The sequence below is a fragment of the Azospirillum sp. SYSU D00513 genome (assembly GCF_017356015.1).
GTDB lineage: Bacteria > Pseudomonadota > Alphaproteobacteria > Azospirillales > Azospirillaceae > Azospirillum.
This window is the reverse complement of the sequence record NZ_JAFIQV010000049.1, coordinates 1-47,614: the sequence shown is the minus strand read 5'-3', so window position 1 is coordinate 47,614 and position 47,614 is coordinate 1. Positions and strand designations below refer to the sequence as shown.

Here is a 47,614-nt window from a genome sequence, read left to right as displayed (position 1 = left end):
TTTCTCGTCTTGAACCGTGCCGAGAAAGACTGGAAGATGTCAGCCCGCGAATGGACGGCCGCCAAGGCACAGATGGCCATCATGTTCGGTGAGCGCTTCACAAAGGCCATGAGCGCCTGAAACTGAAATCGCCCCCGCCGAGCACGAAATTCCGGATAGTCCCGGTGATGTCGGTGAGCTTCTTGGACGTCCCAACATCGTCCGCGTCCTTGCGCCCAAATGCGGTCATGCGGCCCTCCTGCCTGTCCCTGCCATCTGCACGGTAATGCGTAGGACAGGACCAGCAAAGAGCCTGGGCAGGACCCTCAACTCCTTTGTTCCCCACACCCTCCCCACCAAGCCCCTTGCCCAATCCAATAGCAAGGCTATCTAATAGCCATGCAACAAAACACCCCCATCACCCTGCCGCCCAGCTTCGGCCTTCACCTGTTCCGTGCGGCGCATCTGTGGCGCCGGGAGGCGAACAAGGTGCTGGCGGAGTGCGGGTTTTCCAGTTCGGTGATCACGCCGCTGATGCTGCTGAACGAGCTTGGCGACGGGATGCGGCAGCGGGAGCTGGCGGAGGAGATGGGGGTGGAGGGGCCGTCGCTCGTGCGGATGCTGGACAGCCTGGAGGGGGCCGGGCTGGTGGAGCGGCGGGAGGATGCGGGGGACCGGCGGGCCAAGACGTTGCACCTGACCGATGAAGGGCGGGCGCTGCTGGGGCGGGTCAACGCGGTGCTCGACGGGGTGCGGCGGCGCCTGCTCCAGGGGAACGAGGGGGCCGAGGTGGAGGCCTGCTACCGGGTGCTGACCTCCATCGGAACGAACGCCAAAAGCAACACCAAGAACACCGGCAGGAACGACCGGCCGTGAGGCCCCGTCCGGAGTCCCGGCGCAAAGGCCCGGTGAAGATCCGGTGAAAAGGAATGATGCCTTGAACCTTCTACGCTCCCTGTCCCGCGTCGCGGTGACGCTTCTCGTGGTCGCCGTCGCCTGTACCGCCGGCTGGTGGCTGTGGGACTACTACATGAACGAGCCCTGGACGCGGGACGGGCGGGTGCGCACCGACGTGGTCCAGGTCGCCTCCGACGTGGCCGGGCTGGTGACGGAGGTGCGGGTGACCGACAACCAGGAGATCCGCCGGGGGGACGTGCTGTTCCTGGTCGATCCCGGCCGCTACCGGCTGGCCGTGGAGCAGGCCGAGGCCAACCTGGAGAGCGCGCGGGCCGAGCTGCGCTTCCGCCAGGCGGAGGCGAACCGCTACGAGCATCTGGGCAGCAACGTCGTGTCCATCGCCCAGCGGCAGGAGGTCGCGGCGGCGACGTCGAAGGCCGAGGCCGCCGCCCGGCAGGCGGAGGCGGCGCTGGACCTCGCCCGCTTCAACCTGGAGCGGACGGAGGTCCGGGCGACGGTGGACGGCTACGTCACCAACCTCCAGCTCAAGGCCGGGAACTACGTGTCGGTCGGGCAGGGGGTGATCGCGCTGGTGGACCGGGCGGCTTTCCACGTCATGGGCTATTTCGAGGAAACCAAGCTGTCGCGCATCCGCGCCGGGGCGCCGGTGCTGGTCACCGTCATGGGGGTGGCAACGCCCATCCGCGGCCATGTGGACAGCATCACCCGCGGCATCGTTGACCGCGACCGGACGGAGGGGACAGGGCTGCTGCCCAGCGTCAACCCGACCTTCAACTGGGTGCGGCTGGCCCAGCGCGTTCCCGTCCGCATCGCGTTGGACGAGGTGCCCGACCCGCACGTCCTGGTCGCCGGCCGCACCGCCACGGTCGAGGTGCTGGATGAGGCCCCGGCCGGAACGGCAGCCCCGGTGGCGGGCGCCGCCGCGCGATGAAACCGCCCAGCCTGGCCGAGGCGCTTTTCTCGGCGAAATCCTTCGCGGGCTCGATGCTGGCGCTCTACATCGCCATGGCGATGGGCCAGCCGCGCCCCTTCTGGGCGATGCTGACCGCCTATGTCGTCTCCGGCCCGCTGACGGGCGCGGTGCGCTCCAAGGCGGCCTACCGGGTCGGCGGCACGGTGCTGGGCTCGGCGGCGGCGGTCGTGCTGGTGCCGAACCTCGTGGACGCGCCGGAGCTGCTGACCCTGGCGCTCGCCCTGTGGGTGGCGCTCTGCCTCTACGTCTCGCTGCTCGACCGCACGCCGCGCGGCTACATGTTCATGCTGGCCGGCTATTCGGTCGGGCTGGTCGGCTTCCAGGGCATCGGCACGCCCGCAGCCATTTTCGACACGGCACTGGCGCGGGTGGAGGAGATCACGCTGGGCATCCTCTGCGCGACGCTGGTGCACAGCCTGATCCTGCCGCAGAGCCTCGGCCCCGTGCTGGTCGGGCGGCTGAACGCGACCCTGCGCGACGCGGAGCGCTGGACCATTGATGCCCTTTCGGGCACCGGCGAGTCCCAACTCTCCCGCGAGCGGCAGAGGCTCGCCCGCGACGTGACCGAGCTGCGCGTCATGTCCACCCATCTGCCCTACGACACGTCCGACCTGCGCTGGATGACGCGGCCCATCCGTGCGTTGCAGGACCGGCTGGCCTATCTGCTGCCGATCCTCGCCGCCATCGAGGACCGGCTGGCCGTCCTGCGCGGCGCCGACGGAAGGCTGCCGCCGGAGCTGGAAGGGGTGCTGGAGGACATCCGGGGCTGGGTCGGGAACGAGGCTGCGGACGAGGCCGCCCGCGACCGGCTCCACGCCGCGCTCGACCGCCTCGCCCCGCCCATCGCGGAAGGTGCCGCCTGGCGCGACGCCGTCCTGCTCAGCCTCGTGAGCCGCCTGCGTGCGCTGATAAACATCCACCAGGACTGCCGGGAGCTTCGGGAAGGCATCCGCACCGGCAACCATGCCCTGCCGGACCATCTGGATCCGCTGACCCGCGCCCGGTCGCGCGATGTGTTCCATCTGGACCATGGAATGGCGTTGTGGTCGGCGGCGGCGGCCGCGCTGGGCATCGTCGTGGTCTGCGCCTTCTGGATCCTCACGGGCTGGTCCTTCGGCTGGGCGGCGGCGATGATGGTCGCGGTCTTCTGCAGCTTCTTCGCGGCCATGGACGATCCCGTGCCGGGCATCCGGCTGTTCCTGGTCTTCACCCTGCTGTCGCTGCCGGTCGCCGCCGTCTATCTGCTGGTGATCCTGCCGGCGCTCGACGGCTTCCCGATGCTGGCGCTCAGCCTCGCGCCCACCTTCCTGCTGCTCGGCGCCTATGTGGCGCGCCCGGCGACCATGGGGCCGGCCATGGCGCTGATCTTCGGGGTGGCCGGCGCGCTCAGCCTGCTCGACACCGGCACGGCCGACTTCTCCTCCTTCCTGAACAGCAGCATCGCGCAGGTCGTGGGCATCGTCATCGCCATGCTGGTGACGCGGCTGTGCCGCTCGGTCGGGGCGAGCTGGAGCGCCCGGCGCCTCCTGCGCGCCGGCTGGCGGGAGATCGCCGCGCTCGCCGCCGCCCGGACCGCCCCGCCCATGGGGGGCTTCGAGAACCGCATGCTGGACCGGGTCGGGCTGCTGGCGCCGCGCCTCGCGCTGGCCGGGCCGCAGGACGACCTCGCCGCCGCCGACGCGGTGAACGACCTGCGGATCGGGCTGAACGTCGCGGAGCTGCAACGGGCGCGCGCCGCCCTCGGCGCACCCGCCGAACCGCTCCTCCGGGGGCTGCTGGGGCAGGTGGAGCGGCATTTCCGGCGGCTGGCCGGTGCGTCCTCGGCGACGCCTTCGGACGAGCTGCGCGCCGCGCTCGACGGCGCCTATGCGGGCGTCGCACGGATTCCCGCCTCGCCGGAGCGGGAGCGGGCGGTGGTCGCCCTGGCGGGGCTGCGCCGCAGCCTCTTCCCCCAAGAGGCGGTGGGCGCGCCCGCCGTCGCGGAGGCCATTGCATGATCGGTGAAATCGACCTTTACGGGCTGTTCGTCTCCCCGCTGCTGATCCTGGCGGTCGTCGCCTGGGGGCTGTCGCGGCTGGTGCGGCGGGGCCTGCGCGCGCTGGGCGTCTATGGCTGGGTCTGGCACCCGCCGCTGTTCGATGTCGCGCTCTACGTGATCCTGCTGGCCGGGCTGACGGCGCTGTCGGCGGGCCTGACCGGCCGCGTCCTCTAAGAGCTTCCGGCCGGCGGCGGCTTGCCGTGGGGGTGGGCCGCCGCAATATGCGGGGGACGCCCAACCCATCCGGGAGCCGTCATGCATCCGCTGCGCCGTCTCGCCCTCGCCCTGGCCCTGCCGCTCGCCCTGGGGTTTCCGCCCGCCGCCTGGGCGCAGGAGAAGGCCCCGGACAAGCCGCCGGAAAAGGCCGAGCGGGCCACGGCGCCCGCCGGCTTCGACGCGCAGCGCACGGTCACCCGCCACAGCCTGAACCGTCCGGAGGGCGCGCTCGCCTACACGGCGACGGTGGAGTTCCTGCCGCTCACCGCCGGGGCGGAGGAGAAGGTCGCCGCGCGCCTCTTCACCACGACCTACACGCTGGACGGGGCGGAGCCGGACAAGCGGCCGGTCGCCTTCGTCTTCAACGGCGGGCCGGGGGCCGCCTCGGCCTATCTGCATCTGGGCGCGCTCGGGCCGAAGGTGGTGAGCTTCGGGCCGGACGGCGCCCTGCCGCCGGTGCCTGCCCCGGTGGTGGAGAACCCGGACAGCTGGCTCGCCTTCACCGACCTCGTCTTCATCGACCCGGTCGGTACCGGCTACAGCCGCGCGACCGAGCCGGGGGAGGAGGCCGAGAAGCGCTTCTGGGGTGTCGAGGCCGACGCCCGCTCCTTGTCGGAGGCCGTGCGGCTCTGGACGGCGCGCAACGGGCGCTGGGCGTCGCCGAAGTTCCTGGTGGGGGAGAGCTACGGCGGCTTCCGCATCGCCGCCATGGCGGAGGAGCTGCACGACCAGGCGGGCATCGCGGTCAACGGGCTGATCATGGTCTCGCCGGTCATCGACTTCGCCACCATCCGCGACGACGCGCTGCTGGCGCCGATGCTGACCCTGCCGTCGCTCGCCGCCTCGGCGGCGGCGCACGGCAAGGCGCCGGGCACGCCGCAGGAGGCGGCCCGCACGGCGGAGACCTTCGCCCTGAATGGCTACGTCACCGGGCTGGCACGGCTCGACCTCGGCCGGCTGGAGGAAGCCCGGCCCTTCTTCGCGGAGGTCGCCCGCACCGTCGGCCTGCCCCCGGAGCTGGTCGAGCGCAACCGCGGCCGCATTCCCAGCGGGCTCTTCACCCGGGAGATCCTGCGCGAGCGAGGGTTGATCGCCAGCGTCTATGACGGAACCTTCACCGGGGCCGATCCCACCCCCGGTGCGGGGCGCCCGCCCTTCGACCCCTTCCTCGCCGGCACGGAGCCCGTCTATTCCACCGCCTTCGCCGGCTACGCGGCGGGGGATCTGGGCTTCCGCACCGACACGCCGTTCCGGCTGCTCAGCGACCGGGTCAACCGTGCCTGGGACTGGCCGCGCCAAGCCTATCCCAGCGCCGTCGAGGAACTGCAGGAGGTGCTGTCCCTTCAGCCGTCGCTGCGCGTGATGATCGCCCACGGGCTGACTGACCTGATCACCCCCTACATGGCGTCGCGCTGGATCGCCAACCGGCTGGAACTGCCGGACGGGCAGCGTGAGCGCGTGACGCTGCCGGTCTACGCGGGCGGGCACATGATGTACACGCTGCCGGAACCCCGCAGACAGCTGTTCGAGGATGCCCGCAAGCTGGTCGAAGCGGCAACCCGCTGATCCCGCTTGCGTCTTGTGATCCCGGCGGCCACGCCCGCGATCCTGGCGCCGTCACGGTTGTTCTGGTTGGAACACACTGACGGAGAATTCCCATGCGGTCCCGCACGTCGATCCCCCAGCCTCAGAGTGTTCGCCTCGGTTCGGAAGACGACAGCCCGCTCACCGACTTCGGCCTGGACTGGTCCAGCAAGACCCGCGATTTCGTCACGCTCTACGGCGAGGAGGCCGGGGGCTCGCCGCTCTTCCAGATCCGCCTGCCGCTTGGCGAGCTGCGGCGGGTCGGCATGATCTGCGTCGCCAACTCGCTCCTGCACAACGCGTCGAGCGGCCTGTTCGTCAGCGTCACCGCCCCGCTGGAGATGACCATCCGGGGCGAGCCCCACTGGTACAACGAGGTGATGCTCCAGACCATGGGTTCCAGCGTGAACGCGCTGGTGTTCTGCCACGTGGACCGCAGCGGCCCGTCCCGCACCGACCGCCTGGCGATCCCCATGCCGTACGACCAGATGGGCAATTTCGGCGTGGCCTGCATCACCTTCGCCGAAACGCATTGATACGATTTTCATGAAGTCCTGACCTGTGGTCAGGACTGCCGCGCCCCGTGGCGCAGGGGGCGGGGCGCGGGGCCGCAGTCGCGGCCCTATACCGGGTTCGGAGGCCGGAATTTTCCGAACCCGGTATGAGAACCGCCGGGCCGGGCGCCGGAACGGCCGCGCGCCGGCTTGACGGCCGAAACGAAGAAGGGCGCCCCCGAGGGGGCGCCCTTTCCTTTGGTCCGTTCCCGCCGGTTAGAACAGGCGGAGGATGGACTGCTGGGACTGGTTGGCCAGCGAGAGGGCGATGGTGCCGAGCTGCTGCCGCGTCTGCAGCATCAGCAGGCTCGCGCCCTCCTCGTTCTGGTCGGCCAGCGTCAGCTTGTTGGCGCCTTCGACCAGAACGTCGCTGAACTCCTTGGTGAAGCTCTCGCGGGTCGTGATGACGTTCAGGTTCGTCGAGAGGTTCTGCGACGCCGACCGCAGCCTCTGCTGGGCGAAGTCGATGCTCTTCACCGCGTTGTCGATGTCGGCGCGGTCGGTCCAGTCGTTGGTGGCGAAGTCGAGCCGCAGGCCCTGGCCGCTGGTGGACAGGTTCTGCGACTCCACCGTGATGGCGTTGGTGTTGCGCTCGTTCAGCTGCACCGTCAGGTCGTTGGACGTGTTGGAGTCCGTGACCTGGGTGGTGACGATGTTGGCCGCCGCGTTCGCGGTCGCCGCCTGCATGATCTCGCCTTCGTCCAGCTTGAAGCGGACGGTGCCGCTGTCGAAGACGAAGGACTGCTCGCCATCACCCAGCTTCCCGGCGCCACGGTCCGACATGCCGCTGCGGGTCACGGTGTTGCCGGTCAGGTTGGTGACCTCGACCGAGATGTCCACCATCTTCTGGATGCTGGAGATGCCGTTGCCGCCGTTGGCCGCGTTCTCGAGCTGCTTGCGGTCGACCGTGAAGGACACGATCGTGCCCGAGGCGAAGCTCTCGGAGATGCGCTTGGTCAGGGCGTTCTCGGCCTTCGCGCTGACGGAAACGTCGCGGATGACGCCGGTCGTGGTCTGGCCGGTGAGCGTGACGGTGTTGCCGTCGAAGCTGACGGTCGCCAGGTCCGAACTGGACAGGCGGCCGCCGGATAGCAGGGCGTTACTGATCGACTCCTGCAGCCGCGTCGCGACCTCCTCGCGGGCGTCCTCGCCGATCATCGTGTCGCCGGCCGTCGCCTTGTAGGTGAAGGTCTGGTTCTCGACCGTGATGGTGAAGATGTCGCCTTCCTCGATCGTGCCGCTGATCGTCACCGAGCTGACCTGGGCGGTGCCGCTCTTGGCGGCCGTCTTGAGGTCGGCGGAGACCGTCTGGCTGTTGTCGAAGTAGTTGATGGTGCGCGATTCCTCGCCATCCGAGAGGATGAAGGAACGCTCGCGGCCCTCGGCGCCGCGCACCTCGACCTGGACGTCGGAGAAGTTGCCGAAGCTGGAGCTCATCGTGCCGGACAGCTTCAGCCCGATCAGGCCGTGCGCCTGTTCGGCGTCGGCGATGTCGCCCGCCTTGGCTTCGATCGAGCCGTCGCCCTTCACGCGCAGCATGTAGGTGTCGGTGGACACGACGTTGGTGACGCGGGCGTTGTCGACGCCGACGATGCTGTTCACCGCGGCGCGCGACGAGCTGGTCGCGTCGAGGCGCATGCCGTCGCCCGCCAGCAGGTTCTTGCCGGCGTAGCCGGAGTCGGCGGCGAGCTTGTCGATCTGCTCCTTCAGGCCGTTGAACTGGGCGGCCAGCGACTTGCGGGTGGCGATCGAGCCGGCGTCGTCGCCCAGCGCGGAGTAGGCGGCGGTCGTCAGGCCCTTGGCCTGCTCGATCATCGAGGTGATCGCGGTGACGCCCTTGTCGGCCGCCTTGATGGTGCTGACCGCCTGGCCCATGGAGTCCTTGAGGGCGGTCAGGTCGCCGGCGCGCTGGGTCAGGCCCTTGGCGGCGAAGAACGACGTCGGGCCATCCAGCGCCGAGTTGATCTTGTTTCCGGTGGCGAGGATGTTCTGCTTCTGCGCGATCTGGCCGTCAACCTTCTGCAGCTGCAGCAGGTTGGTGCGCATGGAAGCGGTGAGGGCGACGTCGTTGATGGCCATGGCTCCAAGTCTCCTTCTGAGGCTCGCCTCGCGACTGGTGCTTGAAACCGGGCGAGGCAACGGGCATTTGCGTTCGCTTTCTTAGTATCAAGCGCCGTGCCAACTCTCCGGAGAGCCGGGCCGCCTGCGGTTTCGGCCTTGATTCCTATGGCTTTCGGCCGTGCGCCCGCCGTCATGCGGCCATCACGCGCCCGTCCGGCGGCGGAAGCTGCCGGGAAGCGCATGGAAAAGTTTGCCGGGCAGAAGAGGGGACTCGTCCCGGCCCCGTGGACGAATCTTCCCACCATTCCCTCTGGCGCCCGCCGCCGCGGGAAGGGGCTTGGAGCACCGCTCCGGCGCGGCTATCGTCGGGGCTGACGCCAAGGGTGGGCCTTCGCGCCGTGTCCCGGCTCCGCCGGCCGCCGGAGGCGTCCTTCACAGGGGGCGACCGGCCCCACCACAGGGAGAATGACGAGGCATGTCCGGACGGATCGACGCGCGACTGAAGGAACTGGGAATCGAACTGCCGCAGGCGGCGGCGCCGGTGGCGGCCTATGTGCCCACCACCATCTCGGGCAACACGCTCTATGTGTCCGGCCAGATCACGGTGTGGAACGGCGAGCGCAAGTTCATCGGCAAGGTCGGGCAGGACTTCACCGTCGAGCAGGGAAGGGAAGCCGCAAGGCTGTGCGGCCTGAACATCCTGGCGCAGGCGCGCGCCGCGCTGGGCGGCGACCTCGACCGGGTCGTGCGGGTGCTGCGCCTCGGCGGCTTCGTGAATTCCGGGGCGGATTTCCACGACCACCCCGCCGTGATCAACGGCGCGTCGGAGCTGATGCTGGACGTGTTCGGCGAGGCCGGCAAGCACGCCCGCGCCGCCGTTGGCGCCCCGTCGCTGCCGGCCAACGTGGCGGTCGAGGTTGACGCCATCTTCGAAATCGCCTGACCCACCACAGCGTCCGGGGCGCCAGGCCGGCCGGGGCATGACAGCCGTGCCCCGCCTTGCCGCGGTGCGGCGTGCTGCCCACCTCCCTTGGCGAAGCATCCGGGAGAGGGTCCCGGGGAAGGGAGCCCCGGAAGCAGGGGAGAGGAGCGCCATGCCCGACGCGAGCGACAACACCGTCACGGTCAAGGTGCTGACCGGGATCGGCCTGGCGGATCCGGCCGGCTGGGACCGGTGCGCGGGACCCGGCAACCCGTTCCTGCGCCACGCCTTCCTTCTGGCGCTGGAGGAATCCGGGTCGGCCGTCGCGCGGACGGGCTGGCGGCCGAGCCATCTTGCGGCGTTCGACGCCTCCGGCCGCATGGTCGGCGCCGTCCCGATGTACCTGAAGAGCCATTCCATGGGCGAGTATGTCTTCGACCATGGCTGGGCCCGCGCCTACGAGGAGGCGGGCGGGCGCTATTACCCCAAGCTCCAGGTTGCGGTGCCCTTCACGCCGGTGCCGGGGCCACGCCTGCTGATCGCGCCCGAGGCGGGGGAGGCGGTCGCCGCCGCCCTGATCGAAGCCATGGAGGAGGTGGCGCGGCGGTACGGCGTCTCCTCCGTCCATGTCACCTTTCCGGCGGAGCGCGACTGGTCCCGGCTGGGGGAGGCCGGCTGGCTGCGGCGGACCGGTGTCCAGTACCATTGGGAGAACCGGGGCTACGGCAGCTTCGATGATTTCCTCGGCGCCCTGAACTCCCGCAAGCGCAAGGCCATCCGCAAGGAGCGGCGTTCGGTCGCCGAGAGCGGGGTGCGGCTCCACACCCTCACCGGCGCGGACCTGAAGGCGGAGCATTGGGACGCCTTCCACCGCTTCTACATGGACACGACCGACCGCAAATGGGGCGGCGGCTATCTCACGCCGGAATTCTTCCGCCTGCTCGGCGAGACCATGGCCGACCAGGTGGTGCTGGTGATGTGCGAGGACGGCGGGGAGTGGGTCGCCGGCGCCCTCAACCTTCTGGGCGAGGACACTCTGTATGGCCGCAACTGGGGCTCTGACGGCAGCTACCGCTTCCTGCATTTCGAGGCCTGCTACTACGCCGCACTGGACTTCGCCATCGCGCGGGGGCTGAAACGGGTGGAAGCGGGCGCGCAGGGCGAGCACAAGATCCAGCGTGGATACCTGCCGGTCACGACCTACAGCGCCCACTGGATCGCCGATCCGGCGCTCGGCCGCGCGGTGAAGGATTTCCTGCGCCGCGAACGGGCGGCCGTCGAGGCCGAGATCGAGGCGCTGGCGGAGCTGTCACCCTACCGCCGGGAGGGCGAGGAGTAGGGCCTTGGACCGGTGAAGCCCGTCCCGGCCGCCGCGCGGTGTCTCAGGAAGATGGGCCTTTTCCGGGGAGGGCGGTATGATGCGCCCTCGATCAACCGGAGGGGACCTGTCCGATGAGCCGACTATGCCAGGCCGGCGGAGACTCGCGATGACGCCGCTGCTCTCGGTCGTCATGACGGCTTGCAACGGCGAGAGTTTCATCGGCGAGGCCATCGGCTCGATCCTGGCCCAGGACATGCCGGATTTCGAGTTCATCGTCATCGATGACGGATCATCGGACCGGACGGCAGCCATCGTCGCGGGCTTCGCGGATGCGCGCATCGCGCTCATCCGCAATCCGGCCAACTTCGGGATCGCATCCGCCGCCAACATCGGACTCAGCCTCGCGCGCGGGCAGTTCATCGCGCGGATGGACTGCGACGACGTGGCGCTACCGGACCGCCTGTCGGCGCAACTCGCCTATCTCGAGAAGAACCCCGAGGTGGAGGTCTGCGGCGGCGGGATCGAGATCTTCGGAAAGGTCAACAGCCTGGCGCCCGCCTGGCAGCGGGACGAGGACATAAAGGCGAATTTCCTGATCGCGCGGGGCAACATCTACAACCCGACGTCCTGTTTCCGGCGCAGCCTTCTGGAGCGGCGGAGGCTGCGCTACAACCCGTCCTTCCTTGCCGCGGAAGACCTCGCCTTCTGGATCGACGCGATGCGGGCCGGCGCGGTCTTCGGAAACCTCGACAGGACGCTGGTCCGCTACCGCTGGTACGGCGGAAACATGTCGCGGTCGGGCGTCGTCGCGGCCGCCGTGAACCTGATCCGCGCCCAGCTGATCCGCGATTTCTTTCCGCAGCTCGACGGGTATGAGGCTGCGATCCTGGCATCGGCCTTCGCGGACCCGCTCCTTCCGCGGGAGGGACTGTCCGCCGTGTTGAAACGGGCGCTCGCCCCCGTGCCCTCGGTGTATGGCGAGAGCCGCCTGCGCGTGACGCAGCATGTGGAACAGCAGCTGGCCAAGCTTGGCCTCCCCGCTGAACGCGCGTGAAGGCCGTCCGGCGGCACCACGGGGGCCATTCCCCCGCGCCGAAGCGGAGCACGCAAAAAACAGGGGGACCTTTCGGTCCCCCTGCTGCTTCATCACGGGCCTCGATCCGAGGGTTCTCGGCGCGGCGCCTTACTCGACCATTTCGTGGATCAGGTCGTCCTCGTCCTCGTCCGGGCGGCGCTTGACGCGGGAGCCCTCTGTGTACTCGAAGGACGGCTTGTCGTCCGCGAGGCCGATCTTGACGAGGCCACCCTTCGCCAGCTTGCCGAACAGCAGCTCCTCGGCGAGCGGCTTCTTGATGTGCTCCTGGATGACGCGTCCGAGCGGGCGGGCGCCGTAAAGGGGATCGTACCCCTTGCGGCCCAGCCAGTCGCGGGCGGCTTCCGACAGCTCGATCGAGACGCCGCGGTCCTCCAGCTGCGCTTCCAGCTGCATGACGAACTTGTCGACCACGCGGCTGATGACCTCCTGGGTCAGCGGAGCGAAGGGGATGATCGCGTCCAGGCGGTTGCGGAACTCCGGCGTGAACAGCCGTTCCACGGCCTCCTTGTCCTCGTCCACCCGGCGCTCGCGCTCGAAGCCGATGGCCGGCTTCGCCATGTCCGAGGCGCCCGCGTTCGAGGTCATGATCAGGATCACGTTGCGGAAGTCCACGACCTTGCCGTTGTGGTCGGTCAGCTTGCCGTGGTCCATGATCTGCAGGAGGATGTTGAAGAGGTCCGGGTGGGCCTTCTCGATCTCGTCCAGCAGCAGGACGCAGTGCGGGTGCTGGTCGATGGCGTCGGTCAGCATGCCGCCCTGGTCGAAGCCGACATAGCCCGGAGGGGCGCCAATCAGCCGCGACACGGTGTGCCGCTCCATGTACTCCGACATGTCGAAGCGGGTCAGCTCGATGCCCAGCGTCATGGCGAGCTGGCGGGCCACCTCGGTCTTGCCGACGCCGGTCGGGCCGGTGAAGAGATAGTTGCCGATGGGCTTCTCCGGCTCGCGCAGGCCGGCCCGCGCCAGCTTGATCGCGGAGACCAGAGCGTCGATGGCCCGGTCCTGGCCGAAGACCATGGTCTTCAGGTCGCGCTCCAGGTTCAGGAGCGTCTCCTTGTCGTCGCGGCTCACCGACTTCGGCGGGATGCGGGCGATCTTGGCGATCACCGCCTCCACGTCCTTCACGGAGATGGTCTTCTTGCGCTTGGACTCCGGCAGCAGCATCTGCGCGGCGCCGACCTCGTCGATGATGTCGATGGCCTTGTCCGGCAGCTTGCGGTCGCTGATGTACTTCGCCGACAGCTCCACCGCCGAGCGCACGGCGTCGTTGGTGTAGCGGACGCGGTGGTGCTTCTCGTAGTAGGGCTTGATCCCCTGGAGGATCTTGATCGCGTCGTCGATCGACGGCTCGTTGACGTCGATCTTCTGGAAGCGCCGCACCAGCGCGCGGTCCTTCTCGAAGTAGTTGCGGTATTCCTTGTAGGTCGTCGAACCGACGCAGCGCAGGGCACCCGAGGCAAGCGCCGGCTTGAGCAGGTTCGAGGCGTCCATGGCGCCGCCCGAGGTGGCGCCCGCGCCGATCACCGTGTGGATCTCGTCGATGAAGAGGATGGCCCCGTCATGCGCCTCCAGCTCCGAGACCACGGCCTTCAGCCGCTCCTCGAAATCGCCGCGGTAGCGCGTGCCGGCCAGCAGCGAACCCATGTCGAGCGAGAAGATCGTGGCGGTCTTCAGCACTTCCGGCACTTCGCCATGGACGATGCGGCGCGCCAGCCCCTCGGCGATGGCGGTCTTGCCGACACCGGGGTCGCCGACATAGAGCGGGTTGTTCTTCGACCGGCGGCACAGGATCTGGATGGTCCGCTCGACCTCCTGCTCCCGGCCGATCAGCGGATCGATCTTCCCGCTCGCCGCCTTCTTGTTGAGATTGACGCAATAAGCCTCGAGGGCTTCGCTGCCTTTTTTCACGACCTTCTCCGCCGCCGCGTCATCGTCGGCCCCGGTGACCCGCTTGTTTTCCGAGCGGCCCGGAGCCTTTGCGATCCCGTGAGAGATGTAGTTGACCGCATCGAACCGGGTCATCTCCTGCTCCTGCAGGAAATAGACCGCGTGGCTCTCGCGTTCAGAGAACAGCGCTACGAGCACATTTGCTCCCGTCACCTCTTCGCGCCCGGACGATTGGACGTGAATGGCCGCGCGCTGGAGGACGCGCTGGAAACCGGCCGTGGGCTTGGCGTCGTCGGGCCGGTTGGTGATCAGGTTGGCAAGCTCGTTGTCGAGATAGTCCGACAGTTCGGCACGCAGGCGGTCCAGATCGACACCGCATGCGCGCAAGACGGCAGTGGCATCGGAGTCCTCGGTCAACGCGAGCAGAAGATGTTCCAGCGTCGCGTATTCGTGCCTGCGCTCGTTCGCGTGGGCCAGGGCTCGATGCAGCGTCTGTTCCAGGTTACGCGACAGCATGAGTGGGGCTAATCCTTTTCTAGCGTACACTGCAGCGGATGCTGATGCTGGCGCGCGAAGTCCATCACCTGCGTAACTTTCGTTTCCGCCACCTCGTAGGTGAACACGCCGCACAACCCCACACCCCGGCGGTGAACGTGCAGCATGATCTGCGTCGCCTCTTCGCGCGACTTGGAAAAGAAGCGCTCGAGCACGTGAACGACGAATTCCATAGGTGTGTAGTCGTCGTTCAACATCAAGACCTTATACATCGAAGGCTTTTTAGTCTTAGGCTTGGCCTTTATGACCACGCCAGTGGAACTGCCCTCGTCACCGTGATTGTCGGAATCGGCCATGGTCTCAACAGGTGATCATCGCGAAGTGCGTCGCTAGGAATGATATGAGAACTAATGGCGCGGAGGGAAGGGGCGGAATTGAGGCTTTCCCCATTTGGGAGAGATCCCGCCGCGCGGCACCGGTCCATCATACCTCGAAATGGCGAAAGCCCGGCGGGCACGAGGCCGCCGGGCTTTCCAAAGACCAGGGATCGTCTAGGCGGGGAGGGCGGAGCGTCCGGCGAACCTGTACGCCCGGCATAGTCCTTCCCGCCGGTCCCCTCGAGGGGCGTCCCGGGACGTCCGGCCTCAGCCGTTCATCGAGCCGTTGACCGGGCCGTTCAGGGGCTTGGCCAGGGTCTCGACCGCGAGGTTGACGCGGGCGTTCAGCGGGGCCATCGCCTCGCCGGCGACCTTCACCGACAGCTCCTGGAGACGGGTCATCTCGTTGACCATCGTGTCGAAGCTGGACTGGGCGAAGCCGTGCTGGAGCGTGGCCAGCTCCTGGATGGTCTTCACGCCCATCATCGCCTTGCCGGCGGCGAGGCTCTTCTCGAAGGAGGTCTGGGTGAAGGCTGCGACCTGCCGGCCCATCTCCTCGGCACCCTTCGCGGCGATCGTGCTGGAGGCGACGACGGCCTCGACGTTGCCCTTCGTGAAGGCGGTCAGGTCCTCGAAGCCCTTGGTGATCTGCGAGGCGGCCTTCTGGAGCTGCTCCTGCTGGGCCTTCATCACGCCTTCCATGTCGGACTTGCTCTTGGCGAAGGTGTCCTGGAAGGCCTGGGCGGTGGCTTGGGTGACGGTGGCGGTCTCGGTCATGGTCGGCTCCTCGGTGTCACAAGATGGTTCGTGGGCGGCCCGGCCCCAGCCATTGGCGGCCGGATCGCGGAGGTCCGGAATTTCGCCCCCGGTTCCGGCGGGCGGCTGCGGCGCAGCGGATGGTGCACCGCAACATGATTATAAATGAGGCATGGAAGCCGCCCCGTCAAGGAAATTTTGTGCAGTGCAACATAAGTGGCGGCGCGCGCGGTCACCGTCCCTGCCGCAGTCTCCGCTTCATGATCCTTGCCGTGGCGCAGCACCAACAGCGTGGTGACGGTGGCCGGGCCTGTCAACGGCGGATTTGTGCGCCGCACCCAGGAACTTCGTACAATCATGACCCCATCGTTTCCGGTTTGTGCCGTTGTGGGCGGGTCCCCGCTCCGCCACCCTGTCAGCCTTTACGGAAGCTTTACCAACGATGGTGCTGTATCCTTCACCATCCGGGGCCGGCTGGCGCTTCGGCCGACGGTCAAGGACGGTAAGGTCAAGGACGGTTCGGCAGGGCGCCATCGGGTTTCATCGCGCAACACTCTCCACCGGGCTAGCCGCTCCATGACCTATTGTCTCGGCATCAAGACCCGCGACGGGCTGATCGGACTTTCCGACGGCCGCATCACGAGCGGGTCGCAGCTTTCCTCCGCGCGCAAGGTGACCATGATGGGCACCGGCGGCGAGCGCTTCTTCATCATGAATTCCGGTCTCCGGAGCGTGCGCGACAAGACCTTGGCCTACCTTCGCCGCGACATGGCGCAGCGCCAGGGGGAAAGCTACGGCACGATGCTGGAAGCGGTCGCCGCCTTCACGAGCTGCCTGCGCACGGTGGCGGTCGAGGACCGGGAGGCGCTGGAGAACTCCAAGCTGCACTTCAACCTGCACGCCATCATCGGCGGGCAACTCGCCAAGGACCCCGAGCCCTACATGTTCCTGGTCTATCCGGAAGGGAACTGGGTCGAGGTGGACGAGCGCACCCCCTACCTGTCCATCGGCGCCACCGCCTATGGCAAGCCGATCCTGGACCGCGCCCTGACCTACAACACGGACATGCAGACGGCGCTGAAGCTCGCCTACCTGTCCTTCGACAGCACGCGCTTCTCCTCGAACGACGTCGGCTTCCCGATCGACATGGTGTCCTTCGACGCGGCGCAGCGCAGCTGGCGCCAGTCGAACTTCGACTATGACGACCTGGTCGAGCAGCGGCTCTGGTGGAACCGCAACATCACCGAACTGGCGCGCCGCATGCCGGACGGCCCCTGGGTGGAGACGCTCCTGCCCAACGGGCTGCACAAGGCCGAGGAGCCGGCCTGATCCCGTCCGGGCCAAAGGGGGGCGCCGCTAGCCGTCGGCGCGCCGGCCCTTGGCCCGGACGTCGGCGAAGCTGTCGTTCGGAAACGGATAGACGTTGAAGAACCAGTTGCCGCCACGGCAGCCGGTGGCCAGCCAGTAGACCCCGTCGGCGGAGGTCTGCTGGTTCGTCGGCATCGGTTCGAAGGCGCCGCTCTCGTAAAGGCGCAGCGCGAACAGCGCGAACTGCTGCGCGGTCATCCGCGCCTTCTCCACCCGCGCGTGCTCCGGGGCCAGGGGATCGGTCTGGTGGACGCGCGCGATGTCGGTCGCCTGGATGACCCGCGCCTCGACCCGCGCCCCGCTCATGTCGGGATCGCCGGTCACGTCGAAGGTGCGGATGTTCTGGTTGTAATCGGCGTTGAAGACCAGCCGGTACCGTTCCGCCGACCCCTTGGTGCAGACCGCGCGCAGGTCCTCCCCGTTCAGGTAGCCCAGCCAGCTCAGCCGCTGCGGCGCCGCGGTGCCCTCCGGCACGGTGGAGGCGCAGCCGGCCAAGGCGGGAGCCGCCGCAAGCCATGCGCCCAGGACCAAATGGGATCGCGTGCGTGCCCTGCTGTCCATGATGGGCCTTTCCATATGGAGCGCCTCGCGGTCGCGGCGGGAAAGCCGCGCCTCGCGACACAACACCGGGAATCGGCGAACGGCCCGCCGCGTTCCCGCTTCTACCCCGATTTCGCCCGGCCCCAATTTCGTCACAGAGGCCCCGGCAAAGCCGAAGCGTCCAGTTAACGAATTCCTGCTAGACACTGATTCATCACGAATTTACCATTGTACCAACTGGCGGCTAAAAGCCTTTTGCGGGGGCATCATGCGGGTGTTGCGAAGCGCCGCTCTTTCCGGTTTGTTCCGATTCGCGTCAAGCGCGCGGCCGGCGGCGGAGGGGCGGAGCCAAAGGGGTTTGGCGTTCGGGCGTTTCGCTTTGGGGATGATGGCCGCGGTGGCGGCCTCCGGGACGGTGCTGACGTCCATCCCCGCCTTGGCCGCGAAATACGCGGCCATCGTGGTCGACGCCCGCACGGGCGAAGTCCTGCACGAGGATGACGCGGACGCGATTGCCCATCCGGCGTCCCTCACCAAGATGATGACGCTGTATCTGACCTTCGAGGCGCTGGACGCCGGGCGGCTGACGCTGGACCAGATGCTGCCGGTGTCGGCCCATGCCCAGAGCATGACGCCGACCAAACTCGGCGTGCGCGCGGGGCAGACGCTGCGGGTGGAGCAGGCGATCCTCGCCCTGGTCACCAAGTCGGCGAACGACGCCGCCGTGGTCCTGGCGGAGGCCCATGCCGGCACGGAGGAAGCCTTCGCGCAGATGATGACGCGCCGGGCGCGTGACCTCGGCATGCGCAACACCGTGTTCAAGAACGCCTCGGGCCTGCCGAACATGGAACAGGTGACGACCGCCCGCGACTTCGCGGTGCTGTCGCGCGCCATGCTCAGCGACCATTCCAAATACTACCCGTATTTCAGCCGCCGGAGCTTCGTCTATGGCGGCCGGTCCCTGGCCAACCACAACCGCCTGATGTCCCGCTACGAGGGCATGGACGGCATCAAGACCGGTTACACCAACGCATCGGGCTTCAATCTCGCGGCCTCGGCCGTGCGTGACGGGCGGCGCCTCGTCGCCGTGGTGCTCGGCGGGAAGAGCGCCGTGGCGCGCGACAACCGCATGGCGGCGCTGCTCGACGACGCCTTCGGCGTGCGCCGCGAGGAGGCTCCCGCCCCCGCCGTCGCCCGTGCCAAGCGGGAGGAGGCGAAGGTCCAGCTCGCCAGTCTGAAGGCGGCGGAGAAGCCGGCCGCGCGCAAGCCGGCCGAGAAGCCGGTCCTGGCGCAGCCCGCCGTGGCAAAGGCCGAGAAGGCGCCGTCCACTTCCGGGGCCGGCTGGGGCGTTCAGGTCGGCGCGTTCGAGAGCCGGGCCGCTGGCGACCGGGCGGTCGCCCAGGCGATGAAGCAGGCGCCCGGCCTGCTGCGCGGCGCCAAGCGCAACGTGGTCGAGGCGAAGTCCGCGGAGGGCAAGGTCTACCGCGCCCGCCTGACGGGGATCAGCGAAAAGGCAGCGCGCAAGGCCTGCGCCGAGCTGTCGCGCACCGGCCACCGCTGCGTCGCGGTCGGGCCCAACCAGAAGATCTGAACCACGCGCGGCCGGTGCCCCGGGGGTGACCGTCCGGGGCTTACGCTCCGCTCTTGCATCACGGTATCTCAGGCGCCGGCCTCCGCGAGGCCGGCGCCTTGCTTTTTGAGGGCGGCCAGCGCCGCGGGCAGATGGTCGTCCAGCGCACGCTTCAGCGGGGCAGGGTCGGCATTCCCGCCCTCCACCGCGGCTTCGAGCCTCTGCGCGGCCCGCTGGAGCGCCAGGCAGCCGTAAAGCCCGGCCACCCCGGCGATCTTGTGCGCCATGGCACCGGCCGCCGCCTGGTCTCCGGAGGTCCAGGACCGCTCCAGCGCAGCGTGGTAGTCGCGCAGGGTCGTGGCGGTGCCGGCGATCAGGCTTGCCACGCGGTCATCCGGCAGATGCTCCCGCATCGTCGCGATGGCGTCCGCGTCGAAGTCCGGGAGGAGGGGCGGGGCGGGCAGGGCAGCGACCGGAGTTGGCCCATGCCGCGTGGCCTCCTGGGGCGCATGCCGGGCGTTGCCGGGAGGCCTGCGCCGCAGGGCCGCGTTCAGGCTGTCGAGACGAAGGGGCTTGGCCAGCACGGCGTCAGCACCGGCGGACAGGCAACGCTCGCCATCCTCCGGCAGGATGCTGGCGGTCAGGACGATGACGCGGACGTTGGCGCGACGGGCGTCGGGCAGGGAGCGGATGCGGCGCACCGCTTCGCCGCCGTCCATGTCCGGCATGCGCAGGTCGAGCAGGACGAGATCGTGGTGGCCGGCGGCGACGGCCGCGACGGCATCGCGGCCGTCGCCGACCACCTCCACCGAATGGCCCGCACGCCGCAGCATCGAGGCGCCGATCATCTGGTTGAAGGGCTCGTCCTCGGCGAGCAGGACCCGCAGCGGATGTCCGGCGCCCGCGCCGGGGTCGCCGCCCTCGCCCTCGCCCTCGCTTTCGTGCCCGGCCCCGACCCGGGCACCGACACCGTGCCCGTCCCTTCCGTCCGAGGCCCAGTGCTCGCCCCAGCTCTCCGGGGCGTCCGGGCCGTGGGGCGCGCGGCGCCTGAACAGCCCGGTCGCGAGCACGCAGAGCGTGGTCACCAGCCCGACGGTGACCGGCGCCAGCGACAACCGGGCGCGCGCGGCGGCATGTTTCTCGCCGGCCGCTTCCTGCATCGCGAAGGCGGCGCGCCCGGCATTGCCGGCGATCTCGGTCGCCATGTTGCGGATGCCGCGGGCAATGTCGGCGGTCGATCCGGCGAGCGCCAGATGCTCCTCCGCAAGGTCGAAGACGTTTCCCGGTTCAGAGCCGAGCGCGATCAGCTGACGCGCGCCCTCGGCACGGGCGGCGCTGTTCAGACCGATGGGCAGGAGATTCAGGGCCGCGTCCAGCCGCGACACCGTCCGCTCGAAGGCGCGCCGGCTTTCCTGGACACCGCTGGGCTGCTGGTGGCCGGCGGCGAGGAGGAGCAGGTCGGCCAGCGTCCGTCCCAGCTCGTCCAGCGCGTCGCGGGCGGCGAGCTTTTCCGCTGCCGCGCCATCCTGCCCGGCCGCCACGTCCAGAAGCGCCTCGTCCCGCAGGCTCGCCATCGCCGCATGGAAGTGGCCGCGCCGCTCCGGCACACGCCCGATGGCGGCGCGCAGGTCCGCTTCCATCTGGTTGCGCTGCTCGGTGCGCGCGTTCAGGTCGTCGACGGTGACGTCGAGCCCGTTGCCGAGCCGCTGGAGCGGCTGCAGGACGGGCTGGCCGCCGTTTTCCCTCAACTGCGCCGAGAGGCCGTGAAGATACTGCACCTGCTGGCGCAGCCCGACATACAGGCTCTGCCGGTAGGGGCCGGACCGCGCGGCTTCGAGATGGGTGGCCCCGGTGGCGAGGCGGTTCGCCCCCTCTGAGACGCGCAGCACCGTAACCGCCGTGAGCAGATCCTTCTCGACGGTGTCCTGCAGGAAGCCGTCTGTCGTGATGCCGGAAAACCCGGTGACCGCGCCGGCGAGAAGGCCGCCGGCCGCCGCGGTCGCGAAGAGGAAGGACGGCGAGCCGGGGCCACGCCGGCCACGCTCGCGCCCGGCCCGGCCGGAAGGCGTCACGCTGGATGAGGCGGTAGTACCGTCGCTGTCGTCCATCGGGTCCACGCCTGTCCTCGCCCTGCAATCTTGCCGGGTGCCTTCATGCGCCCGCCGCCGCGATCCTAAAGGCATTCACGGTGTCCATGCCAGTCGCGCGTGCAGCCACTCCCCTTTCAGACGGTCGCCTGGCTGTGGGAAAAAAGGGGATCGTCGATGCGGTGCAGCCGCCCGGCGCCCGTCATGGCGGCGCGCAGGAGCAGGCTCTTCCGCCGCGCGGGCGCCAGCCGCGAGACGGCGGGCTCCCGCAGCACCTCGGCCCCGAAGGCGTCCGCGACCATCAGGCCGCACTCTTCCGGGATGAGGTCGAGCGGGAAGGCCTCGTCCACCGCGAAGTAGAAGGCGTCGCACCAGTCCCGGTATTCCGGCCATTTCTGGTCGGAGCGGAAATCCGGCACGCCGCTCTTCACCTCGACGATGATCACGGTGCCGTTCCCGTCCATCGCCAGAAGGTCGGCCCGCCGGCCGCAGGCGAGGCGGAATTCGGTGAGGCTCGCGAAGCCGCGCGCGGCCAGCGCCCGGCGGACGCCACGGAAGATGGGGACCGCACCGGTCGCCGTTTCGGGCGTGCCCGCATCGCCGGGCGCGTCGGCGCCGGCACCGGCGGGAAGCGGTTCTTCGCGGAAGGAGGCGGTTTCGGTCATCGGGCTGGGTGTCTTCGGGGTGACGGTTCCGGTCCGTGCCGCCGCTGACGTGCGAACGGGCCGTGAACGGAAGCGGGCAGAATGATCCCCGACCCCTGGTCCGGACAAGCGAAAACGACAGGCGGCCGCCTGGCCATCCCTTGTCACAGCCCATGCCGCGGCCCGCCGGAAAGCCCGGTATTTAGCAGAAAAGGCAGAGGATAGCGGCGGCATCCCCCGCCTCTCTGTCGAAGGTCCGGCTTGATCCTTCGGTGCGCCGCCGTAGCCTTGAGGCCCATGGCGGAACTGCGGAGACCCCCACGGGTGACGTCCGAAGCGAACACGGTGACGGGTATGGTGACGGGCATGGCAACAGGCATGGCAGCGGGCGCCGGCGCCGCGAAGGCGGTGCTGGTGTTCGACGCGGCGGGGCGGCTGACGGGCTGGACCGCCGAAGCGGCGGCGCTGCCCGGCGCCGCGGCTGTGCTCAGGCCCGGCGCGGCGGCCGCCAGCCTGTCCGCGCTGTTCGACGGCGCCGAAACGCGCGACACGCCGCTTAACGGCGGCGGTTTCCTGCGCCAGGCGGCACCAGCCGGTCAGGGCGCGGGCCGGGACGGCGCACGCCCCTTCGACCCCGCCAGCCGCCTGTTCGCGGCGGCGAGCCACGACCTGCGCCAGCCTTTGGCCGCGCTCTCCCTCCTGCTGGGCACCCTTGACGCGCGCGTCGCCGAGCCCGGCTCCCGCGATCTGCTCAAGGCCATGGGCAACGCCGTCCAGTCGATGAAGTCCATGGTGGACGGGCATTTCGACCTGGTGAGGCTGGAGGCCGGGCTGCTGGAGCCGGACATCGGCGAGCACGCGGTCAACGGCATCCTGATGCGGCTTGCCCTGGACGTGGCGCCGCGTTTCGAGGACCGGGGGCTGCGCTTCTCCGTGCTGCCCTGCTCCGCGATGATCCGCACCGATCCGGTGCTGCTGGAGCGCATGCTTCACGGGCTGGTGGCCAACGCGCTCCGCTACACCGCGCGGGGCCACGTGGTGCTCGGCTGCCGGCGCCGCGGCGAACATCTGCGCATCGAGGTCTGGGACACCGGCCGGGGCCTGTCCCCCGAAAGGCTGGAGCGGCTGCGCGGTGAGCTGGAGAACGGCAGGCCGGAGCGCGAGGGCGACGGGCGGCGTGTGCTCGGCCTCGGCCTATCGCTTGCCCGCGGCCTTGCGGGCCGCCTCGGCCACCGCGTCGAGGTCTGCTCGGAGGAGGGGCGCGGCTCTCTCTTCACCGTGATCGTTCCGCGCGCGCCCGAAAGCGCCGACGGGGCGCCCGTGCGTCTTCCGGATATCGAGGCGGAGGCCGACGTCAGCCGTGCCCGCGTCCTGCTGATCGAGGACGACCCGATGGTGCTGTCGGCGCTCGACGCGCTGCTGGGACAGTGGGGCTGCGCCGTGACGGGCGTGGAGTCCTACGACGCGGCGCTGGAAAGGTTCGGGTCCGGCCAGGCGCGGCCCGACCTCGTCATCGCCGACCTGCGGCTGAGGGGAGCCGCGAACGGAATCGTCGCCATCCGCCAGCTCGCCAAGGCGCTGGACACCGAACTGCCCGGCCTCATCCTGACCGGCGACACCGATCCCATGCGCCTGCGCGAAGCGCGGCTGTCGGGATATCCGCTGCTGCACAAGCCGGTGGCGCCCCTGGCCCTGCGCGCGGCGGTCGGCCGGCTGCTGGGCGGGGAGCGGCTGATGCCCTGATTCGGGCACTGTCAGTAACGCGAACAATAATCATTAAATTTAGAAAAATCCGAGAGGAGCAGGCGTGGGCCGGGCCGCCGCGCCGCCCCCACGAAAATCGGCGCAGGTCTTCGGCTTCCGGCTATTGAGACAGTCCAGTGAGAAAGCCGTGACCGCCTTCCCCTTTTTCGGAAAGCGCCGGTGTTTGTCGTTCAGGCTCCTGCCGAGGTCTGGTATCGTCTTGCCACTCGACAAGCACTTCCTTCGCGTGTCGTGGCCGTTCGAAAGGGAATCATGCTGGGTCTGTCGCGGAAAGGAGCGGCTTCGCCGGCGGTGCCGCTTCTGCTGGCCGTCGGCGTCCTGCTGTCCCTGGGCGCCTTCTTCCATCTGCGGGCGTCCGAGAAGGACGCGGCGCTGGCGCGCCTCGACCGGCAGGTCGCGCAGGTCCATGACGTGCTGAAGGAAAGGATCGACAGCCACATCCTTCTTCTGCATGCCCTGCGCGGGATCTTCGCGGACGTGTTCGACCGCCCGGTGTCGCTCTCGCGCGCCCGCCTGGCGGAGGCGATCAAGCCGGTGCGGCCCCTGATCCCGAGCCTCCACACCGTCGGCTGGGCGCGGCGGATCGACCCGTCGGGGGCATCGTCCCTGGAACGAGCCATGCGCGACGACGGCATGCAGGACTTCACCGTGCGCGATGACGCCCCGCCCAAGGACGGCGACCTGTTCGTCGTCGTGCTGACGGAGCCGGCCATGTCCGGCGAGGTCGGGCTCGGCGTCAACGTCGCCGCGCTGCCGAACCATGCCGAAGCCCTGGCGCACGCCTGCCGCACCGGCAGCGTCGCCATGACCGACGCGTCGAACCTGCCGGGGCACAGGGGGCGGGAGCAAAGCTACGTCGTCTACATGCCCGTCTTCTCGGGCCCCGCGCCCGAACGCTCTCCCTTCCCCGGCGGGTCTCCCGGCGACCTGTGCGGGCGGGTGACGGGCTACATGATGGCGACCTTCCATCTGGATCCCTTCATCACGGACGTGCTCGACCGGCCGCGCCAGTCGCCGGGCGACCTCTATCTGCTGGACCGGTCGGCGCCGGACGGGCAGCGCCTGCTGGCCGCCCGGCCCGCCAACGATCCGGAGGCGCGGGGCGCCGGGCCGGCGGCCTTCCACCCCCTGGGCGAGCGCGAACTGATCGGCGGGCCGCTGCTGCGCCGGGACATGTGGTTCGGCGGACGGCAATGGCAGCTCGTCCTGGCGCCGCCCGCCCTGTCGGGTGCGGCGAGCCGCCACGCCTGGGGGGTGCTGATCGTCGGGCTGCTGTTGACCGGCACCCTGGCCGGCTACGTGCGGCGGGAGCAGCAGGCCAAGCGCCTGCTCCAGGCGGAGGCCCGCGCCCGCGCCGCCATGGCCCGCGCGCTCCGCGAAAGCGAGGAGCGGTTCCGCATGGCGCTCCGCCATTCGCGCATCTCGCTGTGCAGCCACGACCGCGACCTGCGCTATGTCTGGGTCTACAACCCGCAGACGCCCGTGCCGCCGGAGGCCTTCCTCGGCCGCACCCATGCCGAGGTCTACGGGGCGGCCAACGGCGCCCTGCTGGACGCGGTGAAGCGCCCGGTGATCGCAACCGGCATCGGCGTGCGGCAGGAGGTGCGGCTGGAGTTCGGCGGCCGCACGATCGTCTTCGATCTTGTGGTGGAGCCCTTGCGGGACGACGCCGGGGAGGTCACGGGCCTGATCTGCGCGGCCATCGACCTGACGGAGGCCTATGAGATCCGCGAGGCGCTGGCCCGCGCGCATGCCGAGGCGGAAAGCGCCAACCAGGCCAAGTCCCGTTTCCTGGCGGCGGCCAGCCACGATCTGCGCCAGCCCTTCCAGGCGATGGGGCTGTTCCACCACATTCTGACCGGCATGCTGTCCGACCCCGGCCAGCAGGAGATGGCCGGCAAGCTGGGCGAGGCGCTTCAGGCCGGCAACGCGCTGCTCGCGGCGCTGCTCGACACCTCGGCACTGGAGGCGGGCACCGTCAAGCCGCGCTTCGTCGAGTTCGCCTTTCAAGGCATCGCCGAGCGCCTCTCGACGGAGATCGCCGGTCAGGCGCACGCCAAGGGGCTGGGCTTCGAAATGGTGCCCTGTTCGGCCTGGGTGCGCAGCGATCCGGTCCTGCTGGAGCGCATGATCCGCAACCTGCTCGTGAACGCGCTGCGCTACACGCCGAGCGGGCGCATCCTGCTGGGCTGCCGCCGCAGGGGTGACCGCCTGTCCATCGAGGTGTGGGACACCGGCCCCGGTATCCCGCAGGACCAGTTGGAGAAGATCTTCGAGGATTTCTACCGCTGCGGCACCGACCGGCGCGACAGCGCGCGGGGCCTCGGGCTCGGTCTGTCCATCGTCCGGCGCATGTCGCAGATCCTCGACCATCCGGTCTCGGTCCGCTCCCGGGAAGGGAAGGGCACGGTCTTCTCCGTGTCGGTTCCGGTCGTCGCCGAACAGCCCGCCACGGAAAACGCGCCGCACCTCGTTTCCTCCGCCGTTTGACTCGGACGCTCCGGGTCAGACGCCCTTCCAGAGACGCATGTACTCGATCAGCTTGCGCTCATAATAGGGCTGCGGCAGCTGGAAGCGTGCGACCAGCCCCGCCTTGTCGTCCATCTTGACCACCATCCCGTGGCAGAGGAATTCCAAGGGCTCGTCATCCAGCACGAAGGACAACTTGAAGTCGAAATGCTGCTTCGCGATCAGGTCGCCGTCATAGGGGCGGATGCGGAAGGAGCCCATGGCGATCTCCTCGGGCCGGTAATCGTGATGGTCGATCACGATGCGCGGCGGCTCCGCCGGCTTCGCCCGCGGGGCGGCCACAGCCGACACGGGCCTGGCGTCTGGCTTGGCGGACCCCGTCAGTTTCGACAACCAGGACATGGCGCTCGGTATCCTCGGAAAAGATCAGTATTACGAACCATGAGCCCCAGTTTCGGTTCGGTTTCGTTTAAAAGCCCTTAAGAACAGCGGGGCAAGGGAAGGACGGGGCCGAAGCCCCGGCCTTCACGGAGCCATGCCGGAGACCGGCTCACGTCCACGAAGAGGGGCGGCAAGCCGGGATGGCCCGCTCGATGACAGCCGATCAGTAACGGCCGATTGCCTGGCGGCGCGCCTCGATTTCGTCCTGGCTGACGATCTCCGTGCCGATCGGCCAGAGCGCCAGGCCCGCCAGCTTCAGGTGCGCCCAGGCGAAGGGCAGGCCGATGATCGTCAGCGCGAGCCCCAGGGCCGTGATGGCATGGCCCAGCGCCAGCCAGATCCCGGCCACCAGGAACCAGACGAGGTTGCCCAGCCAGCCCAGCGCGCCGGTGCCGATGTCTTCCCGGCCACGGAACTCATCCCGGCGGACGGCGGTTTGTCCAAATGGCAGGAGCGTGTACCAGGCGATGGTGAACGCGGCCCGCGCCCAGGGAATGCCGATGATGGTGACGACCATCAGGACCGCCGCGATCAACCAGGCCGCGGCCATCCAGATGCCGCCGGACACCACCCAGAGAATGTTGAGGATGAGGCTGAGAATGGGCATGGGCGTGGATCTCCTTCCATGGCGACATGTGGGGACGGACGGGCCCCGCGCCTAGGGTGCGAGGCCGGGAGTTCTATCGGAAGGGGTGCGCCGAACACGCTTCCTGCCACTTCGGACGGCTGCTTTCGACCGCTTGAAGCTACCCCACCCTCCCCGTAGATCAAGGGGAGCGCCGCCATCCTCGCGGGGCGGACGGAACAGCCGCGCCACGCCCGCCATTCTCCCACCTGCCGTCCCGCATCGTCCGGGACGCAGGGGACGGCAGGGCATCGACTCCAGGGGGTTATCGTACTCCAGGGTTTCACCGGAACGGAGGTCGCATGAACGAGGTCTTGAACGAAGAAGCCACCGGCGACCACATCGAGGCGGCAGCCTCCACCTCGCCGGTCGTCGGCGCGATCCTCGGCACCGCCCTGAACGCCGCCAGCCGGCGCGGCAGCGCGCCCGACGTCGTGCATGGCCTGATCGCCGGCCTGCGCCTGCTGCGCACCGCGGTGGAACAGGAGGCGGGCTACGCCATGGCCGCCGCCGTCGATTCCGCGATCCGCACGCGCCTGCTGGTCGACAACCTGTCGAAGCTGCGCAGCTCCGGCATCGAGCCGGATTCCGTGCCCCTGCCGACGCCGGGACCGGAGGCGACCGCTGCCGTCGCCATCTTCGAGAACGCGGCGAAGTCCTGCCTGGCGGTGAACGCCCACGCCGAGGACAACACGCCGCTCGAACAGGCGCTGTTCGCCTTCACCTCGCAGCTCCTCCAGGAGCTGGGTGGCGCTCCCGCATGGGCGGAGCTGATGCGCGAGCTGCGGCTGTCCAAGGAAGGGCAGCGGGTCGTCGCCATGGCGATCCTGCCGAACGACGGCGCCGCCACGGTTCATTGAGCCGGCATCGAGCCGGCCTCGAGCGAGCCGGGCTGAAGCCGTCCTGGAGGGGAATGGAAAAAGCCGCGCCCTCGCGGACGCGGCTTTCCCTTCGGCGCATAGGCCCTTCGACGCGCGCTTCTTCCGGGGGAGGCCTCAGAAGTCCATGTCGGCGCCGGCTCCGGCCGGAACGGCGGGCTTCTTCTCGGGGACCTGGGCCACCATCGCCTCCGTCGTGATCAGCAGCCCGGCGACCGAGGCCGCGTCCTGGAGCGCGGTGCGGACCACCTTGGCCGGGTCGATGATGCCCGCCTTCACGAGATCCACCCACTCGCCCCTGTAGGCGTCGTAGCCCCAGCCATAGTCGTCGTTCTCCGCCAGCTTGCCGACGATGATGGAACCGTCCACGCCCGCGTTCGTGGCGATCTGGCGCACCGGAGCCTGGAGGGCGCGGCGGACGATGTCCACGCCGACGCGCTGGTCGTCGTTGGCCGGCTTGACCCCGTCCAGCGCCTTGACGGCGCGGGCGAGCGCCACGCCGCCGCCCGGCAGGATGCCTTCCTCCACCGCGGCGCGGGTGGCGTGCAGGGCGTCGTCCACCCGGTCCTTGCGCTCCTTCACCTCGACCTCGGTGGCCCCGCCGACGCGGATCACCGCGACGCCGCCGGCCAGCTTGGCGAGGCGCTCCTGCAGCTTCTCGCGGTCGTAGTCGGAGGTGGTCTCCTCGATCTGCTGACGGATGGTGTTGCAGCGCGCGGCGATGTCCGCCTTGTCGCCCGTGCCGTTGACGACGGTCGTGTTGTCCTTGGTGATGACCACCTTGCCGGCGCGGCCCAGCATGTCGATGGTGACGTTCTCCAGCTTGATGCCGAGGTCTTCCGACACGACCGTGCCGCCGGTGAGGATGGCGATGTCCTCCAGCATGGCCTTGCGGCGATCGCCGAAGCCCGGCGCCTTGACGGCCGCGACGCGCAGCCCGCCGCGCAGCTTGTTCACCACCAGGGTCGCCAGCGCCTCGCCCTCGACCTCCTCGGCGATGATCAGCAGCGGCTTGCCCGACTGGACCACCGTCTCCAGCACCGGCAGCAGCGCCTGGAGCCCGGACAGCTTCTTGTCGTGGATGAGGATGTAGGGGTCGTCCAGCTCGACCTGCATCTTCTCGGTGTTGGTCACGAAATAGGCCGAGAGATAGCCGCGGTCGAACTGCATGCCCTCGACCACCTCGAGCTCGGTTTCCAGGCTCTTGGCCTCCTCGACCGTGATCACGCCCTCGTTGCCGACCTTCTCCATGGCGCGGGCGAGCATGCGGCCGATCTCGGCCTCGCCGTTGGCGGAAACGGTGCCGACCTGCGCGATCTCCTCGTTGGTGGTGATCTTGCGGGCGTTGGCCTTCAGCTCCGTGACCACCGCCTCGACGGCGAGGTCGATGCCGCGCTTCAGGTCCATCGGGTTCATGCCGGCGGCAACCGACCGGGCGCCCTCGCGGACGATGGCCTGGGCGAGCACCGTGGCCGTGGTGGTGCCGTCGCCCGCCTTGTCGGCGGTCTTGGAGGCGACCTCCTTGACCATCTGGGCGCCCATGTTCTCGAACTTGTCGGAGAGTTCGATCTCCTTGGCGACCGACACGCCGTCCTTGGTGATGCGGGGCGCGCCGAACGACTTCTCGATCACGACGTTGCGGCCCTTGGGACCCAGCGTGACCTTCACGGCGTCGGCCAGTATGTCCACGCCGCGCAGCATCTTCTCGCGGGCGGCGGTGGAGAACTTCACGTCCTTGGCAGCCATCTTTCGATTCTCCCCTTACGCGGCCTTGGCGACGGTGTCGGCGGTGGCGTCGATGACGCCGAGAATGTCGGACTCCTTCATGATTAGGAGATCCTCGCCGTCGATCCGCACCTCGGTGCCCGACCATTTGCCGAACAGGACGCGGTCGCCGGCCTTCACGTCGAGGGCCGTCAGTTTGCCGCTCTCGTCGCGGGCGCCGGGGCCGACCGCCAGGACCTCGCCCTCCTGCGGCTTTTCCTTCGCGGTGTCGGGAATGATGATGCCGCCCTTGGTCCGGGTGTCGGATTCGACCCGGCGGACCAGCACGCGATCGTGGAGGGGCTTGAACTTCATGAGTGACACTCCTCTGCTGCAAGCGAATGTCTTGAATTTCCCGGCGCTCCTCTTTGGGCAGCGCCGTCGGGCGGAGATTTATAAAAATGGATGCGATGAATCAAGAGGAAAAATGTTGAAGGAATGGGCGCGAATACTGAGTATTTTCATGTGAATGCTAAAACACAAATGGCGCCGGAACGCGGGCGTTCGGCGTGGAAAAGGTAAGGGGCAGGGTTTCACTTCCCCGGCAGCGGCCTTTCAGCGCGGCCAGTGGGGGAAGAAGGGTGGCTGCTATGAGGGCGGCCGTTCGATCGCGTTCGTCATCCACACGGTCTCCAGAGAGCGACATGCAGGAAAGCCCGGCGCCGCCAAGGCGGCGCTCAAGGCCGCCGGAGATGTAGGAAAGCGGGATTCGGCGTCAAGAGGGGGGGCGGAGAGTGCGGGGAAGGGAAGGATGATGCCCCTTAGCCGGTGCTTCCGTCGAAGCTACGCCACGGCCCGCGCCATCGGCGGGCATGGGCTTCGCGCATGCGGGAAAAGAGGAAACTGTCCGCTCGGCTCACATGCCGTGGGCGGTCAGCGCGGCCTGGGTGCGGTTGCGGACGCCCAGCAGGCGGAGGATGGCGGTGACGTGGACCTTCACCGTCCCCTCGGTCAGGCCGAGTTCGATGGCGATCTGCTTGTTCGACTTGCCGTCGCGCAGGCGGGTCAGGACCTCGCGCTGGCGCGGCGTGAGCTGGTCGGCCGAGCCCGCGGGCAGGCCGTTCATCACGTCCGCGACCCCGGCATCCTCGGCCGTGTCGATGTCGCCGCGGATGGCCTGCGCCGGCAGGTAGACGCCGCCGGCCAGAACGAGCTGGAGCGCGCCGAGCAGCACCTTGGCGCTGGAGGATTTCGGGATGTAGCCGGCGGCCCCCGCCTCCAGCGCCGCCATGAGGTCGGACCGTCGTTCGGAGGCGGACACCACGACCATCAGCGCCTTCGGCAGCCGCTGCCGTATGTCGGACAGGTCGGAGAAGCCGTTCCAGCCGGGCATGCCCAGGTCGATCAGGAGAAGATCGAAGGCCGTGCCGCTGTCGCAAAAACTGCGCACCTCGTCGAAAGACGAAGCCTCGAAAAAGGTGAGGTCCTGGGCGAGCTGATGCAGGAGACGCCGGAGTCCGTCGCGGAACAGCAGGTGATCGTCGGCGAGCAGGACATTCATTGCGTCATTCCCCGGGGGCCGGCATTGCGTCGGGCGGTTCGAAGCGTGAGGACCGGCGCGCAATCACCGGGAGGATCATTGGCGCAATCTTCGACACTTCGACTTAATTAGTAATTCGAATAATAAGAGTAAACTTCGCTTTTGGTCCTATGGCCCCCAACCTAGCCGTAAGCATAGGGCGGCCTATGGCGCGGAAAAGGCCGGCCATGGGAATGGCCGGCCTCCCTCCGCCGCGGCTGAAACGCCGGGAGCGCGCTAATCGATGGGGCGTATGGTCAGGCGATGCCCGGACCAGGGGAGCGGATCGGGGCGCCTGGATCAAATCGACTGGTTGTGAAATCCGGATGTCCGCTGCCGGTCAGTTGACCGTGGCTTCGGCGCCGATCGCCTCGGCCTGGTCGCCGATGCCGTTGTTCATGGCCCAGATGGCGGCCTGGGTGCGGTTGGACGCGTTGATCTTGCGCAGCAGGCTCTTCAGGTGGACCTTGACGGTGGCCTCGGTGATGTTGAGGTGGTTGGCGATCATCTTGTTGGAGTTGCCGTTGAGCAGGCAGCGCAGGATCTGCACCTCGCGCTGCGACAGCCCCTTGCGGCGCGCCGGCACCTCGGCCCCGATCTCTTCGGTGCGGCCGCTCACCAGAAGCTCGGCCAGGTGGGTCGGGAACACCTTCTCGCCCATCATCACAAGCTTCAGCGACTGCATCAGCGACTCGCAGGCGATGTCCTTCATCAGGTAGCCGTCAGCGCCAGCCCCCAGGGCACCCGACAGGCGCCGCGTGCAAAGATCGGAGGTCAGCACCACCATGCGCAGGCCGGGATGCTCCGCGCGCAGCGCCCGCATCGCTTCGACCTCCTCCTCGTTCCCGCTGACCGGGTCCACCAGCACCAGCGCCGGCGCTGCGGCGGCCGAGCCGATCCCCTCGCGCACGGAACCGGCCTCGCCGACCACCGCGAAGGGCGAGCCGTCGAACAGCCGCTTCATCCCCTCGCGGAACAGCTTGTTCGTGTCGATCAGGAACACGTTCACGGAATTCATGGCTGCGGAGTTCATGGCGTCGGCCTGCCTCTGTTCGTTTCCCTCGATAGCACCCTGGGGCGCTGCGGTATCGTCCCCGGGAGGCGCGCATTGGCGTTGCCGGGCGCGTCTTTCGGCACCGGGGTGTGCCTCGAATTGCGATGACCTTACCCCGGATTCGCGGCTCGTGAAATTTCTCCTAAGTCCAAACCGCGCCTTTCGATGGGCATATGCCCGAAAAGGGTAGAATGGAAGGGAGTCATAAGAGCGTCGAACCAGGGCGAAGCCGGAATAAAACCATCCGGGAGGAGGTCCGTCCAAAGGCCTCATGCCAGGGCTTCATTGTGCCTGGACTTCGGACGATGGGGCAGGCCGCGCGGTTTTGCAGATCCGCCCTTGCCGGCGGCTCCCCACTGATCCCGGCGTTGTGGCGGCAGGGTGCCGGCCGGGGGCACGGGAGGGGTTCGATGCCGCGCCGGGCATGCTATATACGGGGTCCAACACAGGGTGCCCCATGTCCGATCCTTACTACGACGATCCGCTGAGCAACGCCGCGGCCCAGGTGCCCGCCCCCGTGCAGCGCTTCGCCTATCTCGATGGCCTGAACCCGGTGCAGCGCGAGGCGGTGGAGGCGTTGGACGGTCCCGTCCTGGTGCTGGCCGGCGCCGGCACCGGCAAGACGCGCGTGCTGACCACGCGGCTGGCGCACCTGCTGATGACGCGGCGCGCCGCCGCCTTCCAGATCCTGACCGTCACCTTCACCAACAAGGCCGCCCGCGAGATGCGCGAGCGCGTCGCCCATCTGATGGGCATCGAGCCGGAGGGCTGGTGGCTCGGCACCTTCCACGCGCTGGCCGCGCGCATCCTGCGGCGTCATGCCGAGCTGGTCGGGCTGAAGTCGAACTTCACCATCCTCGACACCGACGACCAGATCCGCCTGATCAAGCAGCTGCTGGAAGCCGAGAACATCGATTCCAAGAAGTGGCCCCCCCGTCAGGTGCTGGGCGTGATCGAGCGCTGGAAGGACCGCGGCCTCACCCCCGGCAAGCTCGGCGAGGCGGACGGCGGCGAGATGGCCGGCGGGCGCGTCGTCTCCCTCTACCGCCAGTACCAGGACCGGCTGAAGACCCTGAACGCCTGCGATTTCGGCGATTTGCTGCTGCACAACCTGACGATCTTCCAGAACCACCCGGACGTGCTGGCCGAATACCACCGCAAGTTCCGCTACGTGCTGGTGGACGAGTATCAGGACACCAACGTCGCCCAGTATCTGTGGCTGCGCATCCTGTCCCAGGCGCACAAGAACATCTGCTGCGTCGGCGACGAAGACCAGTCGATATATGCATGGCGCGGGGCAGAAATTGGGAACATCTTGCGTTTTGAGCAAGATTTCCCAGGTGCGAAGGTTATTAAGCTAGAACAGAATTACCGATCTACTGGACAAATTCTAGCCGCTGCTTCCGGCCTCATTGCCAACAACAAGGGGCGGCTCGGAAAAACGCTTTGGACGGAGGCGGACGGCGGCGAGCCGGTGCGGGTTCAGGGCGTGTGGGACGGCGAGGAGGAGGCGCGCTGGATCGGCGAGGAGATTGAGACGCTCCAGCGCCGGGGCGTGCCGCTGTCGCAGATGGCCGTGCTGGTGCGCGCCGGCTTCCAGACCCGCGAGTTCGAGGAGCGCTTCATCACGCTGGGCCTGCCCTACAAGGTCATCGGCGGCCCGCGCTTCTACGAGCGGCAGGAAATCCGCGACGCCATGGCCTATTTCCGCGTCGTGAACTCGCCCGACGACGACCTCGCCTTCGAGCGCATCATCAACCTGCCCAAGCGCGGCATCGGCCCGGCGGCGATGCAGTGCCTCTACCAGGCCGCCCGCTCGCGCGGCGTGTCGCTGGTCGAGGGTGGCCACGCGCTGGTCGAGACGGACGAGCTGAAGCCCAAGGTGCGGGGTTCGCTGAACGGGCTGCTCCAGGACTTCTTCCGCTGGCGCGCGCTCGCCACCACCATGCCGCACACCGACCTGGCGCGCATGATCCTGGACGAGTCCGGCTACACCCGCATGTGGCAGGAGGACAAGACGCCCGAGGCGCCGGGCCGGCTGGAGAACCTGAAGGAGCTGGTCACCGCCATGGCGGAGTTCGAGAACCTGCCGGGCTTCCTCGAACACGTGGCGCTGGTGATGGAGAACGCCGAGGCCGCCGGGGCCGACCAGGTCACGGTCATGACCCTGCACGGCGCCAAGGGGCTGGAGTTCGACATCGTCTTCCTGCCGGGCTGGGAGGAGGGGGTGTTCCCCAACCAGCGCGCGCTGGACGAGACCGGCACCGCCGGGCTGGAGGAGGAGCGGCGGCTCGCCTATGTCGGGCTGACCCGCGCCCGCAAGCGCGCCTATGTCAGCCACGCCGCCAACCGCCGCCTGTACGGAAGCTGGGTCAGCGCCGTGCCCTCGCGCTTCGTCGCTGAGATCCCGCCGGACACCGTCGAGGCCGAGGCGGCCACCGGCCTGTTCGCGGGCGCCGCACCGGGTGCGGGGAGTTATGGCGGCGGGGGCGGCTACTCCGGTGGCGGTTTCGGCAATCATGGTGGCGGCTATGGCGGCGGCGGAGGAAGCGGGTTCCGCCAGGGGCGGCAGGCGCCCTCGCGCGGCGTGACGCTGGAGGGCACGGCCTTCCATGTCGAGCCGCGCGCCCGGCCCGACAGCCCTTTCCCCAAGGGTGCCCGCGTCTTCCACCAGAAGTTCGGCTACGGCACGGTCAAGACGGTGGAGCAGGACAAGCTGGAGATCGACTTCGACGTGGCCGGCACGAAGAAGGTCATGGACAGCTTCGTCATCCCCGCCGAGAAGGCGGGCTGACCCGATCGGGGCCTTTCCGCCGAAAAGCTTGTCTCCGGCGGTGCGGGTGGTAAAACCCGCACCGTTCCCGAGAATCCCCGCCCGCACACCGCCGAAAGACCGTCCATGGCCCGCTCCAATCTCTGGCGCATCGCGCTCGTCGTTCCCGAAGCCCACGCTCCCGTCTTCGCGGACGCGGTCGGCGACCATGCGGACGCCGTCTCCACATTCGAGCTGGAGGAGGGCGGCAACTGGCTGGTCGAGGCGACGATCCACGGCGAGCCGGACCGGCCGCGCCTGACCGGGCGGGTCGCGGTGCTGGCCCAGGCGCTGGGACTCGACGACCCGGAGTTGATCATCGAGGAACTGCCGCCCATCGATTGGGTGTCGCACAGCTACGAGGGCTTCCCGCCGATCCAGGCCGGACGCTTCTTCGTGCATGGCTCCCACCATGAGGGCACGGTGCCGGGCGGCAGCATCCCGCTGCTGGTGGACGCGGCCACCGCCTTCGGCACGGGCGAGCACGGCTCGACCAAGGGCTGCCTGCTGGCGCTCGACCGGCTGAGCCGTCATGTGCGGCTGCCGCGCCGGGAGCGGGGCCGGGGGGCGGCGCTCGACATGGGCTGCGGCTCCGGCATCCTGGCGCTGGCCGTCGCCAAGCGCTGGGGCGTGCCGGTCGTTGCCGTGGACATCGACCCGGAGGCGGTGCGCGTCACCCGCGTCAACGCCCGCATCAACCAGCTCCAGGGCCGCATCCGGGCCGAGGGCGGCGACGGCTACAACACCTCCATCGTCGGGAAACACAAGCCCTACCGGCTGATCACCGCCAACATCCTGGCCCGCCCGCTTGCCCGCATGGCCCCGCAGCTCGCGCGCCACCTGAAGAAGGGCGGCTACGCCGTGCTGGCCGGCCTGCTCAGCCGGCAGGAGCGCCACGTCATTCAGGCGCACCGCGCCCAGGGCCTGCGGCTGGTCGCCCGCATCCCCATGGGCGAATGGACGACCCTGATCGTCCGGCGCTGAGGGCGCGCCCCTTCAAGCTTGGCCTTTGGGGTTAATGGTCTTTGGTCGATGGTCTTTGCCCGGCGGCGCGCCATCTCTGTTGGATGGCTGAGCCGCAGGGAGGACCCATGCTGAACCGCATCAAGGATCTGTTCGACGCCACGGACACCGGCGAGGGTTCGTCCGGCCGTACCCACGACGACGGCAGCCTGCGCGCCGCCGCCGCTGCCCTTCTGGTCGAGGCGGCGCGCAGCGACGAGGGCATCGCCGAGGCCGAGCGCGCCCGCATCCTCGACATCGCCAAGCGGCGCTTCGACCTGAACGACGCGGAGGCGCAGGACCTCCTCACCGACGCGGTCCGGGAGACGCGCGGCGTGTCGCCGCTCGACCGCTATGTCAGCGTGCTGATGGACCGCTGTCCGCCGGAGCGGCGGGTGTGGATCATCGAAACCCTGTGGGAGGTGGTCTACGCCGACGGCGAACTGAACGACATCGAGGCGAACCTGCTGCGCCGCCTCGGCGGGCTTCTGCACGTCTCCGACATCGAGCGTGGCGAGGCGCGCAAGCGGGCGCTGGCCCGGCTCGGCCTGCCGGAGGACACCGGGCTGCCGGACATTCCCTGACGCTGGCCCCGAGCCTTTCCGCCGGGAATGCATCCTCCTACGCCGCCCGGTCTGTTGCGCGCGGCGCGGCTGGGGCCTAGCCTGAGGTGATCGGGCAATGGGTCCCCGGCCACCACCGCGAGAGAGGATGCAGACCGTGCCGAGCGCGCTTCGCGACGACCGCCAAGAAGGCAACCGCTACCGGGGCGACGATGCCCTGACGGACCTCCTGCACCAGGCCGGGCTGCCCCGCACCGCGGCGGACATGCGCGCGCTGGTGGCGGGCGTGCTGGCGGCGCCGGACGGGCAGGATCCGGACGGCTGGCTGGTCCTGGCGGGGGAAGCGCTGCCCGGCGAGCTGGCCGGCCAGCTCCGCGCACTGAAGGCGCTGATGCAGGCCGCCGCCGTGCCCCTGCCGATGGACCATGCCGGGCGGCTGGCGGCGCTGCGGGCCGAATTGGCGCGGCGCGGGCTGGACGCCTTCATCGTGCCGCGCGGCGACGAGCATCAGGGCGAGTATGTGCCGCCCCGCGCGCAGAGGCTCGCCTGGCTGACCGGCTTCACCGGATCGGCCGGGCACGCGGTGGCGGCATCGGCGCGCGCCGCGATGTTCGTGGACGGGCGCTACACCATCCAGGTCCGGGCCGAGGTGCCCGAGGCCCTGTACGACTACAAGCATCTGATCGATGACCCGCTGACCGACTGGCTGGCCGATGCCCTGCCGCCGGGCGGAAAGCTCGGCTACGATCCCCGGCTGCACACGGCCGCCTGGGTGGAGCGGACGGGCAAGGCGCTGGAGCGGATCGGCCTCTCGCTCGCTCCTTGCGAGGACAATCCGGTGGACGCCGTCTGGACGGACCAGCCGCCGGCCCCGCTGGCGCCCGTGGTCGCCCACGATCTCGCCTTCGCCGGCGTGCCCGCCGCCGTCAAGCGGGCGGAGATCGGGGCGAAGCTGGCCCGCGACGGGATCGCCGCGGCGGTTCTCACCCAGCCCGATTCCATCGCCTGGCTTCTCAACATCCGGGGTGCGGACGTGCCCTGCACCCCGCTGCCGCTGTCCTTCGCGATCCTGAAGGCCAGCGGCGATCTCGACCTCTTCATCGACCGCCGCAAGCTGGTCCCCGGCCTGGAGGCGCATCTCGGCAACCAAGTCTCCGTCCGTGCGCCCGAGGAGCTGGGGCCGGCGCTGGAGGAGATCGGGCGGGGCGGGGCAAAGCTGCTGGCCGACCCGGCCCAGACCTCCGCCTGGATCTTCGAGCGGCTGGAAAAGGGCGGGGCGCGCGTCGAGCGCGACTCCGACCCCTGCGCCCTGCCGAAGGCCTGCAAGAACGAGGCGGAACTGGCCGGCACCCGCGCGGCGCACCGGCGCGACGGCGTGGCGCTCGCCCGCTTCCTGCACTGGCTGTCGGTCGAGGCCCTCAAGGGTGGGCTGACCGAGAGTGCGGCCGCCGACCGGCTCTTCGCCTTCCGGGCCGAGGGGGAGCGTTTCCGGGGATCGAGCTTCGACACCATCGCCGGGGCGGGATCCAACGGCGCCATCGTGCATTACCGCGTGACGCCGGAAACCGACCGGCCGCTCGAATCGGGAAGCCTGTTCCTGCTGGACAGCGGCGCCCAGTATCTGGACGGGACGACCGACGTGACCCGCACGCTGGCTGTCGGCACCCCGACGGCGGAGATGCGCGACCGCTTCACCCGCGTGCTGAAGGGGCACATCGCCGTTTCCACGGCCCTGTTCCCGCGCGGCACCACCGGATCGCAGCTCGACACGCTGGCGCGCCTGCCGCTCTGGGCGGCGGGGCTCGACTTCGACCACGGAACCGGCCACGGGGTCGGCAGTTTCCTGTCGGTGCATGAAGGACCGCAACGCATCTCCAAGGTGCCGAACAGCGTGGCGCTCCAGCCCGGCATGATCCTGTCCAACGAGCCCGGCTACTACAAGACGGACGCCTACGGCATCCGGATCGAGAATCTCGTGGCCGTGCAGCCGGTCGACACGGCCGGGGCGGAGCGGCCGATGCTGGGCTTCGAGGTGCTGACGCTCGCCCCCATCGACCGCGCCCTGATCGAGCCGGCGCTGCTGAGCGCGGAGGAGCGGGGCTGGATCGACGCCTACCATGAGAGGGTGCGCGGAGCGCTGCTGCCCGACCTGGAGGGGGAGGCCGCCGCCTGGCTGCGCGACGCGACCGAACCGCTCGGCGGGTAGGCCAGTTCCGGAAGGCGGGTCCTGATGGCGGCCCCCCGGCGGCGGTCTTGTGACAAATGTCACGAATGCCAGGGATCGGCGGCGCTTCGGTAAGATGTTGTTTACGCCGTCCGGGGCAGTCTCCTCTCTAAAGGGTGACTTTTCGGTAGAGTTAGGGCATCACCATCCAAAGCCGGAACGCGGCCCCCGCCGGGCCACGCGGTGCGGGAATCAACGCCGGGCCTGGGCCCAGCAACGGAAGAATGCGGAGCGATTAGATGAAGATCCTCGTCGTCGATGACTACGCCACGATGCGGCGTATCGTCCGGAACCTGCTGACCCAGATCGGCTACACCGACATCGATGAAGCCGGCGACGGTGTCACCGCGCTGCAGAAGCTGCGCGAGAGCAAGTTCGGCCTGATCATCTCCGACTGGAACATGGAGCCGATGACCGGCCTCCAGCTCCTCAAGGAGATCCGCGCTGACGCCAAGCTGGCGCCGACCCCGTTCATCATGGTCACCGCCGAGAGCAAGACCGAGAACGTCATCGCCGCCAAGCAGGCCGGCGTGAACAACTACATCGTGAAGCCGTTCAACGCCGACACGCTGAAGTCCAAGATCCAGGCGGTCATCGGCGGGGCCTGACGGCCGGCGCCCGAGGCAGGTTCGACCGCGTTCAAGGAGATCCAGGCGTGGAGCCGCTTCCGGAACTGTCCGAGGAAGAGTTCGAGCACATCGAGGAAGCGATCGCCCGCTCCGCGAAGGGGCGGGCGTTCCTGCGCCGTTTCCACCGCCGCTCGCTGGGCGCCGCGGCGGGGGAAGTGCGCACCATGCTCCAGGAGTTCCGGGACTCCTGGCGCCAGCAGAACCAAGTGATCGAGGCGGCCAAGCACGTCGAGGTCCTGCGGCGCGAACTGCTGGAAATGGCCGCCTCCATCGAGCAGGCGCGGCGCGAGGTCGCGGCGCTCCGCCCCCCCAACGGGGCGAGCGACAAGATCCTCTCCGCCACGAACGAGCTGGACGCCATCGTCATCTCGACCGAGCGGGCCTCGATCGAGATCCTGAACGCGGCCGAGCGGCTGATGGACCTGTCGGGCAAGCTGAAGGCCGACGGGGCCAACCCCATCCTGTGCACCGAGATCGAGTCGGAGGTGATGAACATCTTCACCGCCTGCTCCTTCCAGGACCTTACGGGCCAGCGGACCAGCAAGGTGGTGAACGCGCTACGCTACATCGAGCAGCGCATCAACGCCATGATCAGCATCTGGGGCGACGAGGCGCTGGCCAGCATCAGCGGCCTGCCCGAGGAGCCGGCGGACAGCCGGCCGGACGCCCATCTGCTGAACGGCCCGCAGCTCCACGGCCACGGCGTCAGCCAGGCGGACGTGGACAGCATGTTCGACGCGCCTGCTCCGGCGGCTCCCGCACCGGCCCCGGCGCCCGCCCAGGCTCCCGCGGCCCCGGTGGTGGCGAGCCAGTCGGACATCGACAACATGTTCGACGCGCCGGCCCCGGCGGCTCCCGCCGTGGCCAGCCAGTCCGACATCGACAGCATGTTCGACGCACCCGCGGCGGCGCCCGCCGTGGCGAGCCAGTCGGACATCGACAGCATGTTCGACACGCCGGCCCCGGCGCCCAAGCCAGCTCCGCCCCCGAAGCCGGCGCCGAAACCCGCGGCGGCGGCCCCCAAACCCGCGGCGAAGCCCGCGCCCAAGCCGGCTCCCGCCGTTGAGGAGGATCCGCCTCCGCCACTCGATCAGGCCGCCATCGACGCCCTGTTCGGGTGAGGTCCCCCGACGCCACCCTTTCGCAATTGCGGAAAATCTTCAGGGATTTCCCTAAAAAGCGATAGAATACGGTTCCTGCATCCGCACGGTAGCATGCCGCCCAGCGTTGCAAGCCCATCGTGCCACGCCATCACGGCCCCCTTCTCCAAGGCGCCGGCCGCAGCCGAAAGCGAGCGAGCATGAAGCACACGTCCAAGCCTTTCATGGCAGAGCTTCAGCAGGCTCGCCGGACCGGCAATCCCTACCAGTCCGCCCTCGCCGATTCGCCCCAGCCGGGACCGGCAGCACCGGCGCTGGCGCTCGAGGGGCCGGCCGCGGCTCCGGTGGCGGTGGACCACAGCGAGGTGCTGCGGGCCATCCATGACCTGGGCTCCAAGCTCGACCGGTTCCTGACGCTCGACAACAACCAGATCGAGCAGATCCAGGTCGACATCGCCGACATCTCCGGCCGCATTAAGGCCACCAAGATGGAGATGGCGGCCATCCGCCACCCGCTGGCCGGCGAGGACCGCTTCCAGCAGGCCTCACAGGAGCTGGGCGCCGTCGTTTCGGCGACCGAGGCGGCGACCAACAGCATCATGGCCTGCGCCGAGGAGCTGGAAGAAGTCGTGCAGGAGGTGAAGGCCTCGCTGCCCGAGGGCTATCACGCCAGCCGCGTCGGCGACATGAACGACATCATCGTGCGCATCTACGAGGCCTGCAACTTCCAGGACCTCACCGGCCAGCGCATCACCAAGGTCTGCAAGGCGCTCGGCTACATCGAGGAGCGCGTGGACGCGATGATGAGCCTCTGGAACAAGCGCGAGTTCGAATCCATGCCCCTGCCGCCCAGCACGACCAAGGTCGACGAGGGCCTGGAACTGCACGGCCCGTCCGAGGCGCAGGAAACCGGCAGCATCAGCCAGGCGGACATCGACGCGCTGTTCGCGTAGGGGTTCCTTCCTTTCCGACGAGTGGCGCTCGAAATGCCCTCGCCCAGTTTGGGCGGGGGCATTTTCTTTGCCGTTCCGTCGACGAATCTCGAGAGGGATACAACCCTTCCGTCGTCCCCGCGAAAGCGCATGGGCGTCAACGTTTTCACAGCGGCCCGTCTTGCCGAAGCCTGCAACCTCCCTCCTCGTCATTCCCGCGAAAGCGGGAATCCAGTCCTTCCCGTAGCGAACCCTTTGGAAACTCTGGATCCCCGCGTCCGCGGGGATGACGGTGGAAGGTGGTCGGAACCTTGCTTCGGTCGATCAACCCTCAAAGTTTGGCGCCAATGCGCGTCTGCAGGGATGACGCCGAAGTTGTAGGCTTACTATGAAATTCTGTGCTGCGGATGTGCGCTAGGCGTAGCCCAAGAGGAATGGGCCTCCTCACCCCCCGACCAGCTCGTGCCAGGCCTGTTCGGTCAGGATCGTGACGCCGAGTTCCTGCGCCTTGGCGGCCTTGCTGCCGGCGTCGGCGCCGGCCACGACATAGTCGGTCTTGGCGGAGACGGAGCCGGCCACCTTGGCGCCCAGCGCCTCGGCGCGGGCCTTGGCCTCGGCGCGGGTCATGGTCTCCAGCGTGCCGGTGAAGACCACCGTCTTGCCGGCCACGGGGGAGGAGACGGCCTTCGGCGCCTCGGCCGGCAGCACGTTCAGCCGGGCGGCGAGGTCGCGCACGACCGTCAGGTTCCGTTCTTCCAGGAAGAAGGACGCCACCTCCTCGGCCGCGACCTCGCCGACGTCGGGAACGGCGACCAGCTCCAGCCAGGCCGGGCCGGGCGCCTGGGCCACCGCCGCCGTCATGGTCGCGCGCCAGCTCTCCAGCGTCCCATAGCGCTGGGCCAGGGCCTGGGCGGCCCGGACGTTCAGCCTTTTGATGCCGAGCGACGCGATCACCGTCTCCAGCCGCAGGGAGTCGTTGCCGGAGTAGAAGTCCAGCTTGGCGGCGCTTTCTGGGTCGGCGAACCAGGCCAGGATGGTGGCCGCCGTGGTCGGGCCGACGCCGTTCAGCTCGTGCAGGTCCCGCCACGCCTCGCCGGGCATGGCGTGGCCGGCCTCGATCATGCGCTCGATCCAGTTCTCCATGGTCGTGTAATGGCGGGCGAGCGACTTGGCCGTGACCTCGCCGACATGGCGGATGCCCAGGGCGAAGATCACGCGCTGAAGCTCGATGCCGTCGCGCCGCTGGCGGATGGCGGCGAAGAGGTTCTGGACCGACTTCTCCTTCCAGCCGGGCCGGCCGAGGATCCGGATGGTCCCGGCCTCCTCCCGCTCCTGCAGGGTGAAGATGTCTGCGGGCGAGCGGATCAGCTCGTCGTCCCAGAACTCCTCGATGATCTTCTCGCCCAGGCCCTCGATGTCGAAGGCGTCGCGGGAAACGAAATGGCGCAGCCGCTCCTTGGCCTGGGCGGCGCAGATCAGGCCGCCGGTGCAGCGGCGCACCGCCTCGTCCGGCTCGCGGACGGCGAGGCTGCCGCAGACCGGGCAATGGTCGGGGAAGCGGTAAGGCTCGGTGCCCTCCGGGCGCTGCTCCAGCACGGCCCCGACGATCTGCGGGATGACGTCGCCGGCGCGCTGGACCACCACGAGGTCGCCGACGCGGACGTCCTTGCGGGCGATCTCGTCCTCGTTGTGCAGCGTGGCGCGGCTGACCACCACCCCGCCGACGGTGATGTCCTCCAGCTCGGCGACGGGGGTCAGGGCGCCGGTGCGCCCGACCTGGATGGTGATGCCCTTCAGGCGGGTCTGCGCCTTCTCGGCCGGGAACTTGTGGGCGATGGCCCAGCGCGGCGCCCGCGACACGAAGCCCAGACGCTGCTGAAGCTCCAGGCTGTCCACCTTGTAGACGACGCCGTCGATGTCGAAGGGCAGGGCGGAGCGTTCCCGGCCGATCCGCTCGTAATGGCGCAGAAGCTCGTCGGCGCCCCGGCAGCATTCGGTAGGGTGATTGAGCTGGAAGCCCCAGCCCTCCAGCCTCCTGCGCACACCCGACTGGGTGTCGGCGATGGGCTCCGACAGCTCGCCCAGCGCGTAGCCGAAGAAGCGCAGGGGGCGCCCGGCCGTGATCTTCGGGTCGAGCTGGCGCAGCGAGCCGGCGGCGGCGTTGCGTGGGTTGGCGAAGAGCGGTTCGCCCTTGTCGGCGCGCGCCCTGTTCATCTCCAGGAAGTCGTCGCGGTTCATGTAGACCTCGCCGCGCACCTCCAGCACGGCGGGGTAGGGGGCGGGCAGCCGGTGCGGCACGTCGCGGATGGTGCGGACGTTGGCGGTGACGTCCTCCCCCTCCGCCCCGTCGCCGCGCGTGGCGGCCAGCACGAGCCGGCCATCCTCGTAGCGCAGCGAGCAGGACAGCCCGTCGATCTTCGGCTCGGCCACGAACTCGACGGCTGCGTCCTCGGCCAGCCCCAGGAAGCGGCGGATGCGGGCCACGAACTCCCGCGCGTCCTCGGGCGCGAAGGCGTTGCCGAGCGACAGCATGGGCAGGGCGTGGCGCACCTTGCCGAAGCCGGCGGCGGGGGCGGACCCCACCCGCAAGGAAGGCGAATCGGCCCGGCGCAGCTCCGGATAGCGCCCCTCGATGGCGTTGTTGCGGCGGACCAGCGTGTCGTACTCCGCGTCGGAAATCTCCGGCTGGTCCTTCTGGTGGTACAGCTCGTCATGGTGCGCGATCTCCCGCGCCAGCGCCTCCAGCTCCGCCGCCGCCTGCTCGACCGTCAGCGCCTCGACGGGCGTGCGGCGGAGGATGGAGGCGTCATCGAACAGATCGGTCATGGCGGGGCACTCGCGTCTTGAACCAGGGAAGGCGGCCGGGGCGCGGGAGCATAGCGCCGGCCCTCGCGTGAGAAAACCTTCCGGAACGGTATACCGCCCGCGCCTTCCGCAGCGGCCCCCCTGCGGTGTAGAGTGGAGCGCCCGTCACCGATGGCGATCATGACCAGCCCGCCCAACAGCGACCCCGCACGGCCCTTGAGCATCGACGACCGCCTCGTGGTCGCCGCCGCCCTGGACCGCATCCTCTACGACGATCCGGAACGGTTCGCGGCCGAGGACGCCCGGCTCGTGCGCGGCATCATCCCCAACGCCCGCACCTCCTGGCTGCGGCTGGGCTTCCGCGCGGAGAGCCGCGGGCCGGGCATGAGCGGCCAGGCCGCCGGCGTCGGCCAAGTGGACATGCAGGACGAGAAGCGGGTCGTCGAGAAGGGGATGGGCGAGGGGCCGCTCTGGCGCTGCGGCCAGTACAAGATCTCCAACCACGGCACCGACCTGGAGGTCTGGCAGGTGATGAGCGACGAGTTCGCCGAGGAGCCGAAGGGCGCCCGGCTGGAATTCGGCCCGACGGGCGAACCGCGCGCCCTCAGCTTCTTCCAGCCCCGCGACATCGAGCTGCGCATTCCCTTCACCAAATACGCCATCGGCGTCCGGCTCGGCGGCTGGCAGGAGTGGAAGCGGGCTGCTTGAGGGCGGCCTGCCTCGCGGGCTATTCAGAGTAGGCGGCGTCGAAGAAGGCTTCCTCGAGCGCCATCATGCGCTTGAAGTTCTCGGCCATCATGGCCTGGGTTCCGGCGCCGGCGCCCTCACCGACGCGGTCGGTCTCCTCGCGCAGCCAGTTCACGAAGGCCTCGAAGGGCGGGATCGCGTGCAGCTCGATCCATTCCGACAGCCAGAACTGCGTGGGCCGTTCGGCCGGGCAGGCCTTGGCCCAGGTCAGGTAGCTCCACTCCGCCGCGACCAGGACGCTCAGCACCTGCGGGTAGCTGCCGCTGCGGATGGCGGCGCGCAGCACCTCCAGGAATTCCGCCGTCACGGGGTGCAGCGCCGGGTCCTTCCAGACCGATTCGGGAATGCCGAGCGCCTCGAAGGAGCGCAGGAAGAAGTCGTTCTCGTCCGACGTGATGGCCGCCGCGAACTGCGCGAAGGCCCGCTTGGACGGCATGACCGGCGCCGTGGTGATGGCGCTGCCCAGCAGCGACACGAAGGTCTCCACGAAGGCGTAGTCCTGCACCAGATAGCGCCCGGCCACCGCGTCGTCGAGCGTGCCGGCGCCCAGTTCCCGCGCGAAGCGGTGCGTCGTCATCCGCGTCCAGTTGGGTTCCGCCTGCTCGCGGAGCCAGTCGGTGAAACGGGCCTCGGTGTTGCGTGCGCAAAGCTGTTCGAAGGTCACGGGGCTACGCTCTGTCTGGTTGGAAACCGGGGCGGAGCATAGCGGATTTCCGGCGGGCGGGGAGACTGCGCGCACGGCTTTTCCACGCAGCGCTTCACCAACCCGCGTCAGGCCGCCTTGGCGCAGCCGCCGGCCTTTACCGTGCGCAGGGTGGTCGGCGGGTACTTCACCAGCTTGCCCGCCGGGCGGATCGGGCGCGGCACGAAGTTGCCACCGCAGTTCGGACAGACGCCGCCCAGGACATTGTCCTTGCAGCCGGCGCAGAAGGTGCACTCGAAGCTGCAGATGAAGGCCTCCGTGGACTCGGGCGGCAGATCCTTGTCGCAGCATTCGCAGGACGGGCGCAGTTCCAGCATGATCGGTTCTCCTGGTGATGGCGGGGCAAACCGGCGCCGGCCGGAGGACGGCCGTGAGTGCACGGCGCGAGAATTCCTCATGCCGAAACGATTGAAGGCTTTGCTTATGCGGACCATGGCAATAAGCCACAGTCTCCATCGGTGGGAAAGGCTCGGGTGATCCCATGGCATCGGTTCTGGAGGCGTTGCGCTTCGCCCTCGATCTTCAGGAGCGCGGGGATCAGGCCGCCGCCGAGACGCTGTTCCGCCGGATACTCGACGCCGTGCCCGGCGAGCCGGCCGCCGCGCGCTGCTACGCCTCGCTGCTGGCCGGCCAGGGGCGCTTTCCGCAGGCGGCGTCTGTCGCCGACCTGTCCATCGCCGCCGATCCGGCCGATGCCGAAGGCTATCTCCTGCTCGCCAGGATCCGGCAGGCGCAGGGCCGGGTGGCGGCTTCGGCCGCCGCCTACCGGCGCGCCTTGCGGCTGGGCGCAGGCGGGCGGGAACTGCTGTTCGCCTATGGTTTCGTGTCCGGCGTGGCGGGCGACGCGGACGGCTTCGCGGAGGCGGTCGCCCGTGCCTGCGCCGGTTGCCGGGAGGAGGGGTGGTTCTGGAAAACACCCTATTACCTGGCGTTCGACCTGATCGAGAGGAAGCGGCGGGAGCTGTCCCTGGAGGCCATGGACCGCCTGCTGCTGCCCGCGGCCGATGCCGCCGCCGGGCAGGGCCGGGCCGACATCCGGGACTGGCTGATCTTCCTTCAGGGATTGTTGCGCCACGAGCGCGGCGGACTGCCGGCGGCACGGCCCTTTTACGAGCAGGCGGAGGCGAGCGTGCCGATGGTCCGTCATTTCTGCGACGGTGCCGGCTTCGCGGACCGAATCGCCGCGGTCACGCCGGGGATGGAGGCGGAGTACGACGCCACGCTCCGCGATCACCAGGGCAACCGCGCGGGCGGAGCCGCCATTCTCTGTGCCTGCGACGCCGCCTATTTCCACCGCTTCGCCCCGCTGTTCGTGATGTCCGTGGAGGCGTTCGGGGAGCCCGGCGGGCCAGCCTCCGCCCTGCATCTGCACATCGTCCGGCCGGACGCGGCGGTCTTCGCCACCCTCGACGGCCTCCGCGCGCGGACGTCCCTGCGCATCAACCTGTCCTGGGAGGATGGGGGCCACGGGTTGTCCGGGATCATGGCCCGCAGCCATCTCACCGCCGTGCGCTTCCTGCGCGCTCCGGCGCTGGCGTCGCGCTACCCGGAGGGGATGATCGTCGCCGACATCGACGGGGTCTTCCTCGGAGACCCGGCGGCTTTCCTGACCTCAGCACCCGACGACGGGGGCACGCCCTTCGACTTGGGGCTGGTGCATGGAGCGGGCATGCTGACCTACCCCTATGACGGGGTCGCGGGCGGCCTGCTGGCCGCGCGGCCCACGGAGGCGGCCATGGGCTATCTCCGCGCGGTGCGGCGCTATCTCCTGCACTGGCTGGCCCGCGGCGAGATGCACTATTCGCTCGACCAGATCGCCATGCTCGCCGCGCTGGAGCATGCGGGCGGCGCCCTTCGCATCGGACTCATCGGGAGGGACCAGGGCAGTTGGCGCCTGGGTGCGGGCGTCTACCGGCCCGTCTTCGGGCAGAAAAACGAGGATGCCTTCCTGCGCGCGGTGCGGGACACGGCCGCGGGCTACTGGAACGACCCCGGCCGCCTTGATGCCGGACGGCGGGCGGAGCACCGCCGCCGGCTGTCGGAGCTGATCGCCCCCTTATGAGGGGCCGTTCAAGGTTCCGGCCTTCCTGCCCTTGCCCCGCCAGAGCGCGGAGAGAAGGGGCGAGAGCAGGACGAGGATGGTGAAGGCGCCGAGCGCGCCGGCGATGGGGCGCTCGAAGAAGGCCAGCAGGTTGCC

The 47,614-nt window shown here is 69.2% G+C and carries 39 protein-coding genes; 23 read left to right on the top strand and 16 right to left on the bottom strand.

All coding sequences use genetic code 11. The features are described 5' to 3' along the window. Nucleotides 1-378: 378 nt before the first annotated feature. The 6 genes from JUB11_RS27120 (at nucleotide 379) to JUB11_RS27095 (ending at nucleotide 6,244) form a co-directional block, all read left to right on the top strand. The gene (locus tag JUB11_RS27120; protein WP_207461918.1) at nucleotides 379-855 is read left to right on the top strand and encodes a MarR family transcriptional regulator; all 477 of its coding nucleotides are present in this window, start codon (nucleotides 379-381) and stop codon (nucleotides 853-855) included. 61 nt (nucleotides 856-916) lie between these two features. Continuing rightward, nucleotides 917-1,828 (top strand): HlyD family secretion protein, encoded by a 912-nt coding sequence (locus JUB11_RS27115; RefSeq protein WP_247887352.1) that lies wholly within the window; start codon nucleotides 917-919, stop codon nucleotides 1,826-1,828. Further along, nucleotides 1,825-3,867, top strand: a complete 2,043-nt coding sequence (locus tag JUB11_RS27110; protein WP_207461917.1) for an FUSC family protein — start codon at nucleotides 1,825-1,827, stop codon at nucleotides 3,865-3,867. The genes JUB11_RS27115 and JUB11_RS27110 overlap by 4 nt, the downstream gene beginning before the upstream one ends. Next, nucleotides 3,864-4,082 (top strand): DUF1656 domain-containing protein, encoded by a 219-nt coding sequence (locus tag JUB11_RS27105; protein ID WP_207461916.1) that lies wholly within the window; start codon nucleotides 3,864-3,866, stop codon nucleotides 4,080-4,082. The genes JUB11_RS27110 and JUB11_RS27105 overlap by 4 nt, the downstream gene beginning before the upstream one ends. Before the next feature lie 81 nt (nucleotides 4,083-4,163). Then, nucleotides 4,164-5,690: a septum formation initiator gene (locus tag JUB11_RS27100; protein WP_207461915.1), complete on the top strand. Its 1,527-nt coding sequence runs from the start codon at nucleotides 4,164-4,166 to the stop codon at nucleotides 5,688-5,690. Between the two features lie 92 nt (nucleotides 5,691-5,782). After that, the gene (locus JUB11_RS27095) at nucleotides 5,783-6,244 is read left to right on the top strand and encodes a hypothetical protein (protein WP_207461914.1); all 462 of its coding nucleotides are present in this window, start codon (nucleotides 5,783-5,785) and stop codon (nucleotides 6,242-6,244) included. A 234-nt stretch (nucleotides 6,245-6,478) separates the two neighbouring features. On the opposite strand, the gene JUB11_RS27090 is transcribed toward JUB11_RS27095, so the two are convergent. Beyond that, nucleotides 6,479-8,341 (bottom strand): flagellin, encoded by a 1,863-nt coding sequence (locus JUB11_RS27090; RefSeq protein ID WP_207461913.1) that lies wholly within the window; start codon nucleotides 8,339-8,341, stop codon nucleotides 6,479-6,481. 457 nt (nucleotides 8,342-8,798) lie between these two features. On the opposite strand from JUB11_RS27090, the gene JUB11_RS27085 reads away from it, so the two are divergent. The 3 genes from JUB11_RS27085 to JUB11_RS27075 all read left to right on the top strand — a co-directional run bounded on the left by JUB11_RS27085 (nucleotide 8,799) and on the right by JUB11_RS27075 (nucleotide 11,620). Then, the gene (locus tag JUB11_RS27085) at nucleotides 8,799-9,266 is read left to right on the top strand and encodes a RidA family protein (RefSeq protein WP_207461912.1); all 468 of its coding nucleotides are present in this window, start codon (nucleotides 8,799-8,801) and stop codon (nucleotides 9,264-9,266) included. Nucleotides 9,267-9,417: 151 nt separating this feature from the next. Then, nucleotides 9,418-10,584 (top strand): GNAT family N-acetyltransferase, encoded by a 1,167-nt coding sequence (locus JUB11_RS27080; RefSeq protein WP_207461911.1) that lies wholly within the window; start codon nucleotides 9,418-9,420, stop codon nucleotides 10,582-10,584. A gap of 148 nt (nucleotides 10,585-10,732) precedes the next feature. Next, the gene (locus JUB11_RS27075; RefSeq protein WP_207461910.1) at nucleotides 10,733-11,620 is read left to right on the top strand and encodes a glycosyltransferase family 2 protein; all 888 of its coding nucleotides are present in this window, start codon (nucleotides 10,733-10,735) and stop codon (nucleotides 11,618-11,620) included. 129 nt (nucleotides 11,621-11,749) lie between these two features. Here the strand turns inward: JUB11_RS27075 and clpA are convergent, their stop codons facing one another. The 3 genes from clpA to JUB11_RS27060 form a co-directional block, all read right to left on the bottom strand. Then, the gene (clpA, locus tag JUB11_RS27070; RefSeq protein ID WP_207461909.1) at nucleotides 11,750-14,065 is read right to left on the bottom strand and encodes an ATP-dependent Clp protease ATP-binding subunit ClpA; all 2,316 of its coding nucleotides are present in this window, start codon (nucleotides 14,063-14,065) and stop codon (nucleotides 11,750-11,752) included. 8 nt (nucleotides 14,066-14,073) lie between these two features. Continuing rightward, nucleotides 14,074-14,400, bottom strand: a complete 327-nt coding sequence (gene clpS / locus JUB11_RS27065) for an ATP-dependent Clp protease adapter ClpS (RefSeq protein ID WP_207461908.1) — start codon at nucleotides 14,398-14,400, stop codon at nucleotides 14,074-14,076. Between the two features lie 288 nt (nucleotides 14,401-14,688). Further along, nucleotides 14,689-15,198, bottom strand: coding sequence for a phasin family protein (locus JUB11_RS27060; RefSeq protein ID WP_207461907.1), 510 nt, complete (start codon nucleotides 15,196-15,198; stop codon nucleotides 14,689-14,691). A gap of 555 nt (nucleotides 15,199-15,753) precedes the next feature. Between JUB11_RS27060 and JUB11_RS27055 the strand changes: the two genes are divergently transcribed. Further along, entirely contained in the window at nucleotides 15,754-16,506 is a 753-nt protein-coding gene (locus tag JUB11_RS27055) for a peptidase (protein ID WP_207461906.1), read from the top strand. Between the two features lie 27 nt (nucleotides 16,507-16,533). Here the strand turns inward: JUB11_RS27055 and JUB11_RS27050 are convergent, their stop codons facing one another. Then, nucleotides 16,534-17,106: a hypothetical protein gene (locus JUB11_RS27050; RefSeq protein ID WP_207461905.1), complete on the bottom strand. Its 573-nt coding sequence runs from the start codon at nucleotides 17,104-17,106 to the stop codon at nucleotides 16,534-16,536. Between the two features lie 367 nt (nucleotides 17,107-17,473). Between JUB11_RS27050 and JUB11_RS27045 the strand changes: the two genes are divergently transcribed. Beyond that, a complete protein-coding gene (locus tag JUB11_RS27045) occupies nucleotides 17,474-18,676 on the top strand; it encodes a D-alanyl-D-alanine carboxypeptidase (protein WP_247887358.1) in 1,203 nt (400 codons plus the stop codon). A gap of 68 nt (nucleotides 18,677-18,744) precedes the next feature. On the opposite strand, the gene JUB11_RS33315 is transcribed toward JUB11_RS27045, so the two are convergent. Both JUB11_RS33315 and JUB11_RS27035 read right to left on the bottom strand, forming a co-directional pair. Next, on the bottom strand, nucleotides 18,745-20,763 hold the full coding sequence (locus JUB11_RS33315; RefSeq protein WP_207461903.1) for a hybrid sensor histidine kinase/response regulator: 2,019 nt from the start codon (nucleotides 20,761-20,763) through the stop codon (nucleotides 18,745-18,747). Nucleotides 20,764-20,879: 116 nt separating this feature from the next. Beyond that, a complete protein-coding gene (locus JUB11_RS27035) occupies nucleotides 20,880-21,407 on the bottom strand; it encodes an MmcB family DNA repair protein (RefSeq protein WP_207461902.1) in 528 nt (175 codons plus the stop codon). Nucleotides 21,408-21,710: 303 nt separating this feature from the next. Between JUB11_RS27035 and JUB11_RS27030 the strand changes: the two genes are divergently transcribed. Together JUB11_RS27030 and JUB11_RS27025 are read left to right on the top strand one after the other, a co-directional pair. Beyond that, nucleotides 21,711-23,129: a hybrid sensor histidine kinase/response regulator gene (locus tag JUB11_RS27030; RefSeq protein WP_348771516.1), complete on the top strand. Its 1,419-nt coding sequence runs from the start codon at nucleotides 21,711-21,713 to the stop codon at nucleotides 23,127-23,129. 273 nt (nucleotides 23,130-23,402) lie between these two features. Next, complete coding sequence (locus JUB11_RS27025) at nucleotides 23,403-25,640, top strand: ATP-binding protein (protein WP_207461901.1); 2,238 nt, start codon at nucleotides 23,403-23,405, stop codon at nucleotides 25,638-25,640. Nucleotides 25,641-25,655: 15 nt separating this feature from the next. Here JUB11_RS27025 and JUB11_RS27020 read toward each other — a convergent pair whose 3' ends face one another. Beyond that, a complete protein-coding gene (locus tag JUB11_RS27020; RefSeq protein ID WP_207461900.1) occupies nucleotides 25,656-26,021 on the bottom strand; it encodes a hypothetical protein in 366 nt (121 codons plus the stop codon). A gap of 202 nt (nucleotides 26,022-26,223) precedes the next feature. After that, nucleotides 26,224-26,667, bottom strand: coding sequence for a YccF domain-containing protein (locus tag JUB11_RS27015; protein WP_207461899.1), 444 nt, complete (start codon nucleotides 26,665-26,667; stop codon nucleotides 26,224-26,226). A 320-nt stretch (nucleotides 26,668-26,987) separates the two neighbouring features. Between JUB11_RS27015 and JUB11_RS27010 the strand changes: the two genes are divergently transcribed. Then, nucleotides 26,988-27,545, top strand: coding sequence for a hypothetical protein (locus JUB11_RS27010; RefSeq protein ID WP_247887351.1), 558 nt, complete (start codon nucleotides 26,988-26,990; stop codon nucleotides 27,543-27,545). Nucleotides 27,546-27,680: 135 nt separating this feature from the next. On the opposite strand, the gene groL is transcribed toward JUB11_RS27010, so the two are convergent. From groL to JUB11_RS26990, 4 genes are all read right to left on the bottom strand, one after another. Next, nucleotides 27,681-29,309 carry a chaperonin GroEL gene (gene groL / locus JUB11_RS27005; protein WP_207461898.1) on the bottom strand — a complete coding sequence of 543 codons (1,629 nt, stop codon included), beginning with the start codon at nucleotides 29,307-29,309 and terminating at the stop codon, nucleotides 27,681-27,683. Between the two features lie 15 nt (nucleotides 29,310-29,324). Further along, nucleotides 29,325-29,642, bottom strand: a complete 318-nt coding sequence (locus tag JUB11_RS27000; RefSeq protein ID WP_207461897.1) for a co-chaperone GroES — start codon at nucleotides 29,640-29,642, stop codon at nucleotides 29,325-29,327. A gap of 541 nt (nucleotides 29,643-30,183) precedes the next feature. Further along, nucleotides 30,184-30,828, bottom strand: coding sequence for a response regulator transcription factor (locus JUB11_RS26995; protein ID WP_207461896.1), 645 nt, complete (start codon nucleotides 30,826-30,828; stop codon nucleotides 30,184-30,186). 358 nt (nucleotides 30,829-31,186) lie between these two features. Then, a complete protein-coding gene (locus tag JUB11_RS26990; RefSeq protein ID WP_207461895.1) occupies nucleotides 31,187-31,864 on the bottom strand; it encodes a response regulator transcription factor in 678 nt (225 codons plus the stop codon). Between the two features lie 493 nt (nucleotides 31,865-32,357). Here JUB11_RS26990 and JUB11_RS26985 point away from each other — a divergent pair, with 493 nt between their 5' ends. The 7 genes from JUB11_RS26985 to JUB11_RS26955 all read left to right on the top strand — a co-directional run bounded on the left by JUB11_RS26985 (nucleotide 32,358) and on the right by JUB11_RS26955 (nucleotide 41,183). Next, entirely contained in the window at nucleotides 32,358-34,694 is a 2,337-nt protein-coding gene (locus JUB11_RS26985) for a UvrD-helicase domain-containing protein (protein ID WP_207461894.1), read from the top strand. Nucleotides 34,695-34,799: 105 nt separating this feature from the next. Further along, entirely contained in the window at nucleotides 34,800-35,696 is an 897-nt protein-coding gene (locus tag JUB11_RS26980) for a 50S ribosomal protein L11 methyltransferase (RefSeq protein ID WP_207461893.1), read from the top strand. A 107-nt stretch (nucleotides 35,697-35,803) separates the two neighbouring features. Beyond that, nucleotides 35,804-36,298: a TerB family tellurite resistance protein gene (locus JUB11_RS26975; RefSeq protein WP_207461892.1), complete on the top strand. Its 495-nt coding sequence runs from the start codon at nucleotides 35,804-35,806 to the stop codon at nucleotides 36,296-36,298. A 370-nt stretch (nucleotides 36,299-36,668) separates the two neighbouring features. Beyond that, nucleotides 36,669-38,483: an aminopeptidase P family protein gene (locus JUB11_RS26970; protein ID WP_247887355.1), complete on the top strand. Its 1,815-nt coding sequence runs from the start codon at nucleotides 36,669-36,671 to the stop codon at nucleotides 38,481-38,483. Nucleotides 38,484-38,740: 257 nt separating this feature from the next. Continuing rightward, on the top strand, nucleotides 38,741-39,109 hold the full coding sequence (locus JUB11_RS26965; protein ID WP_207461890.1) for a chemotaxis response regulator CheY: 369 nt from the start codon (nucleotides 38,741-38,743) through the stop codon (nucleotides 39,107-39,109). Between the two features lie 47 nt (nucleotides 39,110-39,156). Beyond that, nucleotides 39,157-40,251, top strand: coding sequence for a protein phosphatase CheZ (locus JUB11_RS26960; RefSeq protein ID WP_207461889.1), 1,095 nt, complete (start codon nucleotides 39,157-39,159; stop codon nucleotides 40,249-40,251). Nucleotides 40,252-40,430: 179 nt separating this feature from the next. Beyond that, a complete protein-coding gene (locus JUB11_RS26955; protein WP_207461888.1) occupies nucleotides 40,431-41,183 on the top strand; it encodes a protein phosphatase CheZ in 753 nt (250 codons plus the stop codon). 423 nt (nucleotides 41,184-41,606) lie between these two features. On the opposite strand, the gene ligA is transcribed toward JUB11_RS26955, so the two are convergent. After that, nucleotides 41,607-43,988 (bottom strand): NAD-dependent DNA ligase LigA, encoded by a 2,382-nt coding sequence (gene ligA / locus JUB11_RS26950; protein WP_207461887.1) that lies wholly within the window; start codon nucleotides 43,986-43,988, stop codon nucleotides 41,607-41,609. Between the two features lie 150 nt (nucleotides 43,989-44,138). Here ligA and JUB11_RS26945 point away from each other — a divergent pair, with 150 nt between their 5' ends. Continuing rightward, a complete protein-coding gene (locus JUB11_RS26945; protein ID WP_247887350.1) occupies nucleotides 44,139-44,675 on the top strand; it encodes a hypothetical protein in 537 nt (178 codons plus the stop codon). Between the two features lie 19 nt (nucleotides 44,676-44,694). Here the strand turns inward: JUB11_RS26945 and JUB11_RS26940 are convergent, their stop codons facing one another. Beyond that, nucleotides 44,695-45,378, bottom strand: coding sequence for a TenA family protein (locus JUB11_RS26940; protein WP_207461886.1), 684 nt, complete (start codon nucleotides 45,376-45,378; stop codon nucleotides 44,695-44,697). Between the two features lie 107 nt (nucleotides 45,379-45,485). Further along, entirely contained in the window at nucleotides 45,486-45,734 is a 249-nt protein-coding gene (locus JUB11_RS26935; RefSeq protein ID WP_207461885.1) for a DUF1272 domain-containing protein, read from the bottom strand. Nucleotides 45,735-45,898: 164 nt separating this feature from the next. On the opposite strand from JUB11_RS26935, the gene JUB11_RS26930 reads away from it, so the two are divergent. After that, nucleotides 45,899-47,479, top strand: a complete 1,581-nt coding sequence (locus JUB11_RS26930; RefSeq protein ID WP_207461884.1) for a tetratricopeptide repeat protein — start codon at nucleotides 45,899-45,901, stop codon at nucleotides 47,477-47,479. The last annotated feature ends 135 nt before the right edge of the window (nucleotides 47,480-47,614 follow it).

Bases quoted from the DNA above. Each gene is read 5' to 3' on its own strand.
- JUB11_RS27055 (WP_207461906.1), top strand. From the start codon at position 15,754: ATGACCTATTGTCTCGGCATCAAGACCCGCGACGGGCTGATCGGACTT.
- JUB11_RS27080 (WP_207461911.1), top strand. From the start codon at position 9,418: ATGCCCGACGCGAGCGACAACACCGTCACGGTCAAGGTGCTGACCGGG.
- JUB11_RS27000 (WP_207461897.1), bottom strand. From the start codon at position 29,642: ATGAAGTTCAAGCCCCTCCACGATCGCGTGCTGGTCCGCCGGGTCGAA.
- JUB11_RS26995 (WP_207461896.1), bottom strand. From the start codon at position 30,828: ATGAATGTCCTGCTCGCCGACGATCACCTGCTGTTCCGCGACGGACTC.
- JUB11_RS26980 (WP_207461893.1), top strand. From the start codon at position 34,800: ATGGCCCGCTCCAATCTCTGGCGCATCGCGCTCGTCGTTCCCGAAGCC.
- JUB11_RS26935 (WP_207461885.1), bottom strand. From the start codon at position 45,734: ATGCTGGAACTGCGCCCGTCCTGCGAATGCTGCGACAAGGATCTGCCG.
- JUB11_RS26975 (WP_207461892.1), top strand. From the start codon at position 35,804: ATGCTGAACCGCATCAAGGATCTGTTCGACGCCACGGACACCGGCGAG.
- clpA (WP_207461909.1), bottom strand. From the start codon at position 14,065: ATGCTGTCGCGTAACCTGGAACAGACGCTGCATCGAGCCCTGGCCCAC.
- JUB11_RS27045 (WP_247887358.1), top strand. From the start codon at position 17,474: ATGGCCGCGGTGGCGGCCTCCGGGACGGTGCTGACGTCCATCCCCGCC.
- clpS (WP_207461908.1), bottom strand. From the start codon at position 14,400: ATGGCCGATTCCGACAATCACGGTGACGAGGGCAGTTCCACTGGCGTG.
- JUB11_RS27090 (WP_207461913.1), bottom strand. From the start codon at position 8,341: ATGGCCATCAACGACGTCGCCCTCACCGCTTCCATGCGCACCAACCTG.
- JUB11_RS27010 (WP_247887351.1), top strand. From the start codon at position 26,988: ATGAACGAGGTCTTGAACGAAGAAGCCACCGGCGACCACATCGAGGCG.
- JUB11_RS26955 (WP_207461888.1), top strand. From the start codon at position 40,431: ATGAAGCACACGTCCAAGCCTTTCATGGCAGAGCTTCAGCAGGCTCGC.
- JUB11_RS27110 (WP_207461917.1), top strand. From the start codon at position 1,825: ATGAAACCGCCCAGCCTGGCCGAGGCGCTTTTCTCGGCGAAATCCTTC.
- JUB11_RS26945 (WP_247887350.1), top strand. From the start codon at position 44,139: ATGGCGATCATGACCAGCCCGCCCAACAGCGACCCCGCACGGCCCTTG.
- JUB11_RS27105 (WP_207461916.1), top strand. From the start codon at position 3,864: ATGATCGGTGAAATCGACCTTTACGGGCTGTTCGTCTCCCCGCTGCTG.
- JUB11_RS26985 (WP_207461894.1), top strand. From the start codon at position 32,358: ATGTCCGATCCTTACTACGACGATCCGCTGAGCAACGCCGCGGCCCAG.
- JUB11_RS27015 (WP_207461899.1), bottom strand. From the start codon at position 26,667: ATGCCCATTCTCAGCCTCATCCTCAACATTCTCTGGGTGGTGTCCGGC.
- groL (WP_207461898.1), bottom strand. From the start codon at position 29,309: ATGGCTGCCAAGGACGTGAAGTTCTCCACCGCCGCCCGCGAGAAGATG.
- JUB11_RS27050 (WP_207461905.1), bottom strand. From the start codon at position 17,106: ATGGACAGCAGGGCACGCACGCGATCCCATTTGGTCCTGGGCGCATGG.
- JUB11_RS26990 (WP_207461895.1), bottom strand. From the start codon at position 31,864: ATGAATTCCGTGAACGTGTTCCTGATCGACACGAACAAGCTGTTCCGC.
- JUB11_RS26965 (WP_207461890.1), top strand. From the start codon at position 38,741: ATGAAGATCCTCGTCGTCGATGACTACGCCACGATGCGGCGTATCGTC.
- JUB11_RS33315 (WP_207461903.1), bottom strand. From the start codon at position 20,763: ATGGACGACAGCGACGGTACTACCGCCTCATCCAGCGTGACGCCTTCC.
- JUB11_RS27095 (WP_207461914.1), top strand. From the start codon at position 5,783: ATGCGGTCCCGCACGTCGATCCCCCAGCCTCAGAGTGTTCGCCTCGGT.
- JUB11_RS27035 (WP_207461902.1), bottom strand. From the start codon at position 21,407: ATGACCGAAACCGCCTCCTTCCGCGAAGAACCGCTTCCCGCCGGTGCC.
- JUB11_RS27120 (WP_207461918.1), top strand. From the start codon at position 379: ATGCAACAAAACACCCCCATCACCCTGCCGCCCAGCTTCGGCCTTCAC.
- JUB11_RS27085 (WP_207461912.1), top strand. From the start codon at position 8,799: ATGTCCGGACGGATCGACGCGCGACTGAAGGAACTGGGAATCGAACTG.
- JUB11_RS27075 (WP_207461910.1), top strand. From the start codon at position 10,733: ATGACGCCGCTGCTCTCGGTCGTCATGACGGCTTGCAACGGCGAGAGT.
- JUB11_RS26930 (WP_207461884.1), top strand. From the start codon at position 45,899: ATGGCATCGGTTCTGGAGGCGTTGCGCTTCGCCCTCGATCTTCAGGAG.
- JUB11_RS27060 (WP_207461907.1), bottom strand. From the start codon at position 15,198: ATGACCGAGACCGCCACCGTCACCCAAGCCACCGCCCAGGCCTTCCAG.
- JUB11_RS26970 (WP_247887355.1), top strand. From the start codon at position 36,669: ATGCAGGCCGCCGCCGTGCCCCTGCCGATGGACCATGCCGGGCGGCTG.
- JUB11_RS27025 (WP_207461901.1), top strand. From the start codon at position 23,403: ATGCTGGGTCTGTCGCGGAAAGGAGCGGCTTCGCCGGCGGTGCCGCTT.
- ligA (WP_207461887.1), bottom strand. From the start codon at position 43,988: ATGACCGATCTGTTCGATGACGCCTCCATCCTCCGCCGCACGCCCGTC.
- JUB11_RS27100 (WP_207461915.1), top strand. From the start codon at position 4,164: ATGCATCCGCTGCGCCGTCTCGCCCTCGCCCTGGCCCTGCCGCTCGCC.
- JUB11_RS27020 (WP_207461900.1), bottom strand. From the start codon at position 26,021: ATGTCCTGGTTGTCGAAACTGACGGGGTCCGCCAAGCCAGACGCCAGG.